Origin of the sequence: Actinomadura meyerae (genome assembly GCF_900188445.1) — a bacterium.
Taxonomy (GTDB): Bacteria; Actinomycetota; Actinomycetes; order Streptosporangiales; family Streptosporangiaceae; genus Spirillospora; species Spirillospora meyerae.
On the sequence record NZ_FZOR01000005.1, the window covers coordinates 227,852 to 281,337 of the forward strand.

The 53,486-nt window shown below is 73.0% G+C and carries 59 protein-coding genes and 2 pseudogenes (2 of these 61 running past the window's edge); 17 read left to right on the plus strand and 44 right to left on the minus strand.

The window, feature by feature from the left end; genetic code table 11:
• Positions 1-273 carry the end of a saccharopine dehydrogenase NADP-binding domain-containing protein gene (locus CHF16_RS08035; protein WP_089325274.1) on the plus strand. The gene continues 735 nt to the left of window position 1, outside the view, so the window shows 273 of its 1,008 coding nt (coding positions 736-1,008); its start codon lies off the left edge, out of view; its stop codon occupies positions 271-273.
• Here the strand turns inward: CHF16_RS08035 and CHF16_RS08040 are convergent.
• The gene (locus CHF16_RS08040; protein WP_179271431.1) at positions 266-685 is read right to left on the minus strand and encodes an acyl-CoA thioesterase; all 420 of its coding nucleotides are present in this window, start codon (positions 683-685) and stop codon (positions 266-268) included. The genes CHF16_RS08035 and CHF16_RS08040 overlap by 8 nt on opposite strands.
• 73 nt (positions 686-758) lie before the next feature.
• Here CHF16_RS08040 and CHF16_RS08045 point away from each other — a divergent pair, with 73 nt between their 5' ends.
• Entirely contained in the window at positions 759-1,496 is a 738-nt protein-coding gene (locus CHF16_RS08045) for a FadR/GntR family transcriptional regulator (RefSeq protein ID WP_089325276.1), read from the plus strand.
• A gap of 12 nt (positions 1,497-1,508) precedes the next feature.
• Here CHF16_RS08045 and CHF16_RS08050 read toward each other — a convergent pair whose 3' ends face one another.
• The 12 genes from CHF16_RS08050 to CHF16_RS08110 all read right to left on the minus strand — a co-directional run bounded on the left by CHF16_RS08050 (position 1,509) and on the right by CHF16_RS08110 (position 13,687).
• Positions 1,509-2,729 carry a cytochrome P450 gene (locus tag CHF16_RS08050; protein ID WP_089325277.1) on the minus strand — a complete coding sequence of 407 codons (1,221 nt, stop codon included), beginning with the start codon at positions 2,727-2,729 and terminating at the stop codon, positions 1,509-1,511.
• Positions 2,729-3,994, minus strand: a complete 1,266-nt coding sequence (locus tag CHF16_RS08055; RefSeq protein WP_089325278.1) for an amidohydrolase family protein — start codon at positions 3,992-3,994, stop codon at positions 2,729-2,731. The genes CHF16_RS08050 and CHF16_RS08055 overlap by 1 nt, the downstream gene beginning before the upstream one ends.
• Positions 3,994-4,788: a class II aldolase/adducin family protein gene (locus tag CHF16_RS08060; RefSeq protein WP_218826579.1), complete on the minus strand. Its 795-nt coding sequence runs from the start codon at positions 4,786-4,788 to the stop codon at positions 3,994-3,996. Before CHF16_RS08060 ends, CHF16_RS08055 begins: the two co-directional genes overlap by 1 nt.
• Before the next feature lie 15 nt (positions 4,789-4,803).
• A complete protein-coding gene (locus CHF16_RS08065) occupies positions 4,804-5,982 on the minus strand; it encodes an ABC transporter substrate-binding protein (RefSeq protein WP_179271432.1) in 1,179 nt (392 codons plus the stop codon).
• A gap of 150 nt (positions 5,983-6,132) precedes the next feature.
• A complete protein-coding gene (locus CHF16_RS08075) occupies positions 6,133-7,272 on the minus strand; it encodes a zinc-dependent alcohol dehydrogenase (RefSeq protein WP_089325282.1) in 1,140 nt (379 codons plus the stop codon).
• Positions 7,273-7,288: 16 nt separating this feature from the next.
• Positions 7,289-7,834 (minus strand): HD domain-containing protein, encoded by a 546-nt coding sequence (locus tag CHF16_RS08080; RefSeq protein WP_089325283.1) that lies wholly within the window; start codon positions 7,832-7,834, stop codon positions 7,289-7,291.
• Positions 7,835-7,842: 8 nt separating this feature from the next.
• Positions 7,843-9,501, minus strand: coding sequence for a thiamine pyrophosphate-binding protein (locus CHF16_RS08085; protein WP_089325284.1), 1,659 nt, complete (start codon positions 9,499-9,501; stop codon positions 7,843-7,845).
• Positions 9,502-9,820: 319 nt separating this feature from the next.
• Positions 9,821-11,197 carry an NADP-specific glutamate dehydrogenase gene (gene gdhA / locus CHF16_RS08090; protein WP_089325285.1) on the minus strand — a complete coding sequence of 459 codons (1,377 nt, stop codon included), beginning with the start codon at positions 11,195-11,197 and terminating at the stop codon, positions 9,821-9,823.
• Between the two features lie 154 nt (positions 11,198-11,351).
• Positions 11,352-12,005: a DUF4360 domain-containing protein gene (locus CHF16_RS08095; RefSeq protein ID WP_089325286.1), complete on the minus strand. Its 654-nt coding sequence runs from the start codon at positions 12,003-12,005 to the stop codon at positions 11,352-11,354.
• A gap of 27 nt (positions 12,006-12,032) precedes the next feature.
• Positions 12,033-12,689 carry a DUF4360 domain-containing protein gene (locus CHF16_RS08100; protein WP_089325287.1) on the minus strand — a complete coding sequence of 219 codons (657 nt, stop codon included), beginning with the start codon at positions 12,687-12,689 and terminating at the stop codon, positions 12,033-12,035.
• A 247-nt stretch (positions 12,690-12,936) separates the two neighbouring features.
• Positions 12,937-13,299, minus strand: a complete 363-nt coding sequence (locus tag CHF16_RS08105) for a DUF488 domain-containing protein (protein WP_089325288.1) — start codon at positions 13,297-13,299, stop codon at positions 12,937-12,939.
• 124 nt (positions 13,300-13,423) lie between these two features.
• Positions 13,424-13,687 carry a hypothetical protein gene (locus CHF16_RS08110; protein ID WP_089325289.1) on the minus strand — a complete coding sequence of 88 codons (264 nt, stop codon included), beginning with the start codon at positions 13,685-13,687 and terminating at the stop codon, positions 13,424-13,426.
• Positions 13,688-13,771: 84 nt separating this feature from the next.
• On the opposite strand from CHF16_RS08110, the gene CHF16_RS39340 reads away from it, so the two are divergent.
• Entirely contained in the window at positions 13,772-13,969 is a 198-nt protein-coding gene (locus CHF16_RS39340) for a hypothetical protein (protein ID WP_143227911.1), read from the plus strand.
• A 115-nt stretch (positions 13,970-14,084) separates the two neighbouring features.
• On the opposite strand, the gene CHF16_RS08115 is transcribed toward CHF16_RS39340, so the two are convergent.
• A complete protein-coding gene (locus tag CHF16_RS08115) occupies positions 14,085-14,882 on the minus strand; it encodes a hypothetical protein (RefSeq protein WP_089325290.1) in 798 nt (265 codons plus the stop codon).
• A gap of 9 nt (positions 14,883-14,891) precedes the next feature.
• Positions 14,892-15,143, minus strand: a complete 252-nt coding sequence (locus CHF16_RS08120; RefSeq protein WP_089325291.1) for a hypothetical protein — start codon at positions 15,141-15,143, stop codon at positions 14,892-14,894.
• Positions 15,144-15,534: 391 nt separating this feature from the next.
• Here CHF16_RS08120 and CHF16_RS08125 point away from each other — a divergent pair, with 391 nt between their 5' ends.
• Complete coding sequence (locus CHF16_RS08125) at positions 15,535-16,758, plus strand: PucR-like N-terminal domain-containing protein (RefSeq protein WP_089325292.1); 1,224 nt, start codon at positions 15,535-15,537, stop codon at positions 16,756-16,758.
• A 6-nt stretch (positions 16,759-16,764) separates the two neighbouring features.
• Here CHF16_RS08125 and CHF16_RS08130 read toward each other — a convergent pair whose 3' ends face one another.
• A complete protein-coding gene (locus tag CHF16_RS08130; RefSeq protein WP_089325293.1) occupies positions 16,765-17,688 on the minus strand; it encodes an alpha/beta hydrolase family protein in 924 nt (307 codons plus the stop codon).
• A gap of 507 nt (positions 17,689-18,195) precedes the next feature.
• Here CHF16_RS08130 and def point away from each other — a divergent pair.
• Positions 18,196-18,729 carry a peptide deformylase gene (gene def, locus CHF16_RS08135; RefSeq protein ID WP_089325294.1) on the plus strand — a complete coding sequence of 178 codons (534 nt, stop codon included), beginning with the start codon at positions 18,196-18,198 and terminating at the stop codon, positions 18,727-18,729.
• A gap of 7 nt (positions 18,730-18,736) precedes the next feature.
• Here def and CHF16_RS08140 read toward each other — a convergent pair whose 3' ends face one another.
• From CHF16_RS08140 to CHF16_RS08160, 5 genes are all read right to left on the minus strand, one after another.
• Complete coding sequence (locus CHF16_RS08140; RefSeq protein ID WP_218826580.1) at positions 18,737-20,275, minus strand: CocE/NonD family hydrolase; 1,539 nt, start codon at positions 20,273-20,275, stop codon at positions 18,737-18,739.
• 113 nt (positions 20,276-20,388) lie between these two features.
• Entirely contained in the window at positions 20,389-21,504 is a 1,116-nt protein-coding gene (locus tag CHF16_RS08145) for a hypothetical protein (protein WP_089325296.1), read from the minus strand.
• 50 nt (positions 21,505-21,554) lie between these two features.
• Entirely contained in the window at positions 21,555-22,157 is a 603-nt protein-coding gene (locus CHF16_RS08150; protein WP_089325297.1) for a DJ-1/PfpI family protein, read from the minus strand.
• Complete coding sequence (locus tag CHF16_RS08155; RefSeq protein ID WP_089325298.1) at positions 22,154-23,104, minus strand: GlxA family transcriptional regulator; 951 nt, start codon at positions 23,102-23,104, stop codon at positions 22,154-22,156. The genes CHF16_RS08150 and CHF16_RS08155 overlap by 4 nt, the downstream gene beginning before the upstream one ends.
• A gap of 68 nt (positions 23,105-23,172) precedes the next feature.
• Positions 23,173-24,522 (minus strand): LCP family protein, encoded by a 1,350-nt coding sequence (locus CHF16_RS08160; protein WP_089325299.1) that lies wholly within the window; start codon positions 24,520-24,522, stop codon positions 23,173-23,175.
• 361 nt (positions 24,523-24,883) lie between these two features.
• Here CHF16_RS08160 and CHF16_RS40140 point away from each other — a divergent pair, with 361 nt between their 5' ends.
• Complete coding sequence (locus CHF16_RS40140) at positions 24,884-25,036, plus strand: hypothetical protein (RefSeq protein WP_179271433.1); 153 nt, start codon at positions 24,884-24,886, stop codon at positions 25,034-25,036.
• Positions 25,037-25,090: 54 nt separating this feature from the next.
• Here CHF16_RS40140 and CHF16_RS08165 read toward each other — a convergent pair whose 3' ends face one another.
• Together CHF16_RS08165 and CHF16_RS08170 are read right to left on the minus strand one after the other, a co-directional pair.
• Positions 25,091-25,645: an ATP-binding protein gene (locus tag CHF16_RS08165; protein ID WP_179271434.1), complete on the minus strand. Its 555-nt coding sequence runs from the start codon at positions 25,643-25,645 to the stop codon at positions 25,091-25,093.
• Positions 25,646-25,788: 143 nt separating this feature from the next.
• The gene (locus CHF16_RS08170) at positions 25,789-26,664 is read right to left on the minus strand and encodes an NAD(P)-dependent oxidoreductase (protein ID WP_089325301.1); all 876 of its coding nucleotides are present in this window, start codon (positions 26,662-26,664) and stop codon (positions 25,789-25,791) included.
• Between the two features lie 134 nt (positions 26,665-26,798).
• On the opposite strand from CHF16_RS08170, the pseudogene CHF16_RS41280 reads away from it, so the two are divergent.
• The 4 genes and pseudogenes from CHF16_RS41280 to CHF16_RS08185 form a co-directional block, all read left to right on the plus strand.
• Positions 26,799-27,431, plus strand: a pseudogene (locus CHF16_RS41280) (AfsR/SARP family transcriptional regulator); the annotation flags it as partial.
• A 1,579-nt stretch (positions 27,432-29,010) separates the two neighbouring features.
• Positions 29,011-29,871 (plus strand): ATP-binding protein, encoded by an 861-nt coding sequence (locus CHF16_RS41285; protein WP_245868284.1) that lies wholly within the window; start codon positions 29,011-29,013, stop codon positions 29,869-29,871.
• A gap of 3 nt (positions 29,872-29,874) precedes the next feature.
• Entirely contained in the window at positions 29,875-30,774 is a 900-nt protein-coding gene (locus CHF16_RS08180; RefSeq protein WP_089325302.1) for an arylamine N-acetyltransferase family protein, read from the plus strand.
• A 73-nt stretch (positions 30,775-30,847) separates the two neighbouring features.
• Complete coding sequence (locus tag CHF16_RS08185; protein ID WP_089325303.1) at positions 30,848-31,036, plus strand: hypothetical protein; 189 nt, start codon at positions 30,848-30,850, stop codon at positions 31,034-31,036.
• Positions 31,037-31,040: 4 nt separating this feature from the next.
• Here CHF16_RS08185 and CHF16_RS08190 read toward each other — a convergent pair whose 3' ends face one another.
• The 4 genes from CHF16_RS08190 to CHF16_RS08205 form a co-directional block, all read right to left on the minus strand.
• Positions 31,041-31,817, minus strand: a complete 777-nt coding sequence (locus tag CHF16_RS08190) for an MgtC/SapB family protein (RefSeq protein WP_245868285.1) — start codon at positions 31,815-31,817, stop codon at positions 31,041-31,043.
• 89 nt (positions 31,818-31,906) lie between these two features.
• Entirely contained in the window at positions 31,907-32,098 is a 192-nt protein-coding gene (locus CHF16_RS08195; RefSeq protein WP_089325304.1) for a hypothetical protein, read from the minus strand.
• Between the two features lie 11 nt (positions 32,099-32,109).
• Positions 32,110-32,469, minus strand: a complete 360-nt coding sequence (locus CHF16_RS08200) for a DUF3140 domain-containing protein (protein ID WP_089325305.1) — start codon at positions 32,467-32,469, stop codon at positions 32,110-32,112.
• Between the two features lie 76 nt (positions 32,470-32,545).
• Positions 32,546-33,385: a polysaccharide deacetylase family protein gene (locus CHF16_RS08205; protein ID WP_179271435.1), complete on the minus strand. Its 840-nt coding sequence runs from the start codon at positions 33,383-33,385 to the stop codon at positions 32,546-32,548.
• A 108-nt stretch (positions 33,386-33,493) separates the two neighbouring features.
• On the opposite strand from CHF16_RS08205, the gene CHF16_RS08210 reads away from it, so the two are divergent.
• Positions 33,494-34,327 (plus strand): phosphoribosylaminoimidazolesuccinocarboxamide synthase, encoded by an 834-nt coding sequence (locus CHF16_RS08210; protein WP_089325306.1) that lies wholly within the window; start codon positions 33,494-33,496, stop codon positions 34,325-34,327.
• 18 nt (positions 34,328-34,345) lie between these two features.
• Here CHF16_RS08210 and CHF16_RS08215 read toward each other — a convergent pair whose 3' ends face one another.
• From CHF16_RS08215 to CHF16_RS08255, 9 genes and pseudogenes are all read right to left on the minus strand, one after another.
• Positions 34,346-34,774 carry a YccF domain-containing protein gene (locus CHF16_RS08215; RefSeq protein ID WP_218826581.1) on the minus strand — a complete coding sequence of 143 codons (429 nt, stop codon included), beginning with the start codon at positions 34,772-34,774 and terminating at the stop codon, positions 34,346-34,348.
• Positions 34,775-34,798: 24 nt separating this feature from the next.
• A complete protein-coding gene (gene trxA / locus CHF16_RS08220) occupies positions 34,799-35,113 on the minus strand; it encodes a thioredoxin (RefSeq protein ID WP_089325308.1) in 315 nt (104 codons plus the stop codon).
• 67 nt (positions 35,114-35,180) lie between these two features.
• Positions 35,181-35,489, minus strand: a pseudogene (locus tag CHF16_RS08225) (MerR family transcriptional regulator); the annotation flags it as partial.
• A 99-nt stretch (positions 35,490-35,588) separates the two neighbouring features.
• The gene (locus CHF16_RS08230) at positions 35,589-37,358 is read right to left on the minus strand and encodes an FtsX-like permease family protein (protein WP_089325309.1); all 1,770 of its coding nucleotides are present in this window, start codon (positions 37,356-37,358) and stop codon (positions 35,589-35,591) included.
• Between the two features lie 5 nt (positions 37,359-37,363).
• Positions 37,364-38,110 carry an ABC transporter ATP-binding protein gene (locus CHF16_RS08235; protein ID WP_089325310.1) on the minus strand — a complete coding sequence of 249 codons (747 nt, stop codon included), beginning with the start codon at positions 38,108-38,110 and terminating at the stop codon, positions 37,364-37,366.
• Entirely contained in the window at positions 38,107-38,640 is a 534-nt protein-coding gene (locus CHF16_RS08240) for a PadR family transcriptional regulator (RefSeq protein ID WP_089325311.1), read from the minus strand. Before CHF16_RS08240 ends, CHF16_RS08235 begins: the two co-directional genes overlap by 4 nt.
• Positions 38,641-38,743: 103 nt before the next feature.
• The gene (locus CHF16_RS08245) at positions 38,744-40,669 is read right to left on the minus strand and encodes a WD40 repeat domain-containing serine/threonine protein kinase (RefSeq protein WP_089325312.1); all 1,926 of its coding nucleotides are present in this window, start codon (positions 40,667-40,669) and stop codon (positions 38,744-38,746) included.
• 57 nt (positions 40,670-40,726) lie between these two features.
• Positions 40,727-41,476: an alpha/beta fold hydrolase gene (locus CHF16_RS08250; protein ID WP_089325313.1), complete on the minus strand. Its 750-nt coding sequence runs from the start codon at positions 41,474-41,476 to the stop codon at positions 40,727-40,729.
• A gap of 3 nt (positions 41,477-41,479) precedes the next feature.
• Entirely contained in the window at positions 41,480-42,412 is a 933-nt protein-coding gene (locus CHF16_RS08255) for a sigma-70 family RNA polymerase sigma factor (protein WP_089325314.1), read from the minus strand.
• Between the two features lie 44 nt (positions 42,413-42,456).
• Between CHF16_RS08255 and CHF16_RS08260 the strand changes: the two genes are divergently transcribed.
• A complete protein-coding gene (locus tag CHF16_RS08260) occupies positions 42,457-43,008 on the plus strand; it encodes a YciI family protein (RefSeq protein ID WP_089325315.1) in 552 nt (183 codons plus the stop codon).
• Between the two features lie 19 nt (positions 43,009-43,027).
• On the opposite strand, the gene CHF16_RS08265 is transcribed toward CHF16_RS08260, so the two are convergent.
• Complete coding sequence (locus CHF16_RS08265) at positions 43,028-43,969, minus strand: Rieske (2Fe-2S) protein (protein ID WP_218826582.1); 942 nt, start codon at positions 43,967-43,969, stop codon at positions 43,028-43,030.
• Positions 43,970-44,314: 345 nt separating this feature from the next.
• On the opposite strand from CHF16_RS08265, the gene CHF16_RS08270 reads away from it, so the two are divergent.
• Complete coding sequence (locus CHF16_RS08270; protein ID WP_245868286.1) at positions 44,315-44,986, plus strand: DNA alkylation repair protein; 672 nt, start codon at positions 44,315-44,317, stop codon at positions 44,984-44,986.
• Here the strand turns inward: CHF16_RS08270 and CHF16_RS08275 are convergent.
• The 4 genes from CHF16_RS08275 to CHF16_RS08285 all read right to left on the minus strand — a co-directional run bounded on the left by CHF16_RS08275 (position 44,952) and on the right by CHF16_RS08285 (position 48,733).
• On the minus strand, positions 44,952-46,013 hold the full coding sequence (locus CHF16_RS08275) for a UbiA family prenyltransferase (RefSeq protein ID WP_089325316.1): 1,062 nt from the start codon (positions 46,011-46,013) through the stop codon (positions 44,952-44,954). The genes CHF16_RS08270 and CHF16_RS08275 overlap by 35 nt on opposite strands.
• Positions 46,010-46,162 carry a hypothetical protein gene (locus CHF16_RS40145; protein WP_179271436.1) on the minus strand — a complete coding sequence of 51 codons (153 nt, stop codon included), beginning with the start codon at positions 46,160-46,162 and terminating at the stop codon, positions 46,010-46,012. Before CHF16_RS40145 ends, CHF16_RS08275 begins: the two co-directional genes overlap by 4 nt.
• A gap of 151 nt (positions 46,163-46,313) precedes the next feature.
• The gene (locus CHF16_RS08280; RefSeq protein WP_089325317.1) at positions 46,314-47,363 is read right to left on the minus strand and encodes an LLM class flavin-dependent oxidoreductase; all 1,050 of its coding nucleotides are present in this window, start codon (positions 47,361-47,363) and stop codon (positions 46,314-46,316) included.
• A 92-nt stretch (positions 47,364-47,455) separates the two neighbouring features.
• Entirely contained in the window at positions 47,456-48,733 is a 1,278-nt protein-coding gene (locus CHF16_RS08285; RefSeq protein WP_089325318.1) for an MFS transporter, read from the minus strand.
• 122 nt (positions 48,734-48,855) lie between these two features.
• Between CHF16_RS08285 and CHF16_RS08290 the strand changes: the two genes are divergently transcribed.
• Positions 48,856-49,842: a LysR family transcriptional regulator gene (locus CHF16_RS08290; protein WP_089325319.1), complete on the plus strand. Its 987-nt coding sequence runs from the start codon at positions 48,856-48,858 to the stop codon at positions 49,840-49,842.
• Here CHF16_RS08290 and CHF16_RS08295 read toward each other — a convergent pair.
• From CHF16_RS08295 to CHF16_RS08305, 3 genes are all read right to left on the minus strand, one after another.
• Positions 49,811-50,236 carry a DUF7144 family membrane protein gene (locus CHF16_RS08295; protein ID WP_089325320.1) on the minus strand — a complete coding sequence of 142 codons (426 nt, stop codon included), beginning with the start codon at positions 50,234-50,236 and terminating at the stop codon, positions 49,811-49,813. The two genes, CHF16_RS08290 and CHF16_RS08295, sit on opposite strands and share 32 nt — an antisense overlap.
• 151 nt (positions 50,237-50,387) lie before the next feature.
• Positions 50,388-50,951 (minus strand): hypothetical protein, encoded by a 564-nt coding sequence (locus CHF16_RS08300; RefSeq protein ID WP_089325321.1) that lies wholly within the window; start codon positions 50,949-50,951, stop codon positions 50,388-50,390.
• A gap of 102 nt (positions 50,952-51,053) precedes the next feature.
• Complete coding sequence (locus CHF16_RS08305) at positions 51,054-51,902, minus strand: SDR family NAD(P)-dependent oxidoreductase (protein WP_089325322.1); 849 nt, start codon at positions 51,900-51,902, stop codon at positions 51,054-51,056.
• Between the two features lie 83 nt (positions 51,903-51,985).
• On the opposite strand from CHF16_RS08305, the gene CHF16_RS08310 reads away from it, so the two are divergent.
• From CHF16_RS08310 to CHF16_RS08320, 3 genes are all read left to right on the plus strand, one after another.
• The gene (locus CHF16_RS08310) at positions 51,986-52,588 is read left to right on the plus strand and encodes a TetR/AcrR family transcriptional regulator (RefSeq protein ID WP_089325323.1); all 603 of its coding nucleotides are present in this window, start codon (positions 51,986-51,988) and stop codon (positions 52,586-52,588) included.
• A 175-nt stretch (positions 52,589-52,763) separates the two neighbouring features.
• Complete coding sequence (locus CHF16_RS08315) at positions 52,764-53,264, plus strand: pyridoxamine 5'-phosphate oxidase family protein (RefSeq protein WP_089325324.1); 501 nt, start codon at positions 52,764-52,766, stop codon at positions 53,262-53,264.
• A gap of 54 nt (positions 53,265-53,318) precedes the next feature.
• Positions 53,319-53,486: the beginning of a hypothetical protein gene (locus CHF16_RS08320; RefSeq protein ID WP_089325325.1), read on the plus strand. Its footprint extends 243 nt past the window's final position; 168 of the gene's 411 nt are visible here — the first part of the coding sequence; the start codon lies at positions 53,319-53,321; its stop codon lies off the right edge, out of view.

The following is a 53,486-nucleotide window of genomic DNA, read 5'->3' on the forward strand; positions in this document are numbered from 1 at the left end:
GTGGCAGAGGAGGCCGTCAATGCGCTGCCCGAGGGACCGGACGCCGACGCCCGCCGGGGGCAGCGGTGGGCCGTCGTCGTGGTCGCCACCACCCCGGACGGCCGCCGCGCGACCGGCGTCGCGGAGGGCTTCGACACGTACGGCACGACCGCCGCCGTCGCCGCCGAGGGCGTGCTCCGGCTCGACGGGCCCGCAGGGGTTCGCGCGCCGTCCGAAGTGCTGCCGGCTTCCTTCCTGGACGACCTCCGCGGAGTCACCTGGACGATCAGCTAGCGGCTTCGAGGAGCCGCCGCATGGGGGCCGGCACGGGGACGGCCTTCTCCGGGGCGCTCGGGTCCACGCAGACGAGGGTGAGCGTCGCCGTGCTGGCCCGGGTGCCGTCCTCGCGGACGAAGTCGCCGCGCATGGTGAAGGACGTGCGCCCGACCCGGGACGCGTAGAGGCGGCATTCGATCCGGTCGAAGAGGGTGATCGTGCGTTCGTACTCGGCGGTCGCGGCGCGGGTGACGACCGCGACGCCCAGGCGGGACGGGAGCTCGTCGAAGCGCAGGCCCCGCTCGAACCACCACTCGGTGTGGGTGCGTTCCATCCAGCGCTGGTAGTTGGCGTAGTAGACGATCCCGGCGGGGTCGCAGTCGCCGTAGGACAGGCGGAACGTCACCCGGTGCAGCGGTTCGTCCGGCACGATCACTCCCTTTGCAGATGCTAAGATTTAGATGTTAAGGGCCGCTCGGCCCATCTCACTCATCACCGGGGGAATGGTGAACGGAACGCGCCCGGCGCGCATCCGGCAGCCCCGGCTCGCCGACATGGTCGCCTCCGTGCTGCGCGAGCGGATCGTCAGCGGCGAGCTGGCCGACGGCGAGGTCATCGGCCCGCAGGACGATCTGCTCGCCGAGTTCGGGGTCAGCAAGCCGTCCATGCGGGAGGCGCTGCGCATCCTGGAGTCCGAGGGCCTCATCACCGTGCTGCGCGGCAACAAGGGCGGCGCGGTGGTGCACGTGCCGCGGACGGAGACGGCCGCGCAGGCCATCGACCTCGTGCTGCGGTCCCGGCGGTCGGCGCCCGAGGAGATCGCGGTCGCGCTGGTGCGGCTCGAACCGGTGTGCGCGGGGCTCTGCGCCGAGCGTCCCGACCGGGCGACCAGCGTGATCCCGGCGCTGGAGGCGGCCCAGCGGGACGTCGAGGCCAACCTGGACGACCTGATCGGCTTCGTCCGGGCGGCGCGGGAGTTCCACGCGCAGCTCGTGTTCGGGTGCGGCAACGCCGCGATGGCGGTCGCGGTGGGCGCGCTCGAACGGCTCTGGACGGCCGCCGAGCAGGAGTGGGCGGGCTCCGCCGCCGGGCGCGGCGAGTTCCCCGGGCTCGACCAGCGCTCCGACGGGGTGCGGGCGCACCACCGGCTGATCAAGCTGATCGCGGCCGGTGACGCCGCGGGCGCCGAACGCGCCGCGCGGCGCCACCTGACCGCGGCCCAGTGCCATGTCCTGAACTAGCTCCCCGGCCGGTCAGACCGACCAGGCGATCGGCAGCGCCGACGGCCCCCACATCATGAAGGAGTCGACGCGGGTGGGCTCGCCGTCCAGCCGCAGGCCGGGCAGGCGCTCGCCCAGGAGCCGCAGGGAGATCCGCGCCTCCAGCCGGGCCAGGGCCGCGCCAGGGCAGAAGTACTGCCCCACGCCGAACGACAGGTGCCTGCGGCGCAGGTCGTTCAGGTCCCGGTCCAGGCGGAAGGTGTCGGGGTCCTCCCACGCGTCCGGGTCCCGGTTGGCGGACGCGTAAAGCCCCTGCACCTTGGACTTCTCCGGGATCTCCACGCCGTGCAGGACGACTGGCCGGGTGTTGGTGCGGTACAGGCCGAGGACGGGCGGGTCGTAGCGGAGGCTCTCCTCCACGGCCGCGTCCACCAGGTCCGGGTTCGCCCGCACGTCCTCCCATAGGCCGAGGCTCAGCAGCCGCCATACCGCGTTCCCGATGAGGGACGTCGTCGTCTCGTTGCCTCCCACCAGGAGGAGCAGGATGAGCGGCAGCAGTTCCTCGTCGGTGAACGGACGTCCGTCGTGCTCGGCGGTGAGGAGCGCGGTGAGCAGGTCGTCCGGCAGCGCCTCCGGGCCGCGGGCGGCCAAGGTCTCGCGGCGCGACGCCAGGATCCCGCCGAAGTAGGCGTCGATCTTGGCGCGGGCCGCGCCCTGGACGGCCGGGTCGGCCGCGTTCTGCCCGGCCATGAACTGGTCCGACCACGCCTTGAAGTCGTCCCGGTCGGCGGCCGGCACGCCCAGGATCTTCGCGATCACCAGGACGGGCAGCGGCACCGCGAACGCCTCGCACAGGTCGGCGCGGCCGTCCGCGGCGAACCCGTCGACCAGCCCGGCGGCGGTCGCGGTGATCCAGTCCTCCAGCGCGGCGGTGCGGCGGGCGGTGAACGCCGACGTCACCAGCTTCCGGTAGACGGTGTGCTCGGGCGGGTCGGACTTCAGCCCGCCCTCCCGCACGTAGATCGGGCCCTGGCCCCACTCCGACGACCAGAGGCCCCAGTCGTCGAAGAACGCGGTGACGTCGGCGTGCCGCGACAGCGTGTAGAAGCCGCCGTCGCCGAAGCCCGCGTGGTGGTGCACCGGGCACCCCTCCCGCAGCGCGCGGTGCGCGGGGGCCGGGTCCGCCAGCACCTCCGGGGAGAACGGGTCGTACTCCCCGGAGGCGCCGGGGCCCGCCGGGCGCATGACCGCCATCAGAACGCGTTCGGGTCGGCCTGGACCTCGGCCGGGACGGGATGCCGGTACAGCTCCGCGGCGTTCTGCCAGGTGAAGCGGCGCACGTCCGCCTCGGGCAGCCCGCCGATCTCCGACTCGATGACCGCCTGGGTGTCCGGCCACGTCGAGTCGCAGTGCGGGTAGTCGCTCTCCAGCAGGATGTTCTCCACGCCGATGCGGTCGCGCAGCACGAACGACGACTGGTCCTCGACGGCGCAGAACCAGAAGTTGCGCTTGAGGACCTCCGCCGGGGTGAGGCCGATGTCCTTCGTCCACGTCCCGTACATGTCGTGGTAGCTGAGCATGTGGTCGAGCCGGTCCATGAGCCCGGCGACCCAGCCGATGCCGCCCTCGCTCAGGCAGATCTTCAGGTCCGGGTAGCGGACGGGCAGCAGCGAGTACAGCCAGTCGACGGCGGCGAACATCGCGTACCCGAAGAACAGCACGCCGACCGTGTCCGGCGGGGCGTCGTCGGCGGTCGCCGGGGACGTCCCGGACGATCCGATGTGCAGGTTCACGACCGTGCCCGTCTCCGCGCACGCCCGCATGATCGGGTCCCAGTGGCCGGTGTGCAGGGACGGCAGCCCGAGCTTCTGCGGCGCCTCGGAGAACGTCACCGCCCTGAAGCCGCGCTCGGCGTTGCGGCGGATCTCCTCCGCGCCGAGCTCCGGGTCGAGCAGCCACGGGATCTGGCACGGGATGATCCGGTCCGGGTAGGAGCCGGCCCACTCCTCCAGGTGCCAGTCGTTCCAGGCCCGGACGGACGCGAGCGCCAGCTCCGTGTCGGACGTGGTGAGCTGGAGCCGCTGCCCCGCGAACCCCGGCAGGAACGACGGGAAGTTCAGCGACGCGTAGATCCCGGCGAGGTCCATGTCCTTGATCCGGTGGTGGATGTCCCACGCGCCGCGCCGCATCTCGTCGAACCGGGACGGCTCGAAGCTGTACTCCGACACGGGACGCCCGACGACGGCGTTGAACCCGACGTTCGGGAAGTCCTGCCCGTCGTACACCCACACCTCGGCGCCGCCGTCGCGCTCCACGACCCGCGGCGCACGGTCGGCGAACTTCGCGGGCATGCGCCCCTCGAACGTGTCCGGCGGCTCCACGATGTGGTCGTCCACGGAGATGACCGTGTACTTGCGGTCGCGGCGCTCGGGCTCCGGCAGCCAGGTGGGCCCCTCGGCGCCCTTGCCGCCGGTGGTGAAGCCCGTGTTCGCGGCGAGGTCGTCGATGTTGATGCTCATCAGTCCACCACCTCCGGGTGGTCGCGGAGCAGCGCGCGCACCGCCCCGTTCCAGAAGAAGTCGGTTCCGCGTTCCAGGAGCGACGCCTTCATGCTGCGTCGCAGGCTAGGCGCCACGAGCGTGTGGTCGCGACCCGACACCAGCACGTCGTACATCAGCCGGCACTGCCGGTCGAGGGTCGCGGACCGGTAGGTCGCCTCCTCGACGGACGGGCCGGTCACGATGACGCCGTGGTTGGCGAGCAGCACCACCGACTTGTCGCCGATGCGGTCGGCGAGGTCGGCGCCGAGGTCGGCGGTGGCGACCTCGCCGGTGTACTCGTCCACGAAGGCCAGGTCGCCGTCGAACATCGACCCGGTCTGGTGCAGGAACTCCGGCAGCACGCCGAGCGCCGCGAGCACCGTCGCGTGGTACGGGTGGTTGTGGACCACGGCCCGCACGTCGGGGCGGCGGCGGTGCAGCTCGGTGTGGATGTGGATGGCGGGGGTGACGTCCCACTTGCCGTCCAGGACCTCCGCGTCCGGCGACACCCGGCAGATGTCGGACGCGCGGATCTCCTCCCACCACAGGCCCCACGGGTTGATCAGGAGGTCCTCGGTGCCGTCCACCCGGACGGTGATGTGGCCCGCGATGTTCTCGCTGAACCCCGACGTCCCGAGGATCCGGAACGCGCACGCCAGCTTCTGCCGGTCGTCGAGGTCCCTGCCGATCGGCGGCATCACCCGGGGCGTCCATTCGGCGGCGCCTCCGGCGACCGGCCGCGGCGCGGGGCGAGGCCCGACGTCCAATGTCACGGTTCCTCCCATCTGTCAGCCGCAGGCCGGCTGGTACACCGGCCACTGCCGACCCGGTTCGCTGTTCTCGAACTGCATGAGGATCAGGCCGCAGAGCCCGTCGGTGCCGCTGTGCTTGCCCGGCGCGAACGACAGGGTGTAGCCCTTCTGCCCGAAGGACGACGGGTACCCCGACACCTTCTCCAGGCCCTTGTTGATCGCCTCGCCGTCCGGCTTCGACCCGGCCTGCTCGATCGCCTTGGCGAGCATCCCGATCGCGTCGTACGCCTGCGCGTCGTAGGCGGTGACGCCGACCTCGCCGCCGCGCTTGCCGGACAGGAACTTCGCGAGCGCCGCCGTCTTCTCGTTCTCCTGCGTGATCGACCCGACGAAGACGAGCTTGTCGAGCGCGCCCGGCTTCGCCTGCTTCCACAGGTCGGGCTGGTTGCCGATGGACGCGAGCGAGAACCGGTCGGCGTCCGGGACGAGCTGGTGCGCCGTGTTGTGGACGAGCACCTCCATCTGGCCGCCGAGCGCCGCGACGAGCATCGCGTCCGGCCGCGCCCGCTTGATCCGGGTGATCTGCGCGGTGACGTCGCTGGTGTCGACCGGCGCCGTCTCCGTCGCGACGACCTCGATCCCCGCCTCCTTGATCGGGGTCATCAGCGCCTTCTCCATCCCGGCGATGGACGCGCTGTCGTCCTTGAACAGGGCGAGCCGCTTGTACCCGGCCTTCTTGAACGCCTCCGCGTAGACCTTGCCGAAGTCGGCGGTCGGGTTCGCGAGCGAGTAGGTGTAGGCGGCGTTCGGGCCGTCCCCGATCCCCGGCGTGATGTTCACCGGCGCGATCGCGGGCACCTTCTGCTGCTTGAGCAGCGCCTGCACCTGGAGCACCGACTGCCCGCCCGAGTTCATGATGAGCGCCTGGGCGCCCTGGCTGAGCAGCTGCCGGACGACGGTCGGCGCCTTCGTCGCGTCGTTGTCGTCGCTCTTGACGATCAGCTTCAGCTTCTTGCCGCCGATGCCGCCCCTGTCGTTGACCTCGGCCACCGCGTCCTTGATCGTCTTGCCGACGATCCCGGCGTAGGCGGCGGCGCCGCCGGAGGTGTCCTGGTCCATGCCGATGACGATCGTGTCGTCGTCGGCCTGGACGGAGCCGGAGCCGGACGCGCACGCGGCGGCCGCGAGCGCGGGCAGCAGCGCGGCCGCGAGCACGACGGGCCTGCTCGCCCGGCGGCCGCCCGCCCTGCCGCTGCCTGCTCTGCCACTGCCTGCTCTGCCACTGCCTGCTCTGCCACTGCCTGCTCTGCCACTGCCCGCGCTACCGCGCGGCCTCGGGAAGTGTCCTGCCATTGGGGGTCCCTCCTAGGGGTGGGATGGAGGCGGGGGGACGGGATCGGGAGTGACCACGACGCTGACCGAGCCGCCGCCGGGGGCGGCGAGGGTCTCGATCGCCCGCGCCGCGTCGGGAAGGGCGAAGGTGTGCGTGACGAGGCGGTGCAGCGGCCGGTCGCCCGCCGCGATCAGCGCGACCGCCCGCCGGAACGAGGCGTGCCCGGCCGCCCGGACGCCCTGCACGCGCAGCCCCTTCAGGACCACGTCGTCGCTGGGGAAGCCGGGAACGGGCCGCCCGTTCTTCAGCCCGGCGAGGACGACCGTCCCGCCGGGCCGGACGATCTCCATCGCGTCCAGCACGGTCGCGGGGTCGCCGGACGCGACGTCGACCACCACGTCCACCGGTGTGCCGCCGGTCAGCGCCCGGATCCGCTCCGGGACGCCGCCGCCGTCGGCCACCACTGCGGCGGTCGCGCCGAGCTCCAGCGCGAGGTCCAGCTTGTGCCGGTCGGCCGCCAGCCCGGTGACGATCACCGGGTCGGCGCCCGCGGCCCGCGCGGCCAGCACGCACGCCAGCCCGCGCTGCCCCGCGCCGAGCACCACCACGCAGTCGCCGGCGCGGGTGCCCGGCACCTCGACCGCCCACTCGACACCGGCGGCGAGCGCGTTGAACGTGGCGGCGACCGCCGGGTCCACGGCGTCCGGCAGCTTGTGCAGGACGCTGTTCGGATGCAGGTACATGCGGTCGGCGAACCCGCCCCACAGCGCGGGCGGGATCTTGGCGGGGACGAACCCGTAGCTCATCGGGAAGTGCTCCCAGCCCGCGCACAGCACGTACCGGCCCGTCCGGCAGTCCCGGCACGACCCGCACGGGAGCGCCGGCTCGACCGCGACCCGGTCGCCCTCCGCGAGCCCCCAGCGCACCGCCGCCCGCGCCCCGATCGCCGCGATCCGCCCCACCGGCTCGTGGCCGGGGACGAACGGCGACGCCGGGCCGATCGTGTCGAGCAGCGCGCCGGTGTACTCCTCGACGTCCGTCCCGCAGATCCCGCACGCCTCCACGGCGAGCAGCGCCTCGTCGGGGCCGACGTCGGGGAGCGGGAGCTCCACGAGGTCGAGGGTGCGCGGGGCGCGCTGGAGCACGGCGCGCGCCGCCCCCGCCGTCGTCATCCTCCGACCGCCCCGTTCACTTGGTGATGGTCCGGGGGCCGCCGAACACGCGGCGGACGCGGGGCGCGAAGTGCTCCAGCGTCGGCGTGTCGAAGCCGGGGTCGAAGGCGACCTGGTCCCACTCGTCGGCGAACCGGATCGCGTCGGCGTACCAGGGCTCGTCCTTGAACCGCTCCCGCTCCGCCGGGTCCCAGCCGAAGTGCTCGCCGTAGTGCGCGGCCTCGAACGTCTGGTGCGCGTGGATGATCCGGTAAACCTCGTCGCACACGTACGGCCGCAGGATCTCCGCCGCGACCGCCGCGTGGTTCGCCGTCGAGATGACCTTGCCCATGTCGTGGCACAGCGCCGCGACCACCAGCTCGTCGTCCGCGCCGGCGGCCTCCGCGTGCGCCGCCGTCTGCAGCGAGTGCTGGAGCTGGTCGACCGCGTACCCGTCGGTGAACGCGGCGAGCCCGGCCAGCATCGGGAGCACACGGTCGGGCGCCTGCTCCTGGGTCTTCAGCGTCTCCGCGCGGATGTGCAGCCACTGCTCGCGGGTGCCCTGGTCCATTCGAGTGAACATGTGCCTCCTTACCGGTAGCGCGGCCGGAAGTCCGGATCCGCGGGATCGAGCCCGTTCTCGTGCTCGGCGAACCAGCGGGTCCGCACCGCCCGGGTCAGCCGGGCGTCGACGAGGACCGGGCCGGGCGGGTCGGCGATCAGTTCCCGCAGGCCGTCCAGCTCGGCGGGCGTCCGGACGGTCGCGGCCCGCGCCCCGAACGCCTCGGCCACGGCCGCGAAGCCGGGCCGCGGGATCAGCGACAGGCCGGTGTCCATGCCGCGGTGCAGCATGTTGTGGTACTCGTAGCCGAACGCTCCGTCGTTCAGGACGACGACCACGAGGCGCAGGCCCCGGCGCACCGCCGTGTCCAGTTCGGCGAGGTTCATCATCAGCGCGCCGTCCCCGGTGACGGCCAGCGTGACCCGCTCGGGCCGCGCCGTCGCCGCGCCGATCGCGGACGCCAGGCCCAGCCCGATCGAGCCGAAGTGCACCGGGAACACGAACCCCCGCGGGTCGGGCACCGACAGGCCGCGGGACGGCTCGGACAGCGCCGCGTGCCCGCCCTCGACCACCACCGTCCGCTCGCGCGGGACCATCCGCTCCAGCGCCGCGACCACGGTGTGCAGGTCGAGGCCGGTCTCGTCGCCGCCGTCGGGGTACTCGGACCCGTAGACGTACTCGCCGAGGCGTTTCGCGACGTCGTCCGTCCGCCAGCCGGTCCTCGGCTCGGCCGTGTCGGCGAGCATCGCGGCCAGTGCCCCGGCGTCGCCCAGGACGCGCAGGTCGGCGGGCGTCTCGAACGCCTCCGGGCGGACGTCGTTGTGGACGATCACCGGGTTCGCGGCGAGCATCCGGCCGCCGTCCAGCGTGAAGGAGTTCAGGGAGGCGCCCACCGCGAGCAGCAGGTCCGACTTCCGGATCAGCTCCCGCCCCGGTGTCGTGGCGAAGCCACCGCACACGCCGATGTCGAACGGCTCACCGGTGAAGAGGCCCTTGGCCTTCAGCGTGGTGGCCAGCAGCGCGCCCGTCCGGGCGCCGAGCGCGACCAGCTCGTCCCGCGCGTGCAGGGCGCCCCGGCCCGCCACGATCACGGGACGCTCCGCCCTCCCGAGCAGCTCCGTGACCCGCGCGGCCTCCTCGGGCCGGGGCGGCGGCGCGGGCGCCGGGTCCTCGCGGAACGTTCCAGGGAGGTCCCCGGCCTCGCGCTCCAGCAGCGGCGTGGGGACGTTCAGCACGATCGGGCGCCGCTCGGTGAACGCGCGCCGCACGGCCCGGACGGCGTCCGCCGCGGCCGACTCCGCCGAGTGCGCCCACTGCACGCCCGCCCCGGTCGGCCGGACCACGTCCTCCTGGTCGATGGCCTGCGGGTTGCGCAGGTCCCCCGGTGGCGTGTCGGCGGCGACGAGCACCAGCGGCGTCCGGGCGCGCGCGGCCTCGGTCAGCGCGGTCACCGCGTTGGTCAGCGCCGGCCCGTGCGTGACGGTGGCGACGCCGAGCCGTCCGCCGGCCCGCGCGTACCCGTCGGCCATGAGCACGGCCCCGTCCTCGCGCGCCGCCGGGACGTAGTCGGCGCCGTGCTCGCGGACGAGCACGTCCACGATCGGCAGGTTCCCGTCGCCGAGGACGCCGAACAGGCACGAGACGCCATGCGCCGCGAGCACCCCCGCCACCGCCTCGGCCACCCGCATCCGCGCCTCCCAGCACACTCGGCACTGGTAGGGACTATCTTATAAAAGAAAGCATTCGGTCAAGGGTTCGCCGGGGCTCATTTGCTCAGGAAGCAGCCCGGGCCGCGCGGCTGCGCGAGGGCGCGCGCCACGTGCGGGAAGGCATGCGGAGATCGCCGGGCGTCGCGTCGGGACGTCGTCGACCGACAGGCCGGCGGCGGAAAGGAGGGGGAAGGCCCGGAGCGGGCCGGTTGGGAGCGGCCCCTCACAGGGAGCAGAGAGGGGCCGGTCGGGGCGGGGCCCTCGCCGTTGAAGGCGCCCGTCCCTCAGGCGGGATCGGTCAGACGAGGCCCTGGGCGAGCATGGCCTCGGCGACGCGCTCGAACCCGGCGATGTTCGCGCCGACGACGTAGTCGCCGGGAGCGCCGTAGCGTTCGGCGGTCTCGTAGCAGGTCTCGTGGATGTTCGTCATGATCGTCGACAGCTCCTCCTCCACCCGGGAGAAGGACCAGGCGGCGCGGCTCGCGTTCTGCCGCATCTCCAGCGCGCTGACGGCGACGCCGCCGGCGTTGGCGGCCTTGCCGGGGCCGAAGGCGACGCCCGCGTCCTGGAAGATGTGCACGGCCTCCGGCGTCGTCGGCATGTTGGCGCCCTCGGACACCGCCTTGACGCCGTTGCGGACGAGGATGCGCGCCGACTCCGCGTCCAGCTCGTTCTGCGTCGCGGACGGCAGCGCGATGTCGGCCGGGACGTCCCATACCCGGCCGCCGGGGATGAACCGGGCGGACGCGCCGCGCGCCTCGGCGTAGTCGGAGACGCGGCCCCGCTCGACCTCCTTGACGTGCTTGAGCAGGTCGAGGTCGATGCCCTTCTCGTCCACGACGTAGCCGCTGGAGTCGGACACGGTGACGACGTTCGCGCCGAGCTGCTGGGCCTTCTCGATCGTGTAGATCGCGACGTTGCCGGAGCCGGACACGACGATCTGCTGGCCGTCCAGGTCCTCCTTGCGGCGGCGGAGCATCTCGGCGACGAACATGACGTTGCCGTAGCCGGTAGCCTCCGTCCGGCAGAGCGAGCCGCCCCACAGCGCGCCCTTGCCGGTCAGCATGCCCGCCTCCCAGCGGTTCGTGACGCGGCGGTACTGGCCGAACAGGTAGCCGATCTCGCGGCCGCCGACGCCGATGTCCCCGGCGGGGACGTCGGTGTGCTCGCCGACATGGCGGTACAGCTCGGTCATGAACGACTGGCAGAACCGCATGACCTCCTCGTCGGAGCGGCCGTGGGGGTCGAAGTCGCTGCCGCCCTTGCCGCCGCCGATGCCGAGGCCCGTGAGCGCGTTCTTGAAGATCTGCTCGAAGCCGAGGAACTTCACGATGCCGAGGTTCACGGTCGGGTGGAAGCGGAGCCCGCCCTTGTACGGCCCGAGCGCGCCGTTGAACTCGACGCGGAAGCCGCGGTTGACGTGGATGACCCCGTTGTCGTCCTGCCACGGCACGCGGAACATGATCTGCCGCTCGGGCTCGATCACCCGCTCGACCATCTTGGCGGCGGCCAGCCCCGGCCGGGCCGCCAGCACCGGCCCGAGCGACTCGAGCACCTCGTGGACGGCCTGGTGGAACTCCGGCTCGCCCGGATCCCGGTGGAGGACGCTCTCGTAGGACTCCTCCAGCAGAGCCAGGGTCTCGGGTGGCGCCGGCAGACGGGGGGCCAGTGGCATGTGGGGTTCCTCCTTCAGTCCCCTCCACTCTAAAACCCTCGTTTCACCGCCTGAGACCGCCTGTCCGCAGGTCGGACCCCATGTCGGCCGACAGGCGCCGGGCCGCGTCCTCCCTGGCCGGGAACGCGGCCCGGCGTGTCGCGGGACGTTCCGGTCAGCCGGGGCACCGCTTCCACGCGAAGTGGTACGTGGTCTCGACGCCGCCGTCGGCCGAGTCGAAGGCCATGAAGCTGGTCTGCGCCGCGTCCGAGGTGCCCTGGTACACCCGCAGCTCGGTGTTGATGTTGAAGTTGCGGTCCTCGCCGCACGGCTTGAAGACCAGCTCGGCGACGGGCGTCCGGTCGGAGAACTGCCAGTTGTCCGAGTACGCGCCCTTGATCGTGTGGCTGACCGGCGTCGTCTGCGCCATGCCCTGGTGGTAGTAGTTCGCCTTCTCCATGCCGGACGCGCCGTCCGCCAGGTGGGCGAAGCCGCGGTAGTCGGCGCCGGCGATGGCGTAGGTGAACCCCTGCGGCACGTGGACCCGCAGGTTGATCTGGCAGTTCTTGCGGAAGTCGGTGGGGTCGGAGTTCCCGCCCGCCTGCGCCAGGTAGTCGCTGTAGGTCACAGTGAAGGCGGTGTTGTCGCTCGCCGTCGCCACCGCCGCGGTACCGGACTGGCAGCCCGACCCGTTCACGGTCAGGACGTCGATGACGATCCGGTCGGACGGCGGCGGGTCGGCGGCGTCCGCGGCCGCGGCGGGGGCCGCGGCCAGCGGCAGCGCGAGGGCGGCCAGGGAGGCCGCGGGGACGGTCAGTCCTCTGCGCATCGGTCGTTCTCCTCTACTCGGGGGCTGTCACCACGGGGGGCACTGCATCCAGGCGAAGTGGTAGGTGGTCTTGATGGACCCGTCGGTCGAGTCCATGGAGATGAAGCTCGTCTTCGACGGGTCGGAGGTGCCCCTGAGCACGCGCAGCTCGGTGTTGATGTTGAAGTTGCGCTCCTCGCCGCACGGCTTGTAGACGAGCTGCGCCACGTCGTTGGTGTCGGTGAACTGCCAGTTGTCGGCGTAGTCGCCGTTGAGCGTGTGCGAGATCGCGGAGGTCTGCGGCATTCCCTGGAAGTAGTAGCTCGCCTTCTCCACCGCGCTCGCGCCCGGCTCCAGCCAGGCGAACCCACGGTAGTCGGCTGACGCGATCGCGTAGGTGAACCCCTGCGGGACGTGCACCTTCATGTTGATCTGGCAGTTCTTCCGGAAGTCGGTCGGTGCCGAGGAACCGCCCGCCTGCGCCATGTACTCGCTGTAGGTGACGGTGAACGCCTCCTTGTCGTCGGAGACGGCGACGGCGGCGGTCCCGGCGGGGCACCCGGAACCGTTGACGGTCGCGATCTCGATCGTCACCCCGTCCGGCCCGCGCCGGAGCGGAGCGGCGGACGCCGGCACGGCGGTCGCGACGGCGACCGAAATCCCGGCAATTGCGGCGGCAGCGGAAACGGCGATCCCTTTACGCATGCGATTCCTCCTCGCTGGAGCCTGCGCAAAGGAAGCGTAAACTTCCCAGCTCAGAGGGGTCAATCAGCATTTTTCAACAGCCCGGCGACCGCACTGGAGCGGGCCAATAGAAGGCACCTTGCCACCCGACCAGCGACTTTGGAACGTCCATGAAACTTCCCCTTAAAAAGGGATCGTTCCAGCACGTTCATAAAGTGAATTGAACACCCGCCAAGAAAATCGCCGGCCGGTCCGCGGGTGGCGCGGGTCAGTCGGAGGCGTTGAGGCGGGTGGCGAGGACGGCGGCCTGGCTGTGGTCGAGGTCCTTCGTCGCGGTGAGCAGGGTGATGGTGCCGCGGTCGGCGAGGGCGCGGAGCCGGTCGAGGGCGGCCGCGCGGTCGGGGTCGCGCAGCTCGGCGTCGTAGCGGGCGGCGAACTCCTCGAACTTGTCCATGTCGTGGCCGTACCACTTGCGCAGCTCGGTCGAGGGAGCGACGTCCTTCTCCCACTCGTCCAGGCGGGCCTTGTCCTTCGACAGCCCGCGCGGCCACACGCGGTCTACCAGGATCCGCTTGCCGTCCTCGGACGATGCCGGGTCGTACACCCTGCGCACCCTGACCTTCCCTGCCATCACGACCTCCTCAACCCCGTCCTATACCCCGCCCCCCGCCGTGATGCGCGGATCCTGTCGGTGCCGGGCAGGACGCCGTCGGCGAGGGGGCGTGGAGTCGGCGCGCGCCGGGTGAGGGGGGATGTCACTGGGCGGTGCCGCGCGGCGCGTCCGGGGCCTCGGAACGGGCGCGGTCGGTGGCGCGGCGGGCGAACTCGGCGGCGGCGGTGCGGCGGGCGAACTCGCCGGCGAGGGCGCGGCCGAGGACGTCGTCGTCGGGGCGGTGCCGCTCCAGGTACGCGAGGGCCTCGGCGAGTTCGCCGGTGGTCAGCCGGGAGACCGGTTTCCCGGCCCAGCGCGGCGGTCTCCGGTCGGCGGCGCCCGGCGCCGCGCGGGGTGCTGAGTTCATGTTCCTGCCCTTTCCATTCCGCTGTCGGTAATGGCGCGGCGCGGCGGCGGGTGCCGCATTCGCCGCGTCGAATAGGATCGCCGCGTGCATTGGTGGAGCCAGCAGGCGTGCGACGCGGCCGCGGAGGCGCAGGCCGCCGATCCCTCTCCGGGGAATCTCATGGCGGCCGCCCAGGTGCAGGCGCTCGTCTCGCTGGCGGAGGCGCTGCACCGCATCGCGGCGACGCTGGAGGAGCAGCGGGACGACGGCGATCCCGTCCCGGGCCCCCTGCGGACCAAATAGCTTCTCCGGCCGGTACGGAGCGTCCGGCCAGAATGGCGCGGCCCGAAAAAGGGCGCCCTTTCCGCGAAAAATACCGGTGCGCCCGCGGCGGGGCGCACCGGTATCTCCCGGGGTGTCAGACGTCGCTGAACGACTTGCGCTCCGTCCGGCCGCCCGTGCTCGCGGCGAGCCGGGAGGTCTTGGCGACGGGCGGCCGCGGCGGCGGCACGGTCTCCACGAGGTGGTCGGTGTCGTGCGCCGGGGCGCGCTCCTCCGCCGCGGCGGGCCGGGGCTCGTCGCGGGGGCGGTCGCGCAGCCGCCGCGCGGCCTGCCGGAGGGCGCGCTCGCCGACCAGCCGGGTCAGCTCCAGGCCCCAGCAGTCCAGCTTGTCGGCGTCGGTGAGGTCGTCGCGGCTGCTCAGCTCGGCGGCGAGGCCGCCGAGCCGCTGCGCCTCGGCCAGGTCGAACTCGCGCATCAGGTGGCAGCACAGCTCCGCGAGGGCGGCGTGGTCGCGCTCGAACGACAGCCCCGCCAGGTCGTTGTGCGACAGCCTGCTGAGCGCCCGCTTGCGCTCCAGCTCGCCGTCGGTGAGCCGGAGGACGCCGTTGAGGAGGGAGATGGGGCCGGTGCCGGCGGCGCGGCTCTGCGCGGGGGCGAACGACATCCGCAGCACGGCCGCCGACCCGAGCCCGGACGCGATCACCCGGATGACCATCAGGCTGGCCGGGGGCGTGGTCTCCGGCAGCCCGAACGTCCAATCGGCGGCGGTGATCGCGATCAGCGCGACGATGGACGCGCTGGCGTTGACGAAGACGAACAGCAGCCCGCCCGGCGACAGGGCGGCGGAGACGGGCTTGTCGCGGTAGCGCGCGACCAGCTCGGCCAGGCCGATGGCGCCGCCGATCAGGGCGGCGAAGAGCATCTCGATGGTCATGTCCGTCCTCTACGCGCTGCGGGCGGTCAGCCGGCCGAAGGGGGAGTCCTCGCGCCGGTCGCGGCGGGGCAGCACGGCGGCGGGACGCTGCCGGGCCGCCAGCTCGGTCCGCTCGACCTCCAGGAAGACCAGCAGCCATTCCGCCGGTCCGGCGGCGAGTCCGGTGTGGGTGCGCAGCGACTGCTCGCGGGCGCCGAGAAAGGCCAGCAGCCAGCCGGTGGGCCCGGACGCCCCGGCGGCCGCACGAATACGTGAATGCATGGGGGAGACCATTTCGCAGCGGGCTCCGGAAGTCGACTTCCGCAGGGTCAAGTTTCCGCGGCGCGGGACGAATGACCAGCCAATGGCAATTCGCCGGAAACGTCCGGTACGCGATACCGATCTCCGCCCTATTGGGAGGTAATCCCGGCGGTTTTGCCCGTCCAGGGAATAGCTTTGCGAAGAATTCCGGTCCGGCCGCCGCGGGTCCGCCGCGGGAAGATTCTTTGGCGTGCCGCCGATCTTCGGACGGGCGCCGGGGAGGCCGGGCCCGCGCGGCGCGCGACACGCCGGGCGGCGCGTCCGCGACTGTCAGCCGAGTGACAAGAGGGGGCCGCCGAAACTTTCCGTGCCCGCCTATCGCCGGACGGTCGCCACGGCCGACCCTGTGGCCATGAGCCGGAGGAGGAGGCCCACCGCCGCGGACTTCCCGCTCGCCGCGGTCCCGGCGGAGGTCGCGGACCCGATGCTGCCCTACCTGAAGGCCGCGGCGGCGGAGATGGTGGAGGAGATCCAGGGGCTCGTCCCGGAGTACGCGCGCCCGCCGGACAGCCGCTACGGGCGGCGGATGCGGTGGGCCGTGGAGGAGACCGTCCGGCAGTTCGTCGGCGCCATCGGCCGGCCCGGCATGGACTGGGAGAAGGTCACCGGCATCTTCGAGGAGATCGGCGCGTACGAGGCGCGCAAGGGCCGCGGCCTGGACGGGCTGCAGACCGCGATCCGGGTGAGCGGGCAGGTCGCGTGCCGCCGGTTCATCAAGGACGCGCGGCGGCTCGGCTGGTCGCTGGACACCCTCGGCCAGATCACCGAGTCGCTGTTCGTGTTCCTGGAGCGCATCGCGGGCGCGGCCGGGCAGGGCTACGCGCGGGCGCAGGGCGAGCTCGCGGGCGAGCGGGAGCGGTTCCGGCGGCGGCTGCGCGACCTGCTGGTGATGGACCCGCCGGCCAGCGCGGAGGCGATCGAGGAGGTGGCGCGGTCGGCGGGCTGGCCGGTGCCGCGCACGCTCGCCGCGGTCGCCGTCCGCCCGGACGGCGGTGCCGTCCCGGTGCTGCCGCCCGTGTTCCTCACCGACTGGGACACGCCCGAGCCGTACCTGGTCTGCCCGGACCCTGACGGCCCCGGCCGCGACCGGATGATGGCCGCGCTCAAGGGGACGCGGGCCGCGGCGATCGGTCCGGCCGTCGCGCCGGCCAGGGCGGCGGTGTCGCTGCGCTGGGCGCGGCGGGGGCTCGCGCTGGTGGAGCGGGGCGTCCTGCCGGGCAAGGAGCCGCTGCGCTGCGTAAACCACCTGCCGAGCCTGGTCGCGGCGCAGAGCGAGGAGCTGGTCGACCTGGCGCTCGACGCCCGGCTCGCGCCGCTGATGAAGCTGCCGCCGCACCGCAGGGACGCGCTGTCACGCACGCTGCTCACCTACATGGAGTGCCGGGACAACGCGGTGGCGGCGGCGGAGCGGCTGATGGTGCACGAGCAGACCGTCCGGTACCGGATCCGGCGGCTGGAGGAGACGCTCGGCGGGGTGATGCTCGACCCCGACCGGCGCATCGAGCTGCTCCTGCTGCTGCACCATCTCGTCCGGCTCGCCCCGGGGGACCGGCGCCTGTCCCCCGGTGGCGGGTGAGACGTGTCAGCCGGTCGGGCAGGTGCCCTCGTAGTCGGCGATGCTCGTGCCCGGTTCGGGCTCGGGGCAGAGGAACTGCTCGTAGCGGGCGTCCTCGTCGACGAACCGCTTCATCCAGGCGATCGCGTACTTCGCGATGGTGGCGTTGGGCGAGTTGAAGGCCATGTGCCCGGCGTTCCGCAGTTCGAGGTACGCCTTCTCCGGGACGCCGGTGAGGCCGGTGTAGTAGGCGTGGGCCATCGTGCCGGCCGGGGCGATGAAGTCGTTGTCCGCGCCCATGACCATTGTCGGGGTCCGGACGGCCTTCCCGTCGTATCCGGGGTCCCAGGGCGCGAGCGGGACGGCGGCCTTGAGCGAGGTCCGCTTCCGCACGGCCTCCAGCGTCCCGCCGCCGCCCATGGAGTGGCCCATGACGGCGAGGCGGGAGGCGTCGATGCGGTCCTTGGCCGCGCTCTCGCCGGTCAGGTAGTCGAGCGCGGCGAGGAGCTGGTCGCCGCGGGCGGCGGGCACGTCGAAGAGGCTGTTGGTCTCCAGCGTCATGACGACGAAGCCCTGGGAGGCGAGGCGCGGCCCGTACCAGTCGATGAGGGCCTGCGGGGAGACGAACCCGGGCGAGACGGCGATGGCGCCGAAAGTGCCCTGGCCGCGGTCGGTCGGCGCGTAGATCGTGCCCCGGTTGAAGCCGGTGCCGCTGCCGGCCGGGACGTCGATCTTCTCGATGGCGAACGGGCCCCGCTCGGCGGTGATGCTGGCCTCGGTCGGCGCGGGACCGCGCTCGTACGGGCCGGCGGCGAGCCGGACGGCGGCGGGACGGGTGGCGGGGCCGGGAGCGGTGGGAGCGGCGACGGCGGCGGGCGCGAGGGCGGCACTCGCGGCCAGCACGGCGGCCGCGGGGAGCACTCTGAACGCACGCGTCAGATGCCTGGTCATCGGGCGTACCTTTCAGTAGCCGAACCGCGGACGGGGGGTTCCGCGGTTGCCTGAATTGTGGGACGCCCGGTGCGTCTTGACTGCTGAGGCGGCGACGCGTTCTCACCGGCGCTCTTGTCGCGAACTGACAAACGGGAGGAGGGGCCACTCCCCCCGAAGTGACCCCTCTCCCCCCGTTCCGCCGTGCCGGCCCCGGGTGCTCTCACAGGACCGGCCGCTCCCCCCGAAGCGGCTCGCAGCGGCCGGTGGCGGACGGGAAGAACGTAGCGAGGAAGCCCCGGCCGGATCGAGGGTTCGGCCCGCCGCGTCGACAAGCGGGCGACTGTGTGCGACTAGCGGAATACGCTCTGCATCCACCTGTGGGCGCGGCGGTGGGGAACGCGCTGTGCGCGCCGGGTGTACGCACTGTGTGATCGCGTCTGCGTAGGCTTGTCCTCCGGAGACCGTTGCGGACGCGGGACCGGGCTACGCGGAGATCGGTCCGGCCGGCTGGGGAGGCGCGAGACGATGGCGGGACGCGTGCGGCCGATCACGCTGGTGGGGACGCCCGTCCTGCATCAGGCGTGCCGGCCGGTCGAGGAGTTCGACGAGGCGCTGCGGGAACTGACCGACGACATGTTCGCCAGCATGTACGAGGCGGAAGGTGTCGGCCTGGCCGCGAACCAGATCGGCGTTGACCTGCGCGTCTTCGTCTACGACTGCCCTGACGCGGACGGCGAGCGCCGCAAGGGGGCCGTGGTGAACCCCGTCCTGGAGCTGCCCGCGCTGAGCGACCGGCGGCTGGACGACGACGAGGAAGGATGCCTCTCCGTACCGGGCCCACACGCGCGCCTGGCCCGCCCTGACCACGCGACCGTGCACGGCTTCGACGTCAGGGGCGAGCCCATCACGGTTGAGGGTACGGGTCTGCTCGCCCGCTGCCTTCAGCACGAGACAGACCATCTTGAGGGCAAGCTCTACATCGACCGGCTGTCGGCCAGGTCCCGCAAGAAGGTCCTCAAGGAGTTCGAGGCCCTCCGCGCGGAGCACACCGAAAACTGAGCGCAGGCTAGCCGCGCCATACGGGGAGATGGATCGCGGACGGGTGGTTTACGTCGCGCAGGATCTCGAAGCGGGTGCGGCGCGACGCGACGGCCCGGCCGGCGGGCTCACCGGTGCCGTGGTTGCGCGCGAAGCGGGGGAACGCGCCGCCCGCGAGCATGACGCGCAGCCGGTGCCCGCGCAGGAAACGGTACGCGGTCGGATGCATCTCGATCTCTGCCCGGACGACGCCCTCGTCCCTGATGCGGAGGATGCCGTCGGTGACGTTGCGGGACGTGCCGTCGCGGTCGACATCGCAGAGGCGGATGAACAGGTCGCCATGGCCGGTGCTCGTCCGGACGTGGATCGTCGCCGAGACCGGGCCGATGACGTCGAGGTCGAGGTCCAAAGGCGCGCTCGTCAGGACGGCCACGTCGCCGCGCTGCTCGATGCGCGTGTTGTCGCGCTGCCCGCCCTTGCCGGGTGACAGGAGCGGCCCGCCGACGGTCGGGGTGGGGTCGATGGGGTCGTAGGTGAACGTGACGGGGTCGTTGTCCGGTGGGCCGTCCCAGACCAGGTTGCGGGCGAAGTAGAGCGGCGTGGGCTTGGTCTCGGGCGGCGGCCATTCGTCGAAGTCCAGCCACCGGTCGGCCTTTTGCAGGTGGAGCCTTACCGGCGCCCTGCGCAACTGGGCCTTGTCGCCGTGCAGGTGTGCGTTCAGCCAGGACACCTGGTCGGCGACCATCGCGCGGAGGGCTTTGGTGTCGTGTCCCCAGGGGCCGATGGTGATGCGCACCTGCCGTCCGGCCTCCTGGAGGGCGGTGAAGTCGCGGAGCTGGCCGCGCAGGAAGAGGTCCCACCAGCCCGTCACCATCGTGGTCGGGGTGGCGGTGCCGGGGACGGCGGCGCTGTGGTCGGTCTCCTGCCAGAACGTGTCGCCCGGCTCGGCATGGGCGGTGACTTCGCGCAGGAACGATTCGGGTCGTCCGATGGCGGCCGTGTCCGCCTCCCCTACAGGGAGGTGACGCATCGCCTGCCGGACGCGCCTGTCGTGCAGCGGTTTCTGGAGCGGGCTCCCCTTCTCGTCCTGCGTGCCCATCAACGACGACCAGACGAGCGTGTTGTGCAGCGCGAGCGCACCGCCCGGATAGAACGAACTGACGAACTCGGACGCGGTGATCCCGAGCCCCATCGCCGCCAGCGGCGGGTCCGCGTAGGGCGCGATGGCCCACTCGGTGAAGCCGAGGTAGCTCGCGCCCACCATGGCCACCTTGCCGTCGCACCACGGCTGGTCACGGAGCCACTTGAGCGTGGCAAGGCCGTCCTCCTTCTCGGTGTGGAAGGCGTGGAACTCACCGCCCGAACCGAGGATGCCGCGCACGTTCTGGATGACGACCTGGAAGCCCCGCCTTGCGAGGACCCCGGCGTACAGGCGCATCACCGCCTGCCGCTTGCCGTAGGGGGTGCGGATCAGGACGGCGGGCATCGGCCCCGCCCCGCGCGGACGGTACAGGTCGGCGACGAGTTCGACCCCGTCCGGCATGGGGACGCGCAGGTCACGGGCCATACGCACGTCCGGTGAAGGGACGTCCGGAAGCCCGAAGAGGCGGTCTACGAGTCGTCCCATCACAGCCATGCGCGCCCTTCCCGGTTCCCTGCTCCAGAAGAATGATCGCAGCGCTACGGGGTCAGGTGGCGCTCGTACTCGTAGAGGACGCCGGCGAACTCGCCCGTCGGCATCTCGCACGCGTGGCCCGGCAGCCACAGATGCTCCAACCGGACGGTCTGGACGTCGACCCGCAGATGGCACGCGTTCCCCGTGTGCTCCCAGCCGGGACGCGCCGCACGCACGACCTCCAGATGGTGGCGGTGGCTCTGCACGTCGTGGAGCAAGAACGCGGTCAGGACATGGCGCGGCCCATGGATGGTCTGCGTGAACGTGCTCGCAGTGGACGCGGCCCCCTGGAGGTCGACCCCGGAGTCGGCCAGCTCCGGGAAGAACACCCGCACGTGCCGGACGACGCCCTCGATCTCGATCGGCTGGCAGGGGAGGCGTAGGACGGCATCAGGGTCGACATAGCCGTGCACGGGGACACCGGCGATGACGCCCTCCCACGCCCCCGGGATCGCGTGGACGAAACGGGCCTGGGTGAGTGTGTTGCCCAGTTCCGCCAAGAGCCGCTCCGGGTCGATGCCGCGCGGCATGAAGGTCTTCGTGCCGCCGCGCAGCCGCGTGCCCGCCTCGTCCAGGACGGCCAGGTCGGCCCAGCACGGGCCTGAGGCCGTCTCCAGGACGCCGTGCGGGAGGCAGGCGTCCGGGTGCGGGGTCAGCCCGGCCATGTCCTCCAGCATCGCGCGCGGCGACTGGATGAGCCCCCAGCCCTGCGTCCGGTGGGACACCGAACCCAGGGCCAGGGAACTCGCCACGGGTTCGCCGTTGCGGGGCTCGCCGAGGACCCGTTCGAGGCTCCGCCTGCTCCGCAGCGAGCCGATCTGCTGGAGGTACTCCTCCAGGCACTGCCGCAGGACGGCCGGGTCGAGGTCGCAGGACGCCCATCCGCCGACGTCCCGCACGTGGACCATCGCGCCGTCGAAGTCGAGGCGGTGGTAGCGGTACTGCTCCTGCCAGGGCGCGGACGGATCACCGCCCAGCCGGTGCTGGGTCCGGGCGATCGCGGACACGTCCTCGCCCAGATCGTTGATCAGAAAGTCGCGCAGCGGGGCATGCAGCGGATCGGTCTCCACCGCGACCCGCCCGCCCTCGCTGCGGAACCGCACCGGTAGCGACATCGCCATTTCGGTGATTATGCCCATAAGCGAAGATCATCACCGAATGTTCGTTCCGATCAGCCGGGTTCGTCGGCCAGGTACGGCGGCGCGGGCTCGTACTGGATGTACCGGCGCACCGCGCGCGCGTGGTCGCGGCCGTGGATGCGTCCGATCAGCCACAGCGCCATGTCGATGCCCGCGGAGACCCCCTGGCTGGTGACGAGGTTCCCGTCCACGACGTAGCGGGCGTCGCGGACGACGGTCACGTCCCCCTGCGCTTCCAGCGTGTCCTCACTCGACCAGTGGGTCGCGACCCTTCGCCCCTTGGCCGGGCCCGCCGCGTGCAGCAGGAACGCGCCGGTGCAGACGCTCGCCACCCAGTCGGCCTGTTCGGCGGTCTTCGCTATCCAGCCCGTCACCGCCGTGTTGTGCAGCTGCGTCTCCCGTGCGCCGCGTCCACCGGGGACGAGGAGGACGTCCAGCTTCGGGTGGTCTTCCAGGGTGCGGTCTGGCACGACCCTCATTCCCTTGGCGCAGCGGACGGGATCCGTCCGCTCGGCGATGAGGAACGCCTCATCGCCTTGGTCGCGCAGCATCGCCGACGCCGTGAACACCTCCCATGGCCCCGCGAAGTCGAGTTCCTCCGCGTCCTCGAACACCAGCAGCCCGTACGTGGTCATGCGTACTCCCTCGTCCCTCTGAACCGGTCCCTGTAGTCGGACGGCGCGACACCGGCATGCCGGTGGAACGCCCTGCGCAGCGTCTCGCCCGTCCCGAACCCGAGCCGCCGGGCCAGCGCCTCCACGGGCTCGTCGCCCTCCACGAGCGCCCGCTGCGCCGCCTCGATCCGGACCCGCTCCACGTACGCGGCGGGCGGCACGCCCATTTCGGCGGTGAACCTGCGCTGCAGATGCCGCACGCTGAGACCCGACCGCTCGGCCAGGTCGGCGATCGTGTGCCGGGCGCCCGGATCGGCCTGCACGGACGACACCGCCGCCCGGATCGGGTCCGTCGCGGGCTGCGCCGACCACAGCGGGACGCTGAACTGCGACTGGCTGCCCGGCCGCCGCAGGAACAGCACCAGCTCCCGCGCCACCGCGTGCGCGGCGTCCCGGCCGAGGTCGTCCTCCACCAGCGCGAGGGCCAGGTCCATCCCGGCCGTGACGCCGGCGGACGTCCAGACGTTGCCGTCCCGGATGAAGATCGGGTCGCAGTCGACGTCGAGCCGCGGATACTCCGTCCTGAGCTGGTGCTCGCGGCTCCAGTGCGTGGTGACGCGGCGGCCGTCCAGCACGCCCGCCTCGGCGAGCAGCAGCGCCCCGGTGCACACCGACGCCACCCGCCGCGCGGTGGCGGCGAGGTCCGCGACCCGCCGCACGAGTGCCGCGTCCAGCCGTGCCCGGTCGACTCCCCTGCCGCCCGCCACGACGAGCGTGTCGACGCTCTCCGGGGCCAGGTCCCCGATGCCGAGGCCCGCGTACACGGGCAGCCCACCGGACGCCCGCACCTGCCCCGGCCGCGGCGCGGCGACCAGGCATTCGTACCGGCCAGTCCGCTCGAACACCTCATGCGGACCGGCCAGGTCGAGGACCTGGAACCCGTCATAGACCACGAACGCGACGCGCATGCCTCCAGGGTGGATTCGCGCAGCTCATGGCGTCAACGACGGGTATCCCACAGATCACGCCATGCGGCTCACGTGACCTTCTCGCACACGGTGTCGCTGGCCCGGCTCTCCCCGCGCTGGACGGGGATACCGCCGGACGTCCGGATCTCGGTGAAGCCCGTCCCGATGACCAGGTCGACGGCACCGGCCGGCGTCTTCGCGCGCGGCGCGACCTTGGCGCCGGGTACGAGTGCGGCGAGCGCGCGCGCCTGCGGCTCAGCGCCCGTCCCGTACCGGACGTAGGTCGCCTGCGTTCCGGTGGACAGGTTGCCGACCCCGGTCACCTGCCAGCCCCCGTCCCGGAGCTGCGCCGCGACCTGGGCGGCGCGTCCCTCCACGCCCGACGCGTTGTAGACCCGCACCTTCCCCGGCGGCGCGCTCGGCGCCGGCCCCTTCGACGCGTTCTGCTCAGGGACGACCTTGTCGTTGCGGATCGCCGCGAAGAACTCGTCGGCCGCCGGACGGGACAGCGCCACGCGGTTCCTGTCCAGCGGGTACGCGCCCGACGGCACGGTCACGAAGCGGAGCTTCCCGGCGCTCAGCTCGCGCATGCCCTGCGCGATCTTCAGCATCTCCGCGGCGGTCAGCCCCCGGTCCGTCGTCAGGGACTCCGCCGTGGCGCTGAGCAGCTCGTTCAGCCGCCCCGGATCGGTGAGGACGCCCCCGCTCATCGCCTCCTTGGCCAGCGCGCCGAAGAAGTGCTGCTGCCGCTTGATGCGCGCGGTGTCGCTCTTGTCGCCGAACCCCTTGCGGCTGCGGACGTACGCGAGGGCCTGCTCGCCCTTCAGCCTGTGCTCGCCCTTGGTGAGGTGGAGCCCGGAGTCCTTGTCGTGGACGTCGCCCAAGACGCACACGGGGACGCCGCCGACCGCGGTGGCGATCCGCTTGAACCCGGCGAAGTCGACCTGCACGAAGTGGTCGATGTGGATCCTCGTGAGCTGCTCGATGGTCTTCACCGTGCAGGTGGGCCCCGCGTGGGCCATCGCCTCGTTCAGCATGGCGACGCTCTTGCCCGGCGCCTTCGTCCCGTCCTTGCGGGTGCACGCCGGGATGGGCACCATCAGGTCGCGCGGGAAGCTGACGGCCAGCGCCTGTTTTCCGCCCGGCGACAGGTGCAGCAGCAGCATCGTGTCGGACGCGGGCGGCTTGTTCCGCAGGCTCCGCCCGTACTTGGCGTTCTCGCCCTTCCGCGTGTCGGACCCCATCACCATGATGTTGCGGGCGCTGTTCAGCTTCTTCGGCCGGTCGCCGCCGAGCCGCTCGTCCATGTCCTCGTGCTGGACGGCGTTCTGCAGCTTCCAGTAGTACCCGTACGCGGACAGGCTGCCCGTCACCATCACCGCCGCCACCGCGACGGAGAGCCAAGCCAGCAGCTTCATGACGCCTCCCGGCGGTGTATCTCCGTTCAGCGCCTTCCAGGTTCACGGCCGCGTTTCCGGTCGGGTCGCGATCGGACGGAATTCGTGATTGACACCGTGCCGAATCTGTGGCTAACTATTCCGCATGGAGCTTTGATACCCCTTCGGTCGAGCCGCCCCGGCACCGCGAACCGGCAGTCCGTCCGGCACTGCGCCCCAGCACTGCCCGTCGCCGTAGCCCAGGCCCCGCTCCCACTCCTTCCGTAGCGCACTTCCCTCGCATCCGCGGGTCCGCTGACCTGCGGTGCCGCCGTGCGCTTCCCTTTTCCCATCGTCGGCCCTTTCACGGCCGAATTCACGCCCGCCCGGAGGTGCTGTATTCATGCGTGCCATTAACAACCCCGAAAGCGACCCCTTCGCCAAGTTCCAGAAGAAGGGCAAGCGAAAGAACGCCGATTTCCGGTCGGCCAAGCTCGCGAACAACCGCCGCAACGCCCGGCGGCTGCCCACCCGGCAGCTCAACCGGGGCCGCTGACCGGAGGCACCGGCCGGGGGCGCACCCCGCGCCTCCGCGCCCCCGCGCGGCCCCTCATGCCCCGCTCCCGGTCCGGCCCCGCGCGGCCGGACCGGGAGCGGGGAACTCCGCCCACACCACCGTCCGCGGCCCGTCCGCGCGGAACCCCCACCGCGCCGACAGCGCCGCCACGATCCGCATCCCGCGCCCCGTCTCGGCCTCGTCCCGTACGCGTGGCGCCGAGTCCCGCACGTGCGGCCGGTCGCCCCCGGCGCCGTCGTCGGCGACCTCCAGCCGGACCAGGCCGCCGCCCGCCGTGAGGACGACCGTCACCTGCCCTCCCGCCAGCCCCGACGCCGTGTGCGTGATCGCGTTCGCGACAAGCTCGCTCACCACCAGCACCAGGTCGTCGACCGCGGGCAGGCCGTCCGCCGCGTCCCGGACGAAGTTCCGCGCGGCCCCGACCGACCGCCGCACCCCCGGCAGCGTGACCGCGCCGATCAGCCGTGCACCGGCCCCCGCCCCGGCTCCGGTCCCGCCGGGACCGGCGGAACCATGGCCATGGGCCGGCGGACCGGCCAGGGCGGCATGTGACACGTCCTCGACGCCCACCGCGGCAACTCCCTTCACGTCCGGAAAGTCGCCCGTCACCCGCAGTACGGTCCCGCCCCCGCCCCGCGTTCAGCCTGATCAGCCGCACGCGCCGGGACGGCCGCACCGACCACCGAAGGCGACCGTGCGCGCCGCCCGCCCCGTTCCGCGCCCACCGCCCGTCAGGGACGGCGCCGGATCGCGGTGACGACCGCGGAGAGGCCGTCCGCGCCGTGGCCGGCGTCCACGGCGCGCCAGAACAGGTCCCGGAGCGCGAGCGGCCACGCGGTGTCGATCCCGGCCTCCCGCGCCGCCTCGACGACGTGGTCCGCGCCGACCGCCTGCATGCGGAGGCTGTTCGCCTCGCCCGGGTGGGCGCCGGAGTCGATCTCCTCGGCGAGGATCTTCAGGAAGCCCATCGGGCCGTCCGCGGCCAGCTCGCGCAGGGTCGTGGCGGCGAACGGCGCGAACTGCCGGGCCGACACGCCTGCGGTCTCCAGCAGAGCGATGGCGTGCATGTAGGCGGTCAGCGTCGACCAGAACAGGAACAACTGGGACTGGTAGTACAGCATCGCCAGCCCGGGGTCGGCGCCGACGAACGTGACGTCCCCCAGCTCGGCGAGGGTCTCCTTGTGGCGGTCCAGCTCCTCCTCTGGGCCGCTGTAGAAGACGTACGAACCCGGCTGTCCGATGCCCGGCGGAGGCACCATGATGCCGCCGGTCACCAGGACGCCGCCCTGCGCGGACGTCCATTCGCTTGCGCGGCGCAGTTCGTCCGGGCTGCCGGAACTGAGGTTGACGACGACGCGCCCCTTGAGGTCGACGCCGTCCAGCGAGTCGTACATCGCCTGGTAGTCGGTCTGGCTGACGACTACGAGTTCGGACGCCGCGACCGCCTCGGCTGCCGTCGGGGCCAGGGTCGCGCCTGCCTCGACCAGTGGCGCCGCCTTGGACGCGGTCCGGTTCCAGAGCGTGGTCGGGTGGCCGTTCCCAAGGAACGTCCTGGCCATCGTCGAGCCCATGGGGCCGAGGCCGATGACCGTCACTGGAGACTTCATGGATTCCTCCTGATGGTGTGCTTCGCAGTGCGTGGCCCTCACCCTCGTCTTGGCGGCTACGGAACGGCTGCGGGTCCGTCCGTAGTGGTGGCTACGCTGGCGCCGTGCGTTTCGGGGTGCTGGGACCGCTCGCGGTGTGGACGGACGACGGGACGCCCGTCCACGTCCCGGAGGCGAAGGTCCGCACGCTCCTCGCCGTCCTGCTCACCGATCCCGGGCGTCCCGTTTCTGTCGACCGGCTCATCGACGCGCTGTGGGGCGACGCGCCGCCGCGCAACCCGTCCGGGACGCTCCAGGCCCGCGTCTCCCAACTGCGGAAGGTGCTGGACGGCGCCGAGCCGGGCGCGCGGAGGCTGGTCGCGCTGCGTCCGCCCGGGTACGCGCTCGACGTCGCCCCGGACGCGGTGGACGCCGGCCGGTTCGCCGCGCTCAGCGCCCGCCCGGCCGCCGATCCGCTCACCCGCAAGCGGCGCCTCGGTGACGCTCTGGCGCTGTGGCGCGGCCCCGCCTACGCCGACTTCGCCGACGCCGCGTTCGCCCGGACGTCCGTCACCGCGCTGGAGGAGGGCCGCCTCACCGCGCTGGAGGCCCTCGCCGAGGCGCGGCTCGAACTGGGCGAGCACGCCGCGGTCGCGGCCGAGCTCGCCGAGGCCGTGGCCCTGCATCCGCTGCGCGAACGGCTGCGCGCCGCGCACCTGCGCGCGCTGCACCGGGCCGGACGGCAAGCAGAGGCGCTCGCGGGCTACCACGATCTGCGCGCGCGCCTGGCCGACGAGCTGGGCGTCGATCCGAGCCCCGAACTGGCCGCGCTCTACCAGTCGATGCTCGAAACCGAGGCCGCCCCGTCGCGGAGCCCGGCCCCCGCGCCGCCCGCACCGCTCGGCGAAATCATCGGGCGCGACGACGATGTCCGCCACGCCCGCGAGCTGCTCGCCGAGCACCGCCTGGTGACGTTGACGGGCCCCGGCGGTGTCGGCAAGACCCGGCTCGCGCTGGAGACGGCCGCGCGGTCGCTCGCCGACCACCCCGACGGCGTGTGGACGGTGGAGCTGGCTTCTACCGGCCCTGTCACCGCAACGGGCGACGCGACCGGGGCGGGCGATGTGGCCGGGGCGGGCGACGTGGCCGGGCAGGTCGCCCGCGTGCTGGGCCTGCGCGACGAGTCCCCGGAGCGGCCGCTCGCCGACGCGCTGCGCGGGCGGCGGGCACTGCTCGTCCTGGACAACTGCGAGCACCTGCTCGACCCGGTCGCGGAGCTGGCCGCGCGGCTGCTCGCGGACGCGCCGGGCCTGCGGATCCTCGCGACGTCCAGGGAGCCGCTGGGCGTGCCCGGGGAGCGGTTGCAGATCGTCCCGCCGCTCGGGCTGCCCGGCCCGGAGAACGCCCCGGAGTCGCTGCTGGAGTCCGCGGCCGTCCGGCTGTTCGTCGCGCGCGCGTTGGCCGCGTCGCCCGGGTTCGCGCTCGACGCCGGCACCGCGCCCTGGGTCGCGGCGATCTGCCGGCGGCTGGACGGCCTGCCGCTCGCCCTGGAGCTGGCGGCGACCCGCGTCCGCGGGCTGGGGGTGCGGGACCTCGCGGCGCGGCTGGACGACCGGTTCCGGCTGCTTGCGGGCGGGCGGCACGGCGGCCCGGCGCGGCAGCGGACGCTCCGCGCGATGATCGACTGGAGCTGGGAGCCGCTGCCCGAGCCCGAGCGGCGGGCGCTGCGGCGCCTCGCCGTGCACGCGGGCGGCTGCACGCTGGAGGCCGCCGAGGCGGTCGGCGGCACCGGTGCCGAGGTGCTCGCCCGGCTGGTCGACCGGTCCCTCGCCGTCCGGGCGGAGGACGGCCGCTACCGGCTGTTGGAGTCGGTCGCCGCCTACAGCCTGGAGCGCCTGCGCGAGGCGGGCGAGGAGGACGAGTACCGTCGCCGCCACGTCGCGTACTACACCGACCTGGCCGAGCGGTCTGCGGAACGGCTGCGCGGCCCGGAGCAGGGCCGCTGGCTCGACCGGCTCGACCGGGAGGCGGCGAACCTGGACGCGGCCCTGCGCGGCGCCACCGGTTTCCGTCTGGTGAACGCCCTCGGCTGGTACTGGTACCTGCGCGGACGGTTCGGCGACGCGCGGCGTGCGCTCGCCGAGGCGCTCTCCGCCGACTCGCAGGCGTCACCGGCGAGGGCGGAGGCCGAGACGTGGCTGGCCGCGTTCACCCTGCTGGTCGGCGAGGGCACCGACTCCGAGGAACTGCGCAAAGCGGCGCTGAAGGACGACGGGGACCCGCTGGCCAGGGCCAAGGCGGAGTGGCTTCTGAGCCACGTCCACTGGGCATACGGAGATCTGGCCGCCAACGAGCGACGCGTCGAGCGTGCCCTGGCCGTGTTCCGCGCGCGCCGATCGCTGGTTCACGGCCGCCGCGCTCGCGACCCGGGCCAAGTTCGCCCTGGGCCGCGGGGACCTGCCCGCCCTCGCCCGGGACGCCGCCGACAGCATGGCGATCTTCGAAGAGCTCGGCGACCCGTGGGGACGGCTGGAGGCCGCCGACGCCCTCGCCCGCCTGGCCGAGACCACCGGCGACTACGACGCGGCGGCCCGGCACCTGCGGGACGGCCTGCGGCTGGCCGAGGAGCTGCGGATGTGGCCCGAGGTGTCCTTTCGGCTCGCCGGGCTCGGCCGCGTCGCGCTGCTCACCGGCGCCCTCGGCGACGCCCGCGACCTGCACGAGCGGGCCCTCGGCCTCGCGCGGCGGCACGCCGCGCGGTCCGCCGAGGAGTTCGCCGAGGTCGGGCTCGGGCTCGTCGCCCGGGCGAGCGGCGACCTCGACGCCGCCGAGGCCCACCTGCGGGCGCGGCTCGGCTGGCTGCGCGGCATCGGCGGGACGGCCGGCATCGCGTTCGTGCACGTCCAGCTCGGCTTCGTCGCCGAGGAGCGCGGCGACGCGCGCGCGGCCCGCGACCTCCACACCGAGGGCCTCGCCGCCGCCCGCGCCGTCGGCGACCCGCGCGCGATCGCCCTCGCGCTGGAAGGGCTCGCCGGTGCCCGCTCCCTGGCCGGGGAGCACGAGGCCGCGGCCGGGTTGCTCGCCGAGGCGGCCGCGCTGCGCGCCGAATCCGGCGCGCCGCTGCCCGCCGGCGAGCGCCGCGACGTCGACCGGATCGCCCGCCGGATCCGCGCCGCGGGAAAGATCCACGCCGGGTGCGGTGTTACCCCTGACACCGGCGAGAGGTGAGTCATGAGCGAAGATCTCGGTTACGGATGGCAGGGCGAGCTGCTGGACCTGCCCGCCTACTTGAAGCGCGTCGGCTACGACGGTGCCCTGGCTCCGACCGCGGCGACGCTGCGGGCGCTGCACCGGGCGCACGTCACGTCCATCCCGTTCGAGAACCTGGAGATCATGCTCGGGCGGCCCGTTGAGATGCCGCTGGACGCCGTCCAGGCGAAGCTGGTCGGGCGGCCGCGCGGCGGCTACTGCTTCGAGCACAACCGGCTGTTCGCCGCGGTGCTGGAGCGGCTCGGGTTCGAGGTCGCGGCGCTCTCCGGGCGGGTCATGCTCGGCGCGGAACGCCTCCGCCCGCCGACGCACGCGCTGCTGGACGTCCGTCCCCCGGACCAGCCGCGCGACGAGCCCGCCTGGCTGTGCGACGTGGGGTTCGGCGCGGGGCCGCTGGAACCGCTCCCCTTCATCGATGGCGCGGAGGCCGTCCAGGACGGCTGGGGCTTCCGCCTCAGGCGCGGCCGCGTAGGCCGCACCACGACCGCGCTAGACCCTGCCACGGCCGAATGGGAGATGTACCAGCGCGAGGCGAACGGCTGGCTCCGGCGCCACACGTTCGCCCTGAACGAGGTGTACCGCATCGACTTCGACGTCCTGAACTACTACGTCTACGCCAACCCCAAGTCGCCCTTCACCACCCGCCCCTTCGCGCAGCGCTTCTCCCCCGAGGCCCTGCACGTGCTGGACGGGACGACGCTGACCATCACCCGGCCGGACGGCGCGTCCGAGTCCCGCGAGCTCGACCCGGAGGAGCTGCCCGAGACGCTCGCCCGCGACTTCGGCATCGTCCTGGAAGGCGAGGACGTCCCCCGCCTTGTCGGATTCGTCCGTGAACGGGTCGTACCGGCGCAGGGTTGAACCGTGCGGGCGCAGGGTTGAACTCCGCCCTCTGGGTATCGCCTCCCTTCGGACCACCACGAGAGGAGGGCGCATGACCGAGAAGAAGAGGGACGAGGACAAGCCGCTCGCCGACCGGCGCGCCGAGGCCGGCGCGCCGCAGGAGGACGACGCCGACTTCGCCGGCGAGCACGCGCCCGGCCCGACCGACCCGCCGATCGCCGAGGCGGAGACCCCCGGCGGCGAGGACGACGGCTACAGCCCGCAGACGCGCGTCCCCTAGCGGATCACTCCCGGTCGTCGTCGCGGTCGGAGCCGACCGTGACGCCGACCACGTCGTCCAGCTCGCTGAGGTGCGCGATGAGGTCCGGGATCGAGCCGGTGCCCTCCAGCACGATCGACACCACGGCGTTGCCGGGCCGCCACCGGTCGGCCGGGTCGCGGCGGTCGCGCCGCTCGTCCCGGCCCCGGTCGGAGTCGTCGGGCAGGTACTCCCGGTCGATGCTGACCTCCAGGATCACGAAACCGCGCTGCGTGCACTCCATCAGCACCCGCCGCAGGACGCCGCGCCCGTCCCGGTAGACGAGCCGCATCCGGGCGAGCCCCGCCGGGCGGAACCGCTCCAGCGGCAGCCGCCGCGTCAGCGCGCTCAGCCCGTACACGACGAGGAAGTGGACGCCGGTCACCGCCACGGCGAGGATCGGCAGCCCGCCGCCCGCCGCCATGCCGACCGCCGCCGTCACCCACACGACCGCCGCCGTGGTCAGCCCGCGCACCGCGTCCCGCCGGACGAAGATCAGCCCGCCGCCGATGAACCCGATGCCGGACACGATCTGCGCCGCCACCCGGGACGGGTCGAGCGACACGTTGCCCGGCACGTCCTCGAACCCGTACTTGCTGACCAGCATGAACAGCGCCGACCCGACGCCGACGAGGGTGTGCGTGCGCAGGCCCGCGCTCTTGTTGCGCAGCCCGCGCTCCAGGCCGATGGCGGCCGACAGCACCATCGCCAGCAGCAGCTCCCCGATCTGGACGAACCCCTGGCCCGGCGATAGCTCGATCACCTTTTGTCCCTACCCTCTCGCCGTTTCCCACATGCCGCGCACGCGCGCGGGCCGCCCCGGTCACTTCCGGGGCGGCCCGCGCCGCGCGCTCAGTCGGGGTGCGGCGGACGCTGGCCGGGCGGGGTCCCGCCGCCCTTGCCGCCGCCCTTACTCCCCTTGTCGGTGCCGTGCGCGTGCCCCTTGCGCCGCGTCATCTTCGGGTCGGTGGCCTCCGGCGCCGGCTCGTCGGTCACGGCGGTCCGCTGCGAGCGCCGCATCTCGGGTTGCTGCGGATTCGGCATGTCCACGCCTCCTATGCGGTGGACGGCTCGGGCCGGAGCGGGTCGTGCCCCACGCTCATCAGCTCGTGCCGCCACCCGTCGTTCCGTTCCGCGTTGGGCGGACGGTTGTCGAGGTGGTCCTCGACGAAGTCCACGACCTCCTGCATCAGCTCCGCGTCGCTCTCGGTGAGGTCGACCTTCCGCTTGCGCAGGACGTCGACGACGCGGGCGCCGAGCTCGTTCACCCCCGGGCCGGAACCGGGCTCGGGGAACGCCACCTCGCCCGACGCGTCCGTGAGCAGCCACGTCCGCAGCTCGTCGGAGGTCATGTTGACGACCCGGTGGAAGTCCTCCCAGGCCAGCTCGACCTCAGCCGGTATGCGATCGTTCATCGGTCACTCCCTCTCGGCCGTACAAGGGCGGCCCTACCCGGAGACCGGCGTCGCATTCGCCCTCTTTGCCTGGGTTTCAGCGAGGAGTGACGTAGTCCTCCAGGCGGGCGACGGCGAAGCCCTGCTTGCCGATGCGCTTCAGCATGGCGGCGAACATCTCCGTCATCGTCGCGCCCTTGAGCTGCTCCGGGCCCCGGAAGTGGGCCAGCAGGATGTCACCGGGGTGCAGCTTCTTGTTGGCGTCGTCGTACTGCATGTCGTGGATCTGCATGGACGCCCGCCACATGACGATCCCGTCGATGCCGCACTCGCGGGCCGCCTGCTGCGTGGCCCAGTTCCATCGTCCGTAGGGCGGCCTGAGGAGAGTGGGCTCCGTCCCGTACTGCTTGGACAGGACCTTCTGGTTGCCGCAGATCTCGCGCTTCTGGCCGTCCAGCCCCAGGACCGGCAGGACGGGATGGGTCAGCGTGTGGTTCTGGACGCGGTTCCCCAGTGCCTGCAACGGCTTGAAGTAGCCGTAGTCGTCCTGGATGACGTTGTCGGTGAGGAACATGGTGACGGGCACTTGGAGGTCCGTCAGCATCTGGACGAACCGGGGGTCCTTCTCCTGCCCGTCGTCGATCGTGATGAAGACGACCCGCTGCTCGGTCGGGACCTTGTCGAAGACCTCCACGGGGCCCTTGCCGCCGAGCTCGAGCGGCTTCTCCTCCGGTGGCGGCGGCGCGGGCGGCAGCGGCTTGAGGCCCCACTTCGCCCATTCGGCCGCCTCATCCCGCACGACCGGCGTCGCGGTCGGGACCGGCTCCCGCTCCACCGGCGCAGGAGCCGCGCCGTCCCCCTCGGACGCCTCGCAGCCCCTGGCGCCCAGCAGCGCCACCAGCACCGCGGCCCCCACGACCGCCCGCAAAGCCCGCACCCCGGAGCCTCCCCCACGCGACTGCTCAGAACCTATCGGCCCACGTGGGGACGGCGTGCGGTGCTGTGCCAGACTCCTACCGGGCAGGACCGCTAGCTGAGGAGCGACATGGAGCTGATCCACTCGGGGAAGGTCAGGGACGTCTACGCGGACGGCGACGAGCTGATCCTGGTGGCGTCCGACCGGGTGAGCGTCTACGACGTCGTCCTGCCCACCCGGATCCCCGACAAGGGCAAGATCCTCACGCAGCTGTCGCTGTGGTGGTTCGAGCAGCTCGCCGACGTCATCCCGAACCACGTGGTGTCGGCGACCGACGTCCCGGCCGAGTGGGCGGGCCGCGCCATCCGCTGCCGCCGCCTGTCCATGCTGCCCGTCGAGTGGATCGCCCGCGGGTACCTCACCGGCCTCGGCCTCAAGGAGTACCAGAAGGACGGCACCGTCTCCGGGATCGCGCTGCCGGACGGCCTGGTCGACGGCTCCCGCCTCCCCGAGCCGATCTTCACCCCGACCACCAAGGCCACCGAGGGCCACGACGAGTTCATCACCTACGCCGACGTCGTGCGGGAGATCGGCGAGGACACCGCCGCCCGCCTCAAGGACGTCACGCTGGAGATCTACCGGCGCGGCGCCGCGCTGGCCGCCGAGCGCGGCATCATCATCGCCGACACCAAGCTGGAGTTCGGGCGCGCCGCCGACGGCACCCTCGTCCTCGGCGACGAGGTCCTCACGCCCGACTCGTCCCGGTTCTGGCCGGCCGACCAGTGGGAGCCGGGCCGCCCGCAGCACTCGCTCGACAAGCAGTTCGTCCGCGACTGGAGCAGCACCCTCGACTGGGACCGCACCCCGCCCGGCCCCGCCATCCCGCAGGAGGTCGTGGACGCCACCCGCGCCCGCTACATCGAGGTCTACGAGCGCCTGACCGGCACCCCCTGGACGTCCTGAACCGGGGCCGCGGGGTCGTCAGAAGGCGCCCCGCGCCTCGCGGGACGGGACGATCTCGTGCCCGAGCGGCAGCAGCGAGATCGGGATCAGCTTGAAGTTGGCGATCCCGAACGGGATGCCGATGATCGTGATGCACAGCACCAGGCCGGTGGCGAGGTGGCCGAGCGCCAGCCACCACCCGGCGACGATCACCCAGATGACGTTGCCGATCATCGAGCCGGCGCCCGCGCCGCGCTTGGGGACCGTCGTCCGGCCGAACGGCCACAGCGCGAACGCCGCGATGCGGAACGAGGCGATCCCGAACGGGATCGTGATGATCAGGATGCAGCAGATGATCCCGGCGATGGCGTAGCTCACCGCCAGCCAGAAGCCCGCCAGCACCAACCAGATCACGTTCAGCAGCGTGCGCACGGCGCCCTCCCGACGGCAGTGGGACGCCACGAGCATAGGGGGCGCCGCGCGCGCACGTGATCAGATGTGGCCGTCGAGCGCGGCCAGCAGCTGCCGCTTCGGCTTCGCGCCGACGATCTGCCGGACGACCTCGCCGTCCCGGTACAGGTTCAGCGTGGGGAAGCCCATGACGCCGTACCGGGACACGATGTCCGGGTTCTCGTCACCGTTGAGCTTCGCCACGGTCAGCCGCTCGCCGTGCTCGGCCTCGATCTCCGCCAGGATCGGCGCGATCATCCGGCACGGCGGGCACCAGTCCGCCCAGAATTCGACCAGTACCGGCTTGCCGGCGCCGCGCACGTGCTCGTCGAAGTTCTCGCTGGTCAGTGTGATCATTCGTCGCCTCCGGTGCGAGCGCGCACCCCGGGCAGGCGCGCGTCAGCTGGTCGGCCACGTCCGCGCGGAGGCGGATCAGGGCGCGGATCTCGGCGTCGATCTCCGCGAGCCTGCGCCGGGACACCGCGACGGACTCCGGGCAGGAGGCGCCGTCGGCGTGCCCGGCCCGCAGGCAGTCGACGAACGGCCGGGTGTCGTCCAGCGTGAACCCGGCCGCGAGCAGCGACCGGATCTCGGTGACGAGCCGGACGTCGGACTCCTCGTAGAGCCGGTACCCGTTGGGCGCCCGCCGCGCGGGCAGCAGCCCCTGCTGCTCGTAGTAGCGCAGCGTGCGGGTGCTGACGCCGGCGCGCCTGGCGAGTTCACCGATCCGCATCCGCCCTCCTCCGTGGCCGTCCGCGACGCTATCCCCTGACACCGGCGTCAAGGTCAAGCCCGGTTCCGGGGACGGGCCCGGCGGCCCGGTGCCGCCCGGTCAGGGTGCTTCGGTGCTGAGGGTACGGGCGATGGGCCTGCGGGCCGCGACACGGGCCGGGACGGCGGTGAGCGCCGCCGTGACGGGGAGCGCCGCGAGCGCGACGGCGAACAGCTCCCAGGTGGGAGGCACGGGCGTCTCGCCGGTGCTGAAGAGCCAGCACACGAACACGCCGAAGGGGATGCCCGCGAGGGCGCCCGGCAGGGCCGGGAGGAGCTGCGCCGCGGCGAGCCCTGCCGTGACCTGCCCCGGCGTGGCGCCGAGCGTCCGCGCGACGGCCATGGTCGGACGGGCTTCGAGCGCGGTCGTCCAGGTGACGGTGACGGTGTCGACGGCGGCGAGCGCGATCAGCCCGATGGTGACGGCCAGGAGCATGTGGCGTCCCTGCTCGACCCGCACGTTGGCCAGGTCGGTCGAGCCGAGCCCGTAGCTGAAGTCGGGCTGCGCGTAGAGGAACAGCAGGGCGATCATCCCCATCACGGTGACCGCGATGGTGGACGCGTGCAGGACCGCGCGCCCCGGCCGGCGGGCGACCAGCCGCAGCCCGAGCAGCAGCGGAGTGGGCAGCCGTGCCGACACGCGGGTCAGCCGGGACCGCCGCACCGGCCGCCGGGCGGTGTCGGACAGCGCGGCGACGGTCGGGGTGCGCAGCGCCCGCAGGGTCGGGCCGAGGGTGGTGAGGGCGGCCATGGCGAGCGCGACGACCGTCGTGAAGAAGGCGGTGTCGGCGGACGGGCCGGCGGACGCGCTGAGCAGGCTCGCGGTGGGGTTCGCCGCCGCCGGCACGGCCAGCCGCGCGATCCCCAGCCCGAGCGCGTCGGCGGCCAGCGCGACGGCCAGGTACTCGGCGAACAGGACGGCGGCGATGAGGCCGGGCGCCGCGCCGACGGCCTTGAGCAGCCCGACGCGGCGGGTCTGCTCGGCGGCGCGTCCCGCGGCGAGCGTCGCCACGCCGGCGACGGCCAGGAAGCTGAGCAGCCAGCTTCCGATGACCAGGATGGGCTGGCTGTCCCGCAGGACCCGCGCGTCGTGCGCGGCCATGAACTGCCAGGTGAAGGGACGCACGGCGGGGTCGTGGTGGGCGGCCATGAACTCTTCGGTGGCGGCGGGGTCGCGCAGCTTCAGGTAGATGAGCGAGGTCACCTCCAGGCGCTCGGCCGCCGCCAGCGCGCGGGCCTCTCCGGCGCCCATCCACACCAGGCCGCTGTAGTCGACCGGGCCGTCGCCCGGCCCGATCAGCTGCGCCCCCGGGTAGACGGTGCTCGCCGCGGTCACGGCCGTCCCGACGACGGGCAGCGAGCGGCCGGCGACGGTGACGCGGTCCCCGGCGCGGACGCCCAGCGCGGCGGCGAAGCCCCGCTCGACCACGACGCCGCCGGGCCGCACCCAGGTACCGGAGGTCACCAGCGGGCGGTCGACCGGGCCGGGCGACGCGGGGGCGCCCAGCACCACGGCGCGCGACCTGAGGCCGTGCGCCGCCAGCGTCGTGTAGTACTGGCGGTGCGGGCCGCTGTGGGCGACGACCTGCGGATCGTCCAGCAGCCCGGTCAAGGGGGACGGGTCGGCTCCGGGGGTGAGCGCCACCATGTCCGGCCCGGCCGTGGCCTCGCGCGTCTGCCGGTAGAGCGAGTCGGTCGCGCCGTGCAGCGACAGGCCCAGCGCCAGCGTGGCGGTGGCCGCGGTGATCGCGACGAGGAGCATCGCGGCCGGACCGGGATGCCTGCGCAGGTCGGCCAGGACGAGGCGGAGCACCAGCAGGACGCTGCCCATGGCGGTCAGCCGTCCAGCCCGGCGAGGCCGTCCAGCCCGGCGAGACCGCCGGGCCCCCGGGCGCCCGCGAGGCGGGTGTCGTCCACGAACATGCCGTCGCGCATCGAGACCAGCCGGTCGGCGGTGGCCGCGACGCGCTCGTCATGCGTGACCATCACGACGGTCTGCCCGGCGGCGCGCAGGCCGTCGAACAGCCGCAGCACGTCGCGGGTGGCGGCGCTGTCGAGGTTCCCGGTCGGCTCGTCGGCCAGCAGGACGAGCGGCTCGTTCGCCAGGGCGCGGGCGATCGCGACCCGCTGCCGCTGCCCGCCGGACAGCTCCCCCGGCAGGTGCCGGGCGCGGCCGGCGAGCCCGACCCGCTCCAGCAGCAGGGCCGCGCGGCGGCGCGCCGCGCGCGGCGAACTTCCCGCGAGCAGCGCGGGCAGCTCCACGTTCTCCGCCGCCGACAGCTCCTCCACCAGGTGGAACGCCTGGAAGACGAAGCCGACGGCCCGGCGCCGCATCCGGGCCAGGCCCCGCTCGCTCAGGGTGTCGATGCGCCGGCCGTCCAGCCGGACCTCCCCGCCGGTGGGCCGCTCCAGGCCGCCGAGCAGGTGCAGCAGCGTCGACTTCCCGCAGCCGCTCGGGCCCGTCACCGCGAGGACCTGCCCCGCCGGGACGTCCAGGTCGACTCCGTCGACCGCCCGGACCAGGCCGTGCCCCTGGCCGTGCTCCTTGCGCAGGTCCCGGACCTGCAGCGCGAACTCGCTCATGCGTCCTCGGATCCGTTCCCGGCCCGCGACCACTGCCGCTCGCAGGCCACCAGCCAGCGCAGGTCCGCCTGGAGCCGCAGCGCGACACCCTCCAGCAGCAGCCCGGCGGTCGAGCCCTCCGGCTCGGCCAGCGCCGCCCGCTGCACCTCGGCGAGCCGCCGCAGCAGTTCGCGGCGCTGCGCGTCCACCAGCTCCACGGGGTCGGCGAGGCGCGCGGCCGCCGCGGCGGCGAGCTTGAGGTGGAACTCCGCCAGGTTCGGCTTCGGCCAGTTCACCTCGGACAGCCACGCCGCCACCCGCTGTTGCCCGGCCGGGGTCAGGGCGTAGACCTTGCGGTCCGGGCGGTCCGGCAACCCTTCGGTGACCTCGCTGACGACCAGCTCGGCCTTCTCCAGCCGGGCCAGCGTCACGTAGACCTGGCCCGCGTTCATCGACTCGCCCAGCGGCCCGAGGGCACGCCGCAGGCGCGCGCGCAGGCCGTATCCGTGCGACGGCTCCTTCGCCAGCAACGCCAGCACCGCGTCCTGCATCCGCCACCCCCTAACCGCTAGGCAATAGATAGCGGTTAGCCATAACGCTCGTCAAACGGCGACGAGGTGACGGCGGGTGCGCGAGTCGGGAGCGGGCGTCCGCTCAGGAGGGGGCGTGCTGAAGGGCGGTGGCCACGTCCCAGAGGCGGACGGCGCTTCCGAGCCCGGCCGTGGCGAGGGTCTTGCCGTCCGGGCTGAACGTCACCGCGTCGACCGAGCCCGGATGGCCGGTGAGGCGACCCACGGGCTTGCGGGTGGTGACGTCCCAGAGCCGCACCGTCCTGTCCATGCTCCCGCTCGCGAGGAGCTTGCCGTCCGGGCTGAACGCGACCGCGGCGACCCCGCTCGTATGGCCGGTGAGGGGACGGCCGCGCTGCGTGCGGGTGGCCGAGTCCCACATCCGTAGAGCGTTGTCGCCGGTCAGGCCGGCCGTGGCGAAGGTCTTGCCGTCGGGGCTGAACGCCAGCCCGCCGACCGCGCCGGTGTCGTCCTTGAGCCGCCGGTAGCGGACGGGCCGGACGGTCAGGTCCCAGCAGTGCACCTCGTCGCCGGCGGCCGCGGCCGCGGTGACCAGAGTCTCGCCGTCCGGGCTGAACACCACCGAGCCGACGACGCCGCTGTGCACGAGAGAGTCATCCATGGGTCTGCGGGTGCGGGCGTCCCACAGCACCACATAGTTGCCGCCGCCGGTGGCGAACATCCTGCCGTCCTGGCTGAACGCCACGGCACCGACGATGTCGGTGTGCTCGGTGAGGGGCTTGCCGACGGGAGCGCGCGTCGCCACGTCCCACATCCGCACCGTCGAGTCCTCGCCGCCGGTGACCAGGATCTTGCCGTCCGGGCTGAACGCGAGCGAGTAGGCGCCCTGCGTGTGGCCGGTGAGCGGCTGCCCGAGGGGTGCGCGCGTGGCGACGTCCCAGAGCCGCACCGTCTTGTCCTGGCTCGCGGTGGCCAGGGTCTTGCCGTCCGGACTGAACACCACCGCGTTCACCGCGGCCGTATGCCCCGTGAGGGCATGCCCGGAGTAGGCGGCGACAGAGGCGGTGGGCTTCTGCGTCGGTTTCTCGGATCTGTCGTCGCGGGTGAGGAGGTACCCCACCGGGACGGCCAGGATGGCGGCGGCGGTGCCCGCGGCCGCCAGGAGGGTGCGGCGCGAGAACTCGGGAAGCGGCGGAGCGACGACCGGATCAGCTACGTCCGGGGTGGGCGGCGCGGTGTCCAGCGCGGCGAGTGCTTCGGCGACGGCCTTGGCGGTCGGACGTTCCCGGGGGTCGAGGCGCAGCATGTCGTGCAGCAGCGGCGCCAGCCGCCGGGCCCGCCGCAATGGCGCATACCTGCCCTGGGAGACGGCCAGGAGCAGCGCCGCGACGCTCGTTCCGGTGAACGCGGGACGGCCTTCGACGGCCGCGTACAGGGTGGCGCCGAGCGACCAGATGTCGGACGCGGCCGTGGCCTCGCGGTCGTGGACCTGCTCGGGCGACAGGTAAGCCGGGGTGCCGACCAGGGCGCCGGTGGCGGTCAGGGTGGTCTCGCCCGCGACGGCCGCGATCCCGAAGTCGGTGAGCACCGCCCGCCGGCCCTCCAGCAGGATGTTGCCGGGCTTGATGTCGCGATGCACGATCCCCGCCTCATGGGCGACGGCGACCGCCTGGGCGATCTGCGCGCCGACGCGGGCGGCCTCCGCCTCGTCCAGCGGGCCGTCCACCGCGATGGCGTCGGCGAGCGAGCGGCCCCGGACCAGCTCCATGACGATCCAGGGCAGCCCCTCGCCGTCATGGAACTGGTCATGGACGGTGATGACGCCGGGGTGGTGGAGTCTCCCGACCGACCGCGCCTCCCGCTCCATGCGCGCGACCAGTTGCTCGCGCACACCGGCCTCCAGGTTCAGCGGCAGCTTGAGCTGCTTCAGCGCGACGTCCCGGCGCATCCGCTCGTCGTGCGCGCGCCAGACGGCGCCCATGCCGCCCTCACCCAGCACCTCGACCAAGCGGTACCGGTCGAGGACGACATCCCCCGCTTCGCGCGCCACAGCGGCACACTAACGGCAGGGCACCGCGCCGGGGTACCGTCCGCCGAACAACCGCGATCAGGGCACCACCGCGCGGGCTATCGGCATGAAGGTCGGCGCCGCGTCCGCGGTCAGGAACTCCTGGACGAGGGCGCGCACCTTGCCGGGATGCTCCATCAGCAGCAGGTGGCTGGCGTTCGGGAGGACGGCCAGTTCGGCGTTGGGGAAGGCCCGGTAGAGCGCCACCGTGTGGTCGAGGGTGACCAGGTCGTCGTCGCCCGCCAGGACGAGCGTCCGGCAGGTCACGGCGCGCAGCTCGGACGGATCGAGCGGCGGCTCGGTCGCGGCGGCGTCGGCGATCTTGCGGAGGACGACCGGGAAGTGGTCGCGCCCGTCCGGCGACACCTCCGCGTAGGCGTCCACGAGAGGGGCGGGCGGTTCCCCGTCCGCGGACGGCTTGTAGATCATCCCGTCCAGGTCGTAGGCCGTGCTGATCAGTACGAGCCGCTCGACCAGGTCGGGGCGGCGCATGGCGACCATGAGCGCGACCGTCCCGCCGGCGCTGTAGCCGACGAGCCGGGACGGCCCGCCGACGGTCCGCTCCAGGAAGGCGACGGTGTCCCGCACCATCAGGTCCATCGTGATCGGGCCGGGCGCGTCGGGCGTGCGGCCGTGGCCGCGCCGGTCGGGCAGGTAGAGCCGGAACGCGCCGGCCAGGCCGTCGAGGTTGCCGGTGAAGCAGCGCCCGTCGGTCAGGCCGCCGTGCAGGAGCACCACCGGGTCGCCCGCGCCGCGCTCGTCATGCCACATGTCAATGATGTCGTTCATGCCTCATATACGGGACGGCGTCTCTGGAGTCATCGGCAGGCCGAACATCGGGAACAGGGACGGGTCCAGGAAGGTCGTCATCCCGGCGAGCAGGCCGTCCCGGGCGTCGTGGACGATCAGGCCGAAGGCCCGCCCGTCGCGGTACTGCGCGAAGGCCGGGGAGCCGTTCGCCGCCGTCCGGACGAGCCGGTCGCCCGCGCACGCGCCGCCCGCGCCCACCAGCGCCGCCCGGATCGCGTCCCGGCCGCGGAGCCACCAGGCGAACGGCGGCATCGACATGGTGGCGTCCTCGTGCAGCAGCGAGACCAGGCCGTCGACGTCGTAGGAGGTGAACGCCTCGACGTACCGTTCGAGGAGAGCTTCGTCGACGCCGCCGCCGGGCGCGCGGCGCTCGGACATGGTGGCGCGTGCCCGCTGCAGGGCGCTGTTGACCGCGGCCGCTGTGGTGCCGAGCAGCCCGGCCACCTCGTCCGCCGACCAGCACAGCACCTCGCGCAGGATGAGCACCGCCCGCTGCCGCGGCGGCAGGGCTTGCAGTGCGGCGACGAACGCCAGCCGGATCGTCTCGCGGGCGGCGGCGAGCTCGGCGGGGTCGCCCTCCCCGGGCAGGACGAGCCGGTCGGGGACGGGCTGCACGAACGCACCGGGCCCGAGCGGCGCGCCGAGGGACACGCCGGGCGCCGCCGCCGGGCCGAGGTCCATGGCCTGCGCGCGCCGCTGGACGCTGCGCGCCATGTCGAGGCAGACGTTCGCGGCGATCCGGTGCAGCCAGGTGCGCAGGCCCGCCCTGCGCTCGTCGAAGCGGTCGGCGTTCTTCCACGCGCGCAGGAACGTCTCCTGGACGGCGTCCTCCGCCTCGGCGGCACTGGCGAGCATGCGGTAGCAGAACCCGGTCAGCTCCACCCGGTGCTCTTCCAGCCGCTGCTCGAAGGCCATCCGGCCACCTTAGGCCGCCCTCCGGCGGGCGGGATACTGGCGCGATGGAATTCTTCGTCTACCACCGGGACCGGCCGGGCTCCCTGCCGCTGCGCATGGAACTGCTGGAGGACCACTGGTCCTACATGGACGGGTACGCGACGGAGATGATCGCCCGGGGCCCCACCCTCGCGGACGACGGCGACACGCCCACCGGCAGCGTCCACATCGTCGACCTGCCCGGCCCCGCCGAGGCCCGCGCGTTCGCGTTCGGCGAGCCCGGCTGGCAGGCCGGCGCGTACCGGGACGTGCTGGTGCGCCGGTGGCGGAACCTGCTGGGCCGCACCATGTGGGACTTCCCCGGCGGGCGCGAGGGCGGTGACCGCTTCCTGGTGCTCGGACTCGGCTCCGGGCCGGGCGCCGACCTCGCCGTCCCGCCCGGACGGGACGGCGACCTGGTCGCCTACGGGCCGCTGCTGTCCGACGACGGCACCGCCTGGCTCGGGACGGCGGCGCTCGTCCGCGCCGAGGACGAGGACGCGGCGCGCACCGTCCTCACCCCGGAGGCGTATGCCGCCGTCGACGTCCACCCCTGGGAGTTCGGCGGGCGCCGCTGACGGACGCCGCCGCCGAGCGTCAGAAGGCGGCGGAGTGGGCGGGCTGGCGGCGCCGCCCTGCCTTCGTGCCGTGCTCCTCGGCCGGACCGGCCGGGACGCCCACCGGAGGCATCCGGACCTCGATGCGGCCGTTCTCGATCCGCGTCTCGTAGGAGGGCTGCGGCATGCTGGCGGGGCCGCGCACGATGCCGCCGTCCGAGAACCGGAACGTGCTGCCGTGCCAGGGGCAGGTGACGCAGCCCTGCTCGAACGTCCCCTCGTCGAGCGGGCCGCCCATGTGGCTGCAGACGGAGTCGATGGCGTACACCTTGCCGTCCATGCGGTGGAGCAGGATCTCCACACCGCCCACCTCCGCCGTGCGGTGCTGGCCCTCGGCCAGCTCGTGCTCGCCGAGCACCGGCGTCCACTCCTCCGGGCCGTGCTCCCACGCGTGGCGGTTGACGTTGACGCCCTGCGCGAACGACAGGTGGCCGCCGAGGTAGGCGCCGACCGACATCATGCCCAGCCCGGCGTACCCGAGCGCCTTGCCCGCGCGGCGGTCGCCCTTCATGCGCATGACGAGCGACGCGATGTACAGCGAGAGCGCCACGCTGTTGCTGAGGGCGTGCACGAAGCCGACGCGCCGCTCCTCGCCGAGCGTGTCGCTCCAGTCGTTCAGCCCGCTGAGCGCGGTGGGCACCGACGCGGCGATGCCCGTCCCGACGAGCAGGTCCGCGGACGGTTCGGCGTCGCAGCCGCCGACGGCGTCCAGCAGCCCGGCCATGGTCCACGCGCCGATCGGCACGTCGCTGAGGGTGGGATGGAGCGGATGACCGAGGTTCGTCCCGCTGAGCGTGTTGCGGACGGGACGCGGCCGCACCGCCTTCTGGACCAGCTTGGCCACCGGTTTCGCGGCCCCGTCGAGCGATTTCGCCCGCTCCAGCCGGTGCACCATCTTCTGCGGCATCCTCATCACGATCATCCCGGCCTCCCCAAGGCACGACTGACGCTGCTCCTGCTAGTCGCCTCTCTATCCCAGGGGAATGCCGCAAAACGTCCGCTCGTGACCGGTCGGCCCGGTCCCGGGGCCGGGTGGTCACCTTCGAGGCGTCCGGCTCGTCATCCGGGTGATGACGTCGACGAGAGGTTGCATGACGTGATCCGCCGTACCGTTCGTCTCCCCCCTCCGGCGTCGCCCTCGCCGCGGGGCTGCTCGCCGCCGTCCTCGTCCCGCGCCGCCCGGCCCCGGCCCCGGATCCCGAGGCGGGCGTCCCCGCGCCGGAAACCGTCGTACGCTGAATCCGCCGGTGACGGACGGGAGGCTGCGGTGACGGAGACGACCGTGGGCGAGGTGATGGCCGAACTCGCCGAGCTCGACGACCCGAAGATCCGCGCGGTGAACGAGAAGCACGGCGACGACCACGGCGTGAACCTCGGCAAGCTCCGCGCGATCGCGAAGCGGCTGAAGACGCGGCAGGATCTCGCGGGCGGGCTGTGGGAGACGGGCGACTCCGCGGCGCGGCTGCTGGCGCTGCTGATCTGCCGCCCGAAGGCGTTCGAGCGCGACCGGCTGGACGCCATGCTGCGCGAGGCCCGCACCCCCAAGGTGCACGACTGGCTCGTGAACTACGTGGTGAAGAAGAGCCCGCACGCCGAGGACCTGCGCCTCGCCTGGTTCGCCGACCCGGACCCCGCGGTCGCGAGCGCGGGCTGGGCGCTGACCACCGAGCGCGTGGCGAAGAAGCCGGCCGGGCTCGACCTGTCCGGGCTGCTCGACATCATCGAGGCGCGGATGAAGGACGCCCCGGAGCGGCTCCAGTGGGCGATGAACCACTGCCTGGCGCAGATCGGGATCGACCACCCCGAGCACCGCGCCCGCGCGATCGGCATCGGGGAGCGGCTCGAGGTCCTGAAGGACTACCCGACTCCCCCGGGCTGCACGTCCCCGTTCGCCCCCATCTGGATCAACGAGATCGTGCGCCGGCGTCAGGACGCGTAGGCGGCGCCGGAGGGGTCGCACGCTCGCTCGCTCCGGCCCTGTCGAAGGGGTACCGGGTGGACGTGATGACCGGGCCCCGGCGGGCCATGACGACGGCCAGGTAGAGCATGCCCGCGGTGAGGGTGCCCATCACTCCCGCATAGGACCACGCACTCCAGTGGGCATCGCTGACGCCCAGGTGGACGAGGAGGACGAGGACGATGCCGCGTCCGACGATGGCGAGCGCGGCGATGAGGTGGTCGTCGCGGTGCGGGCCCCGTCCGGTCGAGAGGGCGCGCAGGAGCAGCAGCGCGGCGGCGAGGAGCGCGGCGTTCGCGACGACCAGGGGGACGGCCGGGTCGCGGACGGACGCGACCAGCAGGACCGTCCCGGCAGTCCAGCAGAAGGCGCTGAACACGCAGGTCCAGCGGCGGCCGTGCCGGACCAGGAAGGTGCGCTTGCCGAACATCTCGTCGCCGCGGACATCGCGGAAGTCCTTGAGCAGGATCCGGCCGATGAACCCGACATAGAGCCCCGCGAGCAGCAGCAGGTCGCCCTTCCGCAGCGTTTCCCGCACCGCGAACATCCCGGTCAGGTAAGGGACGGCGACGTAGCAGGCGGGCAGCACGAGGGGAGCCACCACGCCGCGGGCGGACAGCCGTGCGGGTCTCAGCGAATAGGCGGCGCTGATCGCCAGCCCGGCCGCGGCGGCCACGATGGCCGGCCAGTGCAGGGTGAGGCTCGCCGCCAGTGACAGGACGGCGGCGGTGGCAGCGGCCACGACCATGTCGCGGCGGTACGCGGTGCCGGTCACCAGCGGACGTCCCCGATCGCCGGGCAGGTTCACCCTGTCGATGAGCACGTCGGCGAGGTCATTGCAGGCCACCGAGAACACCAGGAACCCGAAGACCACGACGAGCGCCCGCAGCAGGTGGACGCGGTCTTCGCCGTGCCCGGCCTGGGCCAGTCCGGTGGCGGTGAACATCGCCAGCAGCACGATGACGGGCGGGCGCGCCAACCGGACCATCAGGAGCAGCCGCCGGATCATTTGTTGCTCCCGAAACTGGCCATGCCCAGGACGAAGAAGGCGAGGACGCCGACGAAGGCGAGCCCGCCGATGATCAAGCAGACCGCGGCGACGGTCGCCAGCACCGTCACCAGCAGGCGGCCCAGGTCGTACCCGGATTGTCGGCCCATGGGCAGATCATGAGCCCGTCCGGTGGGCGGCACATGAGGGGAGGTACTCAGCGCGCATGAGTACCCGTACTCAGATTCCGGGCGCCGCGGAGGGCGGCCTGTGCGGGCCGTCCGAGGGACGCGGACGGCCCGCACGGGCCAGGGGTCCGGCCTACTTGAAGGCGGGCATCAGGTGCTCGTGGATGAGGCGGAGCTGCCCGTCGACGCCGGGGACGCCGGTGAGGTCGCGGCCGGTGAAGGTCTTCACCAGGCCGGGGTCGGTGATCGCGCAGATCATGTGGTTGACGCCGGTCGGCGCGATGTCGCTCTCGATCTTGGCGCGGACCTCGTCCGGGGTGCCCGCCAGCGACAGCCGCTCGGTGATCTCGGGCGTGGTCAGCTCGATGGCCTTGGCGAGGTCGCCCGCGCCGATGGCCTCGATGACCGGGGCCATGTCGGCCGGGTCGACGCCGTTGCGCTCCAGCTGCTCGGCCGGCATCGCGGACGCGTAGAGGCCGACCATGCTGCGGGCCGCCTCCTTGGCCGCGGCCGAGTCGGGGCCGACGGCGAACACGACCCAGGCGCCGATGTCGAGCGTCCGCCAGTCCTTGCCCGCGCGCTCGGCGCCGGCCTTGACGTGCTCGACGGCGTACTCGTACGCCTCGCGGGAGTAGCTGAGCGCGTGGTGGACGCCGTCGGACAGCTCACCGGCCGCCTCGAACGACTTCGGCCCGCGCATCGCGCCGATCTTGACGGGCAGCCGCTCCTGGACGGGCCGGGCGAAGGTGAACAGGCCGTCGTAGGAGTAGAACTCGCCGTCGCGGGTGATGGTGCCCTCGTCCAGCAGGGTCCGGACGACGGCGACGGCCTCCTTGACCCGGGTGAGCGGCTTGGTCCTCGCCCAGTCGATCTTGTACTGGGCGAGGACGCCGAAGTTGCCGCTGCCGAGGACGACCTCGGCGCGGCCGCCGGTGAGCTCGTCCAGCGTGGCGGCGGCCTGGGCGATCAGGGACGGCTCGCGCAGCGTCACCGCGGACACCGACGGGCCGAGGCGGATCTGCGAGGTGCTCGCCGCGGCGGCGGCGAACAGCAGCCACAGGTCCTTGTGCCACGGCTCGTCGGCCGCGTACACGGCGTGGAACCCGAGCTCGTCGGCGAGCTTGATCGAGGCCAGCGACTCCGTCACGGGGTAGTCGGGGAGCATGGCGTAGCTGAACTTCACGGGGGATGTCTCCTTGCCGTGCGCACCCTCGCGCACGAGTGGGGGATAGCAAGATCGTAGGTACTGGACCGTGGCGATGGGGTCACTATCCGCTACTTTCTTCTGATTTGTTCGGTGTCTCGGGGTGGCCGGGCGCCCGTCCCGGACGTCGTCCCAGGTCGGGTGTCCATGTGCGCCCGCGCCGGGAGCAGGAGCGGGGTGGCGAGCAGGAGGACCCCGGCGATCGCGATGGCGGCGAGGGGCCCGGTGAGCGACGCGACCGCGCCCCACAGCACCATGAAGGACGCCTGGGAGAGCTTGCTGCTGACGCTCCACGCCCCGAGGACCTGGGCGACCCGCCCGGCTCGCGCGCGCTCCAGGCGCTCGGTCGCGGCGATGGGATTGAAGACCCCCATGCTGACGATGATCAAAGTCTCGACGACGATGACCGTGATGAGGCCGGGGACGCCGGGGCCGGTCAGCGCGAGCCCGAGCGGGAAGACCGAGCGCAGCCACCCGGAAACGAGCATGACGCGGTACCGCCCGCGGCGGGCGGCCAGGTGCGCGGAGAGGCGGGCGCCGGCGAGTCCGCCGAGCGCCGGGACGCCGAACGCGAGCCCGTACTGCCAGGCGGGGAGGCCGTACTCGCCGAGCAGGAGGACCGCGAGGATCGGCCCGGTGGCCATGATCAGGCCGTTGACCGCCATCGCGTTGAGGAACAGGCGCCGCAGGACGGGCTCGCCGAACAGGGACCGCCAGCCGTTCAGCAGATCGGCGGCGCGCGGCCGGGCGTCCGCACCGTGCGGGGCCGCCGCCGGCTCCTCGTCCCGGATGCGCAGGACGCCCAGCGCGGACAGCAGGTAGCTGAAGGCGTCGGCGGTGACGGTGACGACCGGGCCGAGCACGCCGATGAGGGCCCCGCCGAGCGGCGGGCCGACCGCCGTCGCCACCCAGTTCGTCCCCTCGAACCGCCCGTTCGCGACGAGGAGCAGCCGCGGCTCGACGAGCTGCTTCAGGTACGCGCCGGACGCGGCGGTGAACGCGATGCCCGCCGTCCCGCAGAGCACCGAGACGGCCAGCAGCTGGCCGTACGAGAGCAGGCCGAGGAGGTACGCGATCGGGATGCTCGCCATGGCGGCGAAGCGGACCACGTCCATCGCCACCATCACGGGACGTTTCGCCCGGTGCTCGATCCACGGCCCGAGCGGCACCGCGACGACCGCCGCGACGGCGAGCCCGGCGCCTTCCAGGAGCGAGACGGCGAACGCGGACGCGTCCAGCACCTGGACGGCGATGAGCGGGAACGCCCCGAACGCGATCCATGTGCCGTACGTGCTGACGGCATAGGCCGACCACAGCCACCCGAAGCCGGGCCCCAATCTCGCGCGCACAGGACTCCCAGTGGCAACCGAACGTCTGGACGCCGGAAGCACACCAGCGGCGCGGACCCGCGATCAAACAACGACCTTTCCCCGAGCCACAACCAGCGGTTGTGCGCCCCTAGGGTGACCCCGTGGACACCAAGGCGTTGCGCTCGTTCGTCCGGGCGGCCGAGCTCGGGCAGTTGCAGCACGCGGCCGACGAGCTGGGCGTGACGCAGCAGGCGGTCTCCAAGCGGATCGCCGCGCTGGAGCGGGCGCTGGGCGTCCGGCTGTTCACCCGCACCGCACGAGGCGTCGAGCTGACGCTGGACGGCCAGGCGTTCCTGCCCCACGCGCGGAGCGTCGTCGCGGGCGTCGAGCGCGCGATCGCCGCCGTCCGGCCGGGCTCACGCGCCCTCCGCGTCGACGTCCTCGGCCTGCGGAGCGCGCAGGCGGCCGTCCTGCACGACTACTGGCGGTCGCGTCCCGGTACCGACCTCGATGTGGTCGTCCTCCGGGTGAACGACCCGCGCGTGGCGGTCGCCGCCGTCGAGGCGGGCGATGTCGACGCGTCGTTCCGCACCGTCACCGACCCGGCGGCGCTGCCGCCCGGCGTGCGCATGATCCGCGCGTTCGACTTCCCGCTGGAGCTGCTGGTCGGCCCGCGGCATCCGCTCGCCGGGGCACGCCGGCTGACGCCGCGGCAGTTGCGCGGGCACCGGATCTGGGTTCCGGGCATCGCGCCCTGGAGCGAATGGGCGGAGTTCTACGACCAGCTCGCCACCGAGTTCGACCTTCGCGTCGACGCGGCGGGCCCGCACTTCGGGGACGAGGTGCTCCTGGACACCCTCGCCGACTCGGCGGACGCGGCCACCCTGGTCGGGTCGCGCGACCGGTATATCTGGCCCGCCACGCACGACCTGCGCCGGATCCCCATCGTGGATCCGGCGCTGGCGTATCCGCTGTCGCTGCTTCTCCCCAGCACGAACCCTCATCCGGGGCTGCGCGGGCTCATCGCCCATTTGAGGAACCAGCCCGCGCTTCCCGAACCGGCCTGGCTCCCGTCCTGGGCGGCGACCACTGGGGACGCCGACCGGGCGAGCGACGCTACCCGCGTGCGCGGGCGGGCGGGGCGGTGAGGGCGTAGATCAGCAGGACGCTCATCGCGATGGTCAGCACCGACCAGAGCGGGAACGCCCGCAGGAACGCCAGGTGCCCGATCGCGACCAGGACGGCGAACAGCACGCCGGTCGCCCGCGCCCACGTCCGTCCGGCGAGGATCCCCGCGCCGACGGCCAGCTGGACGGCGCCGACGACGAGCCAGAACCAGCCCCAGGCGGTGTAGTCGAACACCATGATCTGGTTGGCGGTGACGAGGAAGTAGTCGTCGTTGAACAGGCCGACCAGGCCGTCGATGACGTTGAACGCGCCGATCACCATGGCCAGGGTGCCCGCGAACGTCAGCCACCCGGACCGCAGATGCGGGCGCGGCATCATGCTCGGGCCGGTGTCGTGGGCCGTTCTGCTGGTCATAAGACCCTCCTCACCTACCCGGTCGATGTCCGGGTTGTCCGTGGATGCCCCAGAAGGTCCCCGTTGCACGGTCAACCGCAACCAGAGATCAAACTTTTTGGAACGCACGAGACGAAAACGTGGCCCGCACTTGCCGGACGCGCCGCCCCTCTCAGAGGGCGCCGCGGAGCGGGTCGGCGGCGAGTTCCCAGAGCCTCCTGGCCACCGGGTGCCGGAGGCCCGGATCGATGGCCTGCGCGAGCGCGGCGAGCTGAGCGGGGGGCAGCAGAGCACCGCCGCGGGCCGGGTCGCGCAGCCACATCCTGGCGGGCGCGTGCCCGCCCACCTGGACGACCAGGCGGGGCAGGACGCCGCCGCGCCAGTTCGTCCAGACCGGCTGGGCGGTGTCCGCGCTCACGTGGGCGGCGGTGAGGTCGTACCTTCTCCGGCCCCGGATGCCCCTCCGGACGAGCACCCTGCCGTCGAGCCAGTACGCGGTGCGGTAGTGCTGCACCAGCAGCAGGCCGATGAACCCGTCGAGCAGCAGGAACGGCAGCAGCACCAGGACGGCGAGCGCCTTCTCCTCCGACGAGAGGAGCATCCAGCCGACCGCCGCCATCACCACGCTCAGCAGGGCGACCACCGGGACGAGGCATCCCAGCCAGAGGCCCCACATGGCCGCCGGAAGGCCGACGTCCAGCCGGATCGGCGGGGGCGCGCCGTGCCGCTCGACCACTGCCCGCCTCCTTGATCGGCCGCCCGTTGCGGAGGAGCATACTTCGCCACGTCACGGACGAACCGGCGGCTCCCAGAAGGAGACTTTCGCAGCCCGGATCGATCAGGGCGCCGACCGCTCGGGAGCCTTACCGGGCCCGGGAGCCTTGCCTGGCCCGGGAGCCTTGCCGGGCCCGGGGCCGAACGGCGCCATCCCGGCGAGGTTGCCGCCGTCGATCGGCAGGGTCGCGCCGGTGACGAACGACGCCGCGTCCGAGCACAGCCACACGGCGGCGGCCGCGACCTCGTCGGGGCGTCCGATGCGCCGCATCGGCATCGCCCGCCCGGCCATCGCCCGCGCCTGCTCCCCGGCGCGCTCCAACTGCTCGGTGTGGATCGGGCCCGGGGCCAGCGCGTTGATCCGCACCCCGGCCTCGGCGTAGTCCAGCGCCGCCGACCGGGTCAGCCCGATCAGGCCGAACTTGCTCGACACGTAACCCGCCAGCCCGCCGACCGCCTGAAGGCCCGCCGTGGACGCCATGTTCACGATCGCACCGCCGCCGGTGTCGAGCATGGCCGGGATCTGATGCTTCATGCACAGGAAGACCCCGCGCAGGTTGACGGTCAGCGCGGTGTCGAAGTCGGCGACGGCGACATCGGCCAGCGGCGTGGGCGGGTGGCCGCCCCCGGCCGCGTTGTTGACCGCCGCGTCCAGCCGTCCGAACTCCCCGACCGCGCGCTGGACGAGCCGTTCGACCGCGTCGGGGTCCGTCACGTCGGTGGGGACCGCCAGCGCGCGGCCGCCGCCGGCGCCGATCTCCGCCGCGAGCCGCGACAGCGCGGCACCGTCCCGGGCGGCGAGGACGACGGCCGCCCCCGCCTCGTGCAGCGCGCGGGCGGTGGCCGCGCCGATGCCGCGGCTCGCGCCGGTGACGATGGCGACCCGGCCGCTCAGGGGACGCTCACTGCTCATGACCTGCTCCTTCTCATCGGATACGGGGACTGCTAGAGTTCTTTGGACAGACTGTAAATCCAATATCTGGAGCGGTCAAGGACATGAGCCCTCGCGAGTACCGGTCCGACAAGCGCCGGGCCGCCGCCGAGGAGACGCGGCGGCGCATCCTGGACGCCGCCCGCGCCCTGCTGGCGGGCGACGCGACGCCCCGGCTGTCGGTGGACGCGGTCGCCAAGGCGGCCGACGTGTCCCGGCAGAGCGTCTACAACGCCTTCGGGTCCAAGTCAGGGCTGCTGGAGGCACTGTTCGACGCGCTCGCCGAGCAGGCCGGCATGGGCCTGGCGGACGCCTTCACCGCCTCCGCCGACACCGAGGCCCTCGCCGCGTTCGCCGGGACGTTCTGCCGTTTCTGGGCGAGCGACCGGACGGTCCTGCGCAGGCTCCGCGGCATGGCCCTCCTCGACCACGACCTGGAGCGCCTGCTGCGGAACCGCGACGAGATGCGCCGCACCGCCCTCATCGAACTGCTCGGCCGGTTCGCCGGAACCCCCGGCGACGCCACGATCGACGTGATCTGGCAACTCACGTCGTTCGAAACCTACGACGCACTCGCCACCCGCGACCAGACCCGCACCACCGAGGACATCGCGCGCATCATCGGGACCGCCGCCACCGCCGTCTACCAGGCAGAAGCTCCCACGTGAGGCCCGGCCGCAGTCCCCGGTCGCCGTCCCCGAGCTCGGAGGACTGCTCGGTCTGCGCGCTCTCGTGAACTGATCCCGCGACCGATGTCGAGAACCTGGCGTCGGCTCCGTCCCAGGGGTACGAGCGGCCATGACCGGCCGCGCGCCGTCCACTGAACGACACGGAGGAACCACCATGGGACCGAACGAGATCGCCGAGATCCTGAACCGGCCGCTCAGCCGGGAGCTGCTGGACCGCGACCTGGCCCGGCTGGCCTACGTCGCCACGGACGGCACCCCGCGCGCCGTCCCGATCGCCTTCGCCTGGAACGGCGCGGAGATCGTGATGTGCACGTCGACGAACGCCCCGAAGCTCCGGTCCCTGCGCGAGAACCCGATGGTCGCGCTGACGATCGACACCGAGGTGCACCCGCCGAAGATCCTCCTCGTCCGCGGCCGCGCCGAGCTGGACCACGTCGACGGCATCCCGGACGAGTACCTCCAGGCGAACACCACCTACGAGATGACGCCCGAGCAGCGCGTCGAGTGGGAGGCGGAGGTGCGCTCGCTCTACAGCGACGGCATGGTCCGGATCGTCGTGACCCCGACCTGGGCCAAGCTGATCGACTTCGAGACGACCCTGCCGAGCGCGGTCGAGGAACTGGTCCAGCGGCGGGCGGAGCGCGAGCACGCCTGAACGCACCGCGCGTCCTCACCCGGGCGGACGCTCCGGCACGAGTAGTGTCCCGCCATGGCGAAGGTGGACGAACTGCTGCGATACATCGACGATCCGGACGATGACAGCACCCTGGCCTACCAGGTCGTGGACGAGATCGCGGCGAGCGGCGACACGTCCCTGCTGCCCCGGCTGACCGCCGAACTCCGGCGCTTCCTCGATACCGGCGACTTCTACGGCCGG

Bases quoted from the DNA above. Each gene is read 5' to 3' on its own strand.
- CHF16_RS08305 (WP_089325322.1), bottom strand. From the start codon at position 51,902: ATGAGCAGTGAGCGTCCCCTGAGCGGCCGGGTCGCCATCGTCACCGGC.
- CHF16_RS08215 (WP_218826581.1), bottom strand. From the start codon at position 34,774: ATGCTCGTGGCGTCCCACTGCCGTCGGGAGGGCGCCGTGCGCACGCTG.
- CHF16_RS08075 (WP_089325282.1), bottom strand. From the start codon at position 7,272: ATGACGACGGCGGGGGCGGCGCGCGCCGTGCTCCAGCGCGCCCCGCGC.
- def (WP_089325294.1), top strand. From the start codon at position 18,196: ATGGCGGGACGCGTGCGGCCGATCACGCTGGTGGGGACGCCCGTCCTG.
- CHF16_RS40140 (WP_179271433.1), top strand. From the start codon at position 24,884: ATGCGTGCCATTAACAACCCCGAAAGCGACCCCTTCGCCAAGTTCCAG.
- CHF16_RS08315 (WP_089325324.1), top strand. From the start codon at position 52,764: ATGGGACCGAACGAGATCGCCGAGATCCTGAACCGGCCGCTCAGCCGG.
- CHF16_RS08295 (WP_089325320.1), bottom strand. From the start codon at position 50,236: ATGACCAGCAGAACGGCCCACGACACCGGCCCGAGCATGATGCCGCGC.
- CHF16_RS08160 (WP_089325299.1), bottom strand. From the start codon at position 24,522: ATGAAGCTGCTGGCTTGGCTCTCCGTCGCGGTGGCGGCGGTGATGGTG.
- CHF16_RS08185 (WP_089325303.1), top strand. From the start codon at position 30,848: ATGACCGAGAAGAAGAGGGACGAGGACAAGCCGCTCGCCGACCGGCGC.
- CHF16_RS08085 (WP_089325284.1), bottom strand. From the start codon at position 9,501: ATGCGGGTGGCCGAGGCGGTGGCGGGGGTGCTCGCGGCGCATGGCGTC.
- gdhA (WP_089325285.1), bottom strand. From the start codon at position 11,197: ATGCCACTGGCCCCCCGTCTGCCGGCGCCACCCGAGACCCTGGCTCTG.
- CHF16_RS08125 (WP_089325292.1), top strand. From the start codon at position 15,535: ATGAGCCGGAGGAGGAGGCCCACCGCCGCGGACTTCCCGCTCGCCGCG.
- CHF16_RS08170 (WP_089325301.1), bottom strand. From the start codon at position 26,664: ATGAAGTCTCCAGTGACGGTCATCGGCCTCGGCCCCATGGGCTCGACG.
- CHF16_RS08240 (WP_089325311.1), bottom strand. From the start codon at position 38,640: ATGCAGGACGCGGTGCTGGCGTTGCTGGCGAAGGAGCCGTCGCACGGA.
- CHF16_RS08045 (WP_089325276.1), top strand. From the start codon at position 759: ATGGTGAACGGAACGCGCCCGGCGCGCATCCGGCAGCCCCGGCTCGCC.
- CHF16_RS08255 (WP_089325314.1), bottom strand. From the start codon at position 42,412: ATGGCCTTCGAGCAGCGGCTGGAAGAGCACCGGGTGGAGCTGACCGGG.
- CHF16_RS08100 (WP_089325287.1), bottom strand. From the start codon at position 12,689: ATGCGTAAAGGGATCGCCGTTTCCGCTGCCGCCGCAATTGCCGGGATT.
- CHF16_RS08260 (WP_089325315.1), top strand. From the start codon at position 42,457: ATGGAATTCTTCGTCTACCACCGGGACCGGCCGGGCTCCCTGCCGCTG.
- CHF16_RS08115 (WP_089325290.1), bottom strand. From the start codon at position 14,882: ATGACCATCGAGATGCTCTTCGCCGCCCTGATCGGCGGCGCCATCGGC.
- CHF16_RS08145 (WP_089325296.1), bottom strand. From the start codon at position 21,504: ATGGCGATGTCGCTACCGGTGCGGTTCCGCAGCGAGGGCGGGCGGGTC.
- CHF16_RS08235 (WP_089325310.1), bottom strand. From the start codon at position 38,110: ATGAGCGAGTTCGCGCTGCAGGTCCGGGACCTGCGCAAGGAGCACGGC.
- CHF16_RS08120 (WP_089325291.1), bottom strand. From the start codon at position 15,143: ATGCATTCACGTATTCGTGCGGCCGCCGGGGCGTCCGGGCCCACCGGC.
- CHF16_RS08180 (WP_089325302.1), top strand. From the start codon at position 29,875: ATGAGCGAAGATCTCGGTTACGGATGGCAGGGCGAGCTGCTGGACCTG.
- CHF16_RS08195 (WP_089325304.1), bottom strand. From the start codon at position 32,098: ATGCCGAATCCGCAGCAACCCGAGATGCGGCGCTCGCAGCGGACCGCC.
- CHF16_RS08265 (WP_218826582.1), bottom strand. From the start codon at position 43,969: ATGATCGTGATGAGGATGCCGCAGAAGATGGTGCACCGGCTGGAGCGG.
- CHF16_RS08250 (WP_089325313.1), bottom strand. From the start codon at position 41,476: ATGAACGACATCATTGACATGTGGCATGACGAGCGCGGCGCGGGCGAC.
- CHF16_RS08080 (WP_089325283.1), bottom strand. From the start codon at position 7,834: ATGTTCACTCGAATGGACCAGGGCACCCGCGAGCAGTGGCTGCACATC.
- CHF16_RS40145 (WP_179271436.1), bottom strand. From the start codon at position 46,162: ATGGGCCGACAATCCGGGTACGACCTGGGCCGCCTGCTGGTGACGGTG.
- CHF16_RS08310 (WP_089325323.1), top strand. From the start codon at position 51,986: ATGAGCCCTCGCGAGTACCGGTCCGACAAGCGCCGGGCCGCCGCCGAG.
- CHF16_RS08055 (WP_089325278.1), bottom strand. From the start codon at position 3,994: ATGAGCATCAACATCGACGACCTCGCCGCGAACACGGGCTTCACCACC.
- trxA (WP_089325308.1), bottom strand. From the start codon at position 35,113: ATGATCACACTGACCAGCGAGAACTTCGACGAGCACGTGCGCGGCGCC.
- CHF16_RS08140 (WP_218826580.1), bottom strand. From the start codon at position 20,275: ATGGCCCGTGACCTGCGCGTCCCCATGCCGGACGGGGTCGAACTCGTC.
- CHF16_RS08275 (WP_089325316.1), bottom strand. From the start codon at position 46,013: ATGATCCGGCGGCTGCTCCTGATGGTCCGGTTGGCGCGCCCGCCCGTC.
- CHF16_RS08130 (WP_089325293.1), bottom strand. From the start codon at position 17,688: ATGACCAGGCATCTGACGCGTGCGTTCAGAGTGCTCCCCGCGGCCGCC.
- CHF16_RS08150 (WP_089325297.1), bottom strand. From the start codon at position 22,157: ATGACCACGTACGGGCTGCTGGTGTTCGAGGACGCGGAGGAACTCGAC.
- CHF16_RS08110 (WP_089325289.1), bottom strand. From the start codon at position 13,687: ATGAACTCAGCACCCCGCGCGGCGCCGGGCGCCGCCGACCGGAGACCG.
- CHF16_RS08095 (WP_089325286.1), bottom strand. From the start codon at position 12,005: ATGCGCAGAGGACTGACCGTCCCCGCGGCCTCCCTGGCCGCCCTCGCG.
- CHF16_RS08210 (WP_089325306.1), top strand. From the start codon at position 33,494: ATGGAGCTGATCCACTCGGGGAAGGTCAGGGACGTCTACGCGGACGGC.
- CHF16_RS08155 (WP_089325298.1), bottom strand. From the start codon at position 23,104: ATGCGCGTCGCGTTCGTGGTCTATGACGGGTTCCAGGTCCTCGACCTG.
- CHF16_RS08230 (WP_089325309.1), bottom strand. From the start codon at position 37,358: ATGGGCAGCGTCCTGCTGGTGCTCCGCCTCGTCCTGGCCGACCTGCGC.
- CHF16_RS08050 (WP_089325277.1), bottom strand. From the start codon at position 2,729: ATGGCGGTCATGCGCCCGGCGGGCCCCGGCGCCTCCGGGGAGTACGAC.
- CHF16_RS08105 (WP_089325288.1), bottom strand. From the start codon at position 13,299: ATGGCAGGGAAGGTCAGGGTGCGCAGGGTGTACGACCCGGCATCGTCC.
- CHF16_RS08200 (WP_089325305.1), bottom strand. From the start codon at position 32,469: ATGAACGATCGCATACCGGCTGAGGTCGAGCTGGCCTGGGAGGACTTC.